Source organism: Marinibaculum pumilum (assembly GCF_042646425.1).
GTDB classification, from domain to species: Bacteria; Pseudomonadota; Alphaproteobacteria; order Ferrovibrionales; family Ferrovibrionaceae; genus Marinibaculum; species Marinibaculum pumilum.
In genome coordinates this window covers 60,051-102,627 of sequence record NZ_JBHRTR010000026.1, presented here as the reverse complement: position 1 = coordinate 102,627, position 42,577 = coordinate 60,051, and the positions used below count along the sequence as shown (strand labels likewise).

General features: G+C 69.7%; 42 protein-coding genes. 21 read left to right on the top strand and 21 right to left on the bottom strand.

Going from position 1 to position 42,577, the window contains the following annotated elements; translation table 11 throughout:
• Together ACFOGJ_RS12120 and ACFOGJ_RS12115 are read right to left on the bottom strand one after the other, a co-directional pair.
• The coding region (locus ACFOGJ_RS12120) for a hypothetical protein (RefSeq protein WP_379900659.1) at positions 1-403 on the bottom strand (403 nt) is incomplete at its 3' end.
• A complete protein-coding gene (locus tag ACFOGJ_RS12115) occupies positions 400-948 on the bottom strand; it encodes a PaaI family thioesterase (RefSeq protein WP_379900657.1) in 549 nt (182 codons plus the stop codon). The genes ACFOGJ_RS12115 and ACFOGJ_RS12120, both read right to left, overlap by 4 nt.
• Positions 949-1,072: 124 nt before the next feature.
• On the opposite strand from ACFOGJ_RS12115, the gene ACFOGJ_RS12110 reads away from it, so the two are divergent.
• From ACFOGJ_RS12110 to ACFOGJ_RS12095, 4 genes are all read left to right on the top strand, one after another.
• Positions 1,073-1,858 carry a 2-keto-4-pentenoate hydratase gene (locus ACFOGJ_RS12110; RefSeq protein WP_379900655.1) on the top strand — a complete coding sequence of 262 codons (786 nt, stop codon included), beginning with the start codon at positions 1,073-1,075 and terminating at the stop codon, positions 1,856-1,858.
• Positions 1,859-1,890: 32 nt separating this feature from the next.
• The gene (locus ACFOGJ_RS12105; protein ID WP_379900653.1) at positions 1,891-2,376 is read left to right on the top strand and encodes a response regulator; all 486 of its coding nucleotides are present in this window, start codon (positions 1,891-1,893) and stop codon (positions 2,374-2,376) included.
• A 122-nt stretch (positions 2,377-2,498) separates the two neighbouring features.
• Positions 2,499-3,020, top strand: a complete 522-nt coding sequence (locus tag ACFOGJ_RS12100) for a response regulator (protein WP_379900651.1) — start codon at positions 2,499-2,501, stop codon at positions 3,018-3,020.
• A 106-nt stretch (positions 3,021-3,126) separates the two neighbouring features.
• The gene (locus tag ACFOGJ_RS12095; RefSeq protein ID WP_379900649.1) at positions 3,127-4,926 is read left to right on the top strand and encodes an NAD(P)-binding domain-containing protein; all 1,800 of its coding nucleotides are present in this window, start codon (positions 3,127-3,129) and stop codon (positions 4,924-4,926) included.
• Positions 4,927-5,080: 154 nt separating this feature from the next.
• Here the strand turns inward: ACFOGJ_RS12095 and ACFOGJ_RS12090 are convergent, their stop codons facing one another.
• A complete protein-coding gene (locus ACFOGJ_RS12090) occupies positions 5,081-5,980 on the bottom strand; it encodes a TauD/TfdA dioxygenase family protein (protein WP_379900647.1) in 900 nt (299 codons plus the stop codon).
• A 252-nt stretch (positions 5,981-6,232) separates the two neighbouring features.
• On the opposite strand from ACFOGJ_RS12090, the gene ACFOGJ_RS12085 reads away from it, so the two are divergent.
• From ACFOGJ_RS12085 to ACFOGJ_RS12075, 3 genes are all read left to right on the top strand, one after another.
• Positions 6,233-6,880 (top strand): cysteine hydrolase family protein, encoded by a 648-nt coding sequence (locus ACFOGJ_RS12085; protein WP_379900645.1) that lies wholly within the window; start codon positions 6,233-6,235, stop codon positions 6,878-6,880.
• 11 nt (positions 6,881-6,891) lie between these two features.
• Positions 6,892-7,662, top strand: a complete 771-nt coding sequence (locus ACFOGJ_RS12080) for an amidohydrolase family protein (RefSeq protein ID WP_379900643.1) — start codon at positions 6,892-6,894, stop codon at positions 7,660-7,662.
• A gap of 239 nt (positions 7,663-7,901) precedes the next feature.
• On the top strand, positions 7,902-9,080 hold the full coding sequence (locus ACFOGJ_RS12075) for a M24 family metallopeptidase (protein WP_379900641.1): 1,179 nt from the start codon (positions 7,902-7,904) through the stop codon (positions 9,078-9,080).
• 36 nt (positions 9,081-9,116) lie between these two features.
• Here the strand turns inward: ACFOGJ_RS12075 and ACFOGJ_RS12070 are convergent, their stop codons facing one another.
• Both ACFOGJ_RS12070 and ACFOGJ_RS12065 read right to left on the bottom strand, forming a co-directional pair.
• On the bottom strand, positions 9,117-10,355 hold the full coding sequence (locus ACFOGJ_RS12070) for an MFS transporter (protein WP_379900639.1): 1,239 nt from the start codon (positions 10,353-10,355) through the stop codon (positions 9,117-9,119).
• A gap of 61 nt (positions 10,356-10,416) precedes the next feature.
• A complete protein-coding gene (locus ACFOGJ_RS12065; RefSeq protein ID WP_379900637.1) occupies positions 10,417-11,412 on the bottom strand; it encodes an adenosine deaminase in 996 nt (331 codons plus the stop codon).
• A gap of 243 nt (positions 11,413-11,655) precedes the next feature.
• Here ACFOGJ_RS12065 and ACFOGJ_RS12060 point away from each other — a divergent pair, with 243 nt between their 5' ends.
• Positions 11,656-13,191 carry a calcium-binding protein gene (locus ACFOGJ_RS12060; protein WP_379900634.1) on the top strand — a complete coding sequence of 512 codons (1,536 nt, stop codon included), beginning with the start codon at positions 11,656-11,658 and terminating at the stop codon, positions 13,189-13,191.
• A gap of 16 nt (positions 13,192-13,207) precedes the next feature.
• On the opposite strand, the gene ACFOGJ_RS12055 is transcribed toward ACFOGJ_RS12060, so the two are convergent.
• The 7 genes from ACFOGJ_RS12055 to ACFOGJ_RS12025 all read right to left on the bottom strand — a co-directional run bounded on the left by ACFOGJ_RS12055 (position 13,208) and on the right by ACFOGJ_RS12025 (position 17,603).
• On the bottom strand, positions 13,208-13,573 hold the full coding sequence (locus ACFOGJ_RS12055; protein ID WP_379900665.1) for a DODA-type extradiol aromatic ring-opening family dioxygenase: 366 nt from the start codon (positions 13,571-13,573) through the stop codon (positions 13,208-13,210).
• Entirely contained in the window at positions 13,498-13,860 is a 363-nt protein-coding gene (locus ACFOGJ_RS12050; protein ID WP_379900632.1) for a DODA-type extradiol aromatic ring-opening family dioxygenase, read from the bottom strand. Before ACFOGJ_RS12050 ends, ACFOGJ_RS12055 begins: the two co-directional genes overlap by 76 nt.
• A 61-nt stretch (positions 13,861-13,921) precedes the next feature.
• Positions 13,922-14,224: a protocatechuate 3,4-dioxygenase gene (locus tag ACFOGJ_RS12045; RefSeq protein WP_379900630.1), complete on the bottom strand. Its 303-nt coding sequence runs from the start codon at positions 14,222-14,224 to the stop codon at positions 13,922-13,924.
• 29 nt (positions 14,225-14,253) lie between these two features.
• Entirely contained in the window at positions 14,254-15,126 is an 873-nt protein-coding gene (locus ACFOGJ_RS12040) for an amidohydrolase family protein (protein WP_379900628.1), read from the bottom strand.
• Positions 15,127-15,128: 2 nt separating this feature from the next.
• Positions 15,129-16,202 (bottom strand): 4-oxalomesaconate tautomerase, encoded by a 1,074-nt coding sequence (locus ACFOGJ_RS12035; RefSeq protein WP_379900626.1) that lies wholly within the window; start codon positions 16,200-16,202, stop codon positions 15,129-15,131.
• Entirely contained in the window at positions 16,195-16,869 is a 675-nt protein-coding gene (locus ACFOGJ_RS12030; protein WP_379900624.1) for a 4-carboxy-4-hydroxy-2-oxoadipate aldolase/oxaloacetate decarboxylase, read from the bottom strand. The genes ACFOGJ_RS12035 and ACFOGJ_RS12030 overlap by 8 nt, the downstream gene beginning before the upstream one ends.
• Positions 16,869-17,603: a PIG-L deacetylase family protein gene (locus ACFOGJ_RS12025; protein WP_379900622.1), complete on the bottom strand. Its 735-nt coding sequence runs from the start codon at positions 17,601-17,603 to the stop codon at positions 16,869-16,871. Before ACFOGJ_RS12025 ends, ACFOGJ_RS12030 begins: the two co-directional genes overlap by 1 nt.
• 161 nt (positions 17,604-17,764) lie before the next feature.
• Between ACFOGJ_RS12025 and ACFOGJ_RS12020 the strand changes: the two genes are divergently transcribed.
• The 3 genes from ACFOGJ_RS12020 (at position 17,765) to ACFOGJ_RS12010 (ending at position 21,187) form a co-directional block, all read left to right on the top strand.
• Positions 17,765-19,018, top strand: coding sequence for a LysR family transcriptional regulator (locus ACFOGJ_RS12020; RefSeq protein ID WP_379900620.1), 1,254 nt, complete (start codon positions 17,765-17,767; stop codon positions 19,016-19,018).
• 208 nt (positions 19,019-19,226) lie between these two features.
• Positions 19,227-20,171 (top strand): Gfo/Idh/MocA family oxidoreductase, encoded by a 945-nt coding sequence (locus ACFOGJ_RS12015; RefSeq protein ID WP_379900618.1) that lies wholly within the window; start codon positions 19,227-19,229, stop codon positions 20,169-20,171.
• A 107-nt stretch (positions 20,172-20,278) separates the two neighbouring features.
• Positions 20,279-21,187, top strand: a complete 909-nt coding sequence (locus tag ACFOGJ_RS12010) for a crotonase/enoyl-CoA hydratase family protein (RefSeq protein ID WP_379900615.1) — start codon at positions 20,279-20,281, stop codon at positions 21,185-21,187.
• A 38-nt stretch (positions 21,188-21,225) separates the two neighbouring features.
• On the opposite strand, the gene ACFOGJ_RS12005 is transcribed toward ACFOGJ_RS12010, so the two are convergent.
• Positions 21,226-21,861, bottom strand: coding sequence for a TetR/AcrR family transcriptional regulator (locus tag ACFOGJ_RS12005; RefSeq protein ID WP_379900613.1), 636 nt, complete (start codon positions 21,859-21,861; stop codon positions 21,226-21,228).
• A gap of 358 nt (positions 21,862-22,219) precedes the next feature.
• On the opposite strand from ACFOGJ_RS12005, the gene ACFOGJ_RS12000 reads away from it, so the two are divergent.
• The 8 genes from ACFOGJ_RS12000 to ACFOGJ_RS11965 all read left to right on the top strand — a co-directional run bounded on the left by ACFOGJ_RS12000 (position 22,220) and on the right by ACFOGJ_RS11965 (position 32,549).
• Positions 22,220-23,605, top strand: coding sequence for a TetR family transcriptional regulator (locus ACFOGJ_RS12000; protein ID WP_379900610.1), 1,386 nt, complete (start codon positions 22,220-22,222; stop codon positions 23,603-23,605).
• A gap of 174 nt (positions 23,606-23,779) precedes the next feature.
• Positions 23,780-25,360 (top strand): class I adenylate-forming enzyme family protein, encoded by a 1,581-nt coding sequence (locus ACFOGJ_RS11995; protein ID WP_379900608.1) that lies wholly within the window; start codon positions 23,780-23,782, stop codon positions 25,358-25,360.
• A 20-nt stretch (positions 25,361-25,380) separates the two neighbouring features.
• Positions 25,381-26,634 (top strand): thiolase family protein, encoded by a 1,254-nt coding sequence (locus ACFOGJ_RS11990; RefSeq protein WP_379900606.1) that lies wholly within the window; start codon positions 25,381-25,383, stop codon positions 26,632-26,634.
• A 313-nt stretch (positions 26,635-26,947) separates the two neighbouring features.
• On the top strand, positions 26,948-27,604 hold the full coding sequence (locus ACFOGJ_RS11985; RefSeq protein ID WP_379900604.1) for a TetR/AcrR family transcriptional regulator: 657 nt from the start codon (positions 26,948-26,950) through the stop codon (positions 27,602-27,604).
• Positions 27,605-27,684: 80 nt separating this feature from the next.
• Entirely contained in the window at positions 27,685-28,902 is a 1,218-nt protein-coding gene (locus ACFOGJ_RS11980) for an ABC transporter substrate-binding protein (protein WP_379900602.1), read from the top strand.
• Between the two features lie 103 nt (positions 28,903-29,005).
• Positions 29,006-30,043 carry a branched-chain amino acid ABC transporter permease gene (locus ACFOGJ_RS11975; RefSeq protein WP_379900600.1) on the top strand — a complete coding sequence of 346 codons (1,038 nt, stop codon included), beginning with the start codon at positions 29,006-29,008 and terminating at the stop codon, positions 30,041-30,043.
• Between the two features lie 5 nt (positions 30,044-30,048).
• Complete coding sequence (locus ACFOGJ_RS11970; protein WP_379900597.1) at positions 30,049-31,812, top strand: branched-chain amino acid ABC transporter ATP-binding protein/permease; 1,764 nt, start codon at positions 30,049-30,051, stop codon at positions 31,810-31,812.
• A complete protein-coding gene (locus ACFOGJ_RS11965; protein ID WP_379900595.1) occupies positions 31,809-32,549 on the top strand; it encodes an ABC transporter ATP-binding protein in 741 nt (246 codons plus the stop codon). Before ACFOGJ_RS11970 ends, ACFOGJ_RS11965 begins: the two co-directional genes overlap by 4 nt.
• Before the next feature lie 27 nt (positions 32,550-32,576).
• Here the strand turns inward: ACFOGJ_RS11965 and ACFOGJ_RS11960 are convergent, their stop codons facing one another.
• The 5 genes from ACFOGJ_RS11960 to ACFOGJ_RS11940 form a co-directional block, all read right to left on the bottom strand.
• Positions 32,577-33,314, bottom strand: a complete 738-nt coding sequence (locus tag ACFOGJ_RS11960) for an HAD-IIA family hydrolase (protein ID WP_379900593.1) — start codon at positions 33,312-33,314, stop codon at positions 32,577-32,579.
• Between the two features lie 64 nt (positions 33,315-33,378).
• The gene (locus ACFOGJ_RS11955) at positions 33,379-34,635 is read right to left on the bottom strand and encodes an ABC transporter substrate-binding protein (protein ID WP_379900591.1); all 1,257 of its coding nucleotides are present in this window, start codon (positions 34,633-34,635) and stop codon (positions 33,379-33,381) included.
• A gap of 116 nt (positions 34,636-34,751) precedes the next feature.
• On the bottom strand, positions 34,752-35,666 hold the full coding sequence (locus tag ACFOGJ_RS11950; RefSeq protein WP_379900589.1) for a carbohydrate ABC transporter permease: 915 nt from the start codon (positions 35,664-35,666) through the stop codon (positions 34,752-34,754).
• Complete coding sequence (locus tag ACFOGJ_RS11945) at positions 35,663-36,658, bottom strand: carbohydrate ABC transporter permease (protein ID WP_379900587.1); 996 nt, start codon at positions 36,656-36,658, stop codon at positions 35,663-35,665. Before ACFOGJ_RS11945 ends, ACFOGJ_RS11950 begins: the two co-directional genes overlap by 4 nt.
• A gap of 3 nt (positions 36,659-36,661) precedes the next feature.
• Positions 36,662-37,795 (bottom strand): ABC transporter ATP-binding protein, encoded by a 1,134-nt coding sequence (locus ACFOGJ_RS11940; protein WP_379900585.1) that lies wholly within the window; start codon positions 37,793-37,795, stop codon positions 36,662-36,664.
• 124 nt (positions 37,796-37,919) lie between these two features.
• On the opposite strand from ACFOGJ_RS11940, the gene ACFOGJ_RS11935 reads away from it, so the two are divergent.
• On the top strand, positions 37,920-38,792 hold the full coding sequence (locus ACFOGJ_RS11935) for a LysR family transcriptional regulator (protein WP_379900583.1): 873 nt from the start codon (positions 37,920-37,922) through the stop codon (positions 38,790-38,792).
• A 27-nt stretch (positions 38,793-38,819) separates the two neighbouring features.
• On the opposite strand, the gene ACFOGJ_RS11930 is transcribed toward ACFOGJ_RS11935, so the two are convergent.
• From ACFOGJ_RS11930 to ACFOGJ_RS11920, 3 genes are read right to left on the bottom strand one after another with little or no spacing between them, the layout of a single operon-like run.
• A complete protein-coding gene (locus tag ACFOGJ_RS11930; protein ID WP_379900581.1) occupies positions 38,820-39,695 on the bottom strand; it encodes a TauD/TfdA dioxygenase family protein in 876 nt (291 codons plus the stop codon).
• Positions 39,696-39,747: 52 nt separating this feature from the next.
• Positions 39,748-40,650 (bottom strand): polysaccharide deacetylase family protein, encoded by a 903-nt coding sequence (locus ACFOGJ_RS11925; RefSeq protein ID WP_379900579.1) that lies wholly within the window; start codon positions 40,648-40,650, stop codon positions 39,748-39,750.
• A gap of 45 nt (positions 40,651-40,695) precedes the next feature.
• The gene (locus ACFOGJ_RS11920; protein WP_379900577.1) at positions 40,696-41,382 is read right to left on the bottom strand and encodes an isochorismatase family protein; all 687 of its coding nucleotides are present in this window, start codon (positions 41,380-41,382) and stop codon (positions 40,696-40,698) included.
• A gap of 369 nt (positions 41,383-41,751) precedes the next feature.
• Between ACFOGJ_RS11920 and ACFOGJ_RS11915 the strand changes: the two genes are divergently transcribed.
• Positions 41,752-42,577, top strand: an 826-nt coding sequence (locus ACFOGJ_RS11915; RefSeq protein WP_379900575.1) for a TRAP transporter substrate-binding protein, incomplete at its 3' end; no start/stop codon positions are given.

Below are 42,577 nucleotides of genomic sequence, written 5' to 3'. Positions count from 1 at the left end.
GGCGCCCCCCGCCGGTACCGCGCTCCGGCAGGCCGCGCAGGCCCGGCGCATGGCGGTCCGGCGCCGGCGCGAGGCGCTGCGCCACGGCCGCGTCATGCATCGCCAGGCCGGTCTCGCCGGAATCCAGGAAGCTGCCGCCGACCTGCGGCAGGTCGATGCGGCTCACCGTGCCGTCCACCTCCAGCCGGAAGCTGCGCGGCGCCGGCAGGCCGTCCCGGCTGTCGCCGGCCGGTACCAGGGCCGCCGCAGGGGCCGCCGCAGAATCCACCGCAGGGGTCGGGGCCGGCGCCCGGTCGGCGAACAGCTGCCGCGCCCAGTCGGGCACCGCCGGTGCCGCCGGCGGCTCGCGCCGGTCGGCGAACAGGGACGGCAGGCGGGCCGCCGCTTTCTCTGCTGCAGTCATGACAGGCCCTCCGCCATCGGGCCATCGTCATTGGGCGGCGAGGGCGGCGGCGGATGGCCCGCACCGGCCGGCAGCCGGTCCGCCGGCACCAATGGCCGCGACGGGATCTTCAGGATGCCGCTGACCCGCAGCGCAAGGGTTTCGCCGGCCATCACCCGGCCCTCCGCGAAGGCGAGCTTGCGGGTGCGCTTCAGCAGCCGGCCGGTGCCGGTCAGGAAGCTCCCGACCGGCGCGCCGGCCAGGAAGTCGGTCGACATCGACACGGTCGGCATCATGCCCAGCTGCGGCTCGGCATGGCGCACCACGATCGCCAGCAGGATGTCGGCGAAGGTCATCATCATGCCGCCATGGCAGACGCCCCGGGGATTGCCGTGCTTGGCCTCCACCAGCATCCCCAGCGCGACGGAGGGGGCGATGCCGGCGGACGCGTCGCCCGGGTCCTGGCGCATGTAGAGCGGGCCGTTCACGCTGATGAAGCCGCGCGGCATCTCCAGCCTGTGGAAGCCGGGCGGCGGCCCGGCGGATATCGGGTTCTGATCGGTCATTCTGCTGCTCGCATAGCCGCTATTGGCGGCGAAAAAAAGACCCGCCGCCGAAAGCGGCCCTTCCGCCGGCGCGACCTCCCCGGCTATAGCTGCGCAACCAATGTGTCGGACAAGGGTCGCCCAGATGACCGATATCCCTGCGCTGGCGGAAAGGCTCGACGATGCGGCGCGGACCGGATGCGCCGTGCCGCGGATCAGCGACGCAAGCCCCCTGGACCTGCAGGACGCCTATCGGATCCGCACGCAGCTCGTCGATCGCCGGCTGGCGCGCGGCGAGAACCTGGTCGGCCTGAAGCTGGGCCCCTGCACCGCCGCCGGAATGGCCGGGCTGGGCCTTTCGGCGCCGCTGGAGGGCCGCCTGACCGACGCGATGGACCTGACCGCGCGAGGCCGGATCGACCTCGCCGCCTTCGTGGCGCCGCGGGCGGAGGTGGAGATCGCCTTCCGGCTGGCGCCGGCGGCGCTCACCGGCGAGATGCCGGCCGATCCGCGCGATGCGGTCGAGGCGGTGGCCGTCGCGCTGGAGATCGCGGACTCGCGCTACCCGGACTTCAGCTTCGGGCTGCCGGACCTGGTGGCGGACAATTGCTGCGCGGCCGGTTTCGCGCTGGGCCCATGGCTGCCGCCGGCCAGCCTGTCCCCCGCCTTTTCGCTGGGCGGCCGGGGCATGCGCCTGCGCATCGACGGCGCCATCGTCGACAGCGCCGGCACCGACGACGTGCTGGGCGATCCCTGGGCAATGGCAGTGCATGGCCTGGCGCTGGCGCGGCAGGCCGGCACCGGCGCGCGGATCCTGCTGTCCGGCTCGCCGATCGCGCCCCGCCCTCTGGCCGCCGGGCAGGTGGTGCAGGCGGAGATCGACGGGTTCGGCAGCATCGTCCTCGCCGTCGACGGTCCCGCAGGGGCCTGAGCGGACCGCCGGCCGGGACCGCCGCAACCGCAATGGCAGGCTATGACCTCGGTGCAGTCACGGCGCTGGTCGTCGACGACGCCTACAACATGCGGCGGCTGCTCTCCACCATCCTGACCGCGCTGGGCGTCAGGCGGGTGCTGACCGCGAGCAACGGCGAGGAGGCGCTGGCGGCGCTGCACGGGCCGGTCGACGTGGTCTTCACCGACTACCTGATGGAGCCGATGGACGGCATGGCCCTGACCCGCCGGATCCGCGACGAGGCGACGAGCCCGAAACCCTTCGTGCCCGTCATCATGGTCACCGGCCATGCCACGCCCGAGACCGTGGCCGCCGCACGGGAGGCCGGGGTGACGGAGTTCCTGGTCAAGCCGGTCTCCGTGAAGACGGTGGCCGCCCGGCTGACGGCGGTGATCGACCATCCGCGCCCGTTCGTCCGGCAGGCCGGCTTCTTCGGCCCCGATCGCCGCCGGCGGGTCGCCTCCTTCGAAGTGGAGCGGCGCGGCGGCGAGGCCTGACCGTGCCGGCGCGTGAATGCCGCACCTGCGAATACGCCATTGCGAAGCCTTCGCGGCCGTTCTAGGTAACGAAGCTGCGCAGCGACGGACGGAAGGCGGATGGCCGGGCGCGGGAGAACAGCGTGACGGACACGGCAGACAATATCTTTCCCCGGTTGACCGTCCTGGTGGTCAACGACGACGAGAACATGATCCGGTTGCTGAGCACCGTCCTGGTCTCCCTCGGCGTGCGGCAGACCCAGGTCATCGGCGCAAAGGGGCGCGAGGGCGCCATGCGGCGGCTTAACGAGACGCGGGTCGACGTCGTTCTGCTGGGCCACCAGCCGCCGCGCCTGGACGGGGTCGCCCTGGCGCGGCACATGCGCGACGAGACCGCCAGCAGCAATCCCTATGTGCCGATCATCATGGTCACTGCCCGCGCCACCCCGGAGACGGTGGAACAGGCCCGCAGCGCCGGCGTGCACGAGTTCCTGGTGACGCCGATCTCGGTGAAGGCGGTGGCGGACCGGATCACCGTGGCCTTCGCCCGGCCGCGCCCGTTCGTGAAGGTGCCCGACTATTTCGGACCGGACCGGCGCCGGCGCTCCTCCGCCATCGCCAAGGACCGCCGTGCCGGCGAACGGCAGGAAATCGACGACGACTGAACCGCGGCCGCGGGATCGCGGCACGGAAACGCGTTATCCTTCCGCACGAGGACGCCGCCGGCCCGCACTGGCCGGCCGGCCGGCGCGCAAGGGGGAGGACAAGGCCATGCTGGACACCACGCCGGAGGGCCGCGCGGCCGCCGCGCTGCAGGCGCTGGGCGACGCGCTCGAGGGCGGCGATATCGACGCGGCGCTCGCCCGCTTCGCCACCGACTGCTACTGGCGCGACCTGGTCAGCTTCACCTGGAACCTCCGCACCATGGAGGGCAAGGCGCAGATCCGCGACATGCTGGAGAGCTGCCTGGCCGACACCGCGCCCGCCGGCTTCGCCCTGCTCCCCGGCGAACCCGTGACCGAGGAGGAAGGCATCGTCACCGCCTGGTTCTCCTTCGAGACGGGGGTCGCCCGCGGCTCCGGCATCCTGCGGCTGAACGATGGCGGGATCTGGACCCTGCTGACCACGATGGCGGAGCTGAAGGGGCATGAGGAGCCGCAGGGCTTCGCGAGGCCGCTGGGCGCCAAGCACGGCCAGGGCCGGCACCGCCCCTCCTGGAAGGAGGAGCGCGAGGCGGAGGCACGCAGCCTCGGCTATTCGACGCAGCCCTATGTGGTGATCGTCGGCGGCGGCCAGGGCGGCATCGGGCTGGGCGCCCGGCTGCGGCAGCTCGGCGTGCCCACCATCATCGTGGAAAAGAACGCCCGTGCCGGCGATTCCTGGCGCAACCGCTACAAGTCGCTCTGCCTGCACGACCCGGTCTGGTACGACCACATGCCCTATCTTCCCTTCCCGCCGACCTGGCCGGTCTTCTCGCCGAAGGACAAGCTCGGCGACTGGCTGGAGATGTACGTGAAGGTGATGGAGCTGACCTACTGGACCGGCACCGCCGCCCGCTCCGCCCGCTATGACGCGGCGGCGAAGGAATGGCTGCTGACGGTCGACCGCGACGGGGAGGAGGTCGTGCTGCGGCCGAAGCACCTGGTGCTGGCGACCGGCATGTCGGCGAAGCCGAACCTGCCGGACTTCCCCGGCATGGACCGGTTCCGCGGCGACCAGCACCATTCCTCGCAGCATCCGGGCCCCGACTCCTGGGCGGGCAAGCGGGCGGTCATCGTCGGCTCCAACAATTCCGCCCACGACATCGCCGCCGCCCTGTGGGAGGCGGAGGCCGAGGTGACGATGGTGCAGCGCTCCTCCACCCATGTCGCGCGGTCGGAGACCCTGATGGACCTGGCCATGGGGCCGCTCTACTCGGAACAGGCGGTGCGGGACGGCATCACCACCGACAAGGCGGACCTGATCTTCGCCTCGATCCCCTACCGGCTGATGGCCGGCTTCCAGATCCCGCTCTACGAACAGATCCGGGAGCATGACCGGTCGTTCTACGAAGGGCTGGAGCGCGCCGGCTTCTGGCTCGACTTCGGCGACGACGGATCCGGGCTGATGATGAAATACCTGCGCCGCGGCTCCGGCTACTACATCGATGTCGGCGCCTCGCAGCTGATCATCGACGGCGAGATCGCGCTGCGCCGCGGCCAGGTGACCGAGGTGACCGAGGACGGGCTGCGCCTGGACACGGGCGAGGAGCTGCCGGCCGACCTGATCGTCTATGCCACCGGCTATGGCTCGATGAACGGCTGGGCGGCCGACCTGATCAGCCAGGAGGTCGCCGACCGGGTCGGCAAGGTCTGGGGCCTGGGCTCCGGCACCACCAAGGATCCCGGCCCCTGGGAGGGCGAGCCGCGCAACATGTGGAAGCCGACCCAGGTGGAGGCCCTGTGGTTCCACGGCGGCAACCTGCACCAGTCGCGCCACTACTCCCAGTGCCTGGCCCTGCAGCTGAAGGCGCGGATGGAAGGCATCCCGACCCCGGTCTACGGCCTGCAGGAGGTGCACCACAAGGGGTGAGGGTGGTCGCTGCGGCGGCGGTCCGTCGCGGTCCTCGGCTCTATGGCCGAGGACGACGGACAGTGCGGCGTGGCCTTCGACGCCCCCTCCTCCTTTTCCGTCATCCCCGGGCCTGACCCGGGGATCGTGACGGGACGGTGCCGCGTCGCCCGCCTCAATGCGGCACGTCGGTCCCCCGGATCTGGGTGCGCAGCATCACCCGGCGGCTGGACGCGTCGAAGGCGTCGCGGCGGTGCATGGTCGACCGGTTGTCCCAGATCAGCAGGTCGCCCGGCCGCCACGCATGGCGATAGGTGAAGCGGTCCTGGGTGGCAAAGGCGATCAGCCGGTCCATCAGCGCGTCGCTGTCCGCCAGGCCCAGCCCGTCGATCGCGGCGTTGCGGCGGCGGCCGAGGAACAGGGTGCGGTCGCCCGTCTCCGGATGGGTGCGCACCGCCGGGTGCCAGACGCCGGGGCAGGTCAGCGGGTCGGTGACCGGCTGCGCGCCCTTCCGCAGGGTGCCGGCGGAGGTATAGGCGGTGTCGTGCTTGATCCGGCGGCCGTCGATGGCGCACCGCAGGTCGTCCGGCAGGGCATCCCAGGCGGCTTTCATGTTGGCCCAGTAGGTATCGCCGCCGGCCGACGGCACCTCGCGCGCGTAGAGGATGGAGGCGGTCGGCGGGCGCTCGATATAGGCCATGTCGGTATGCCACTCGGCCTCCCCTGCCCCCAGCGCGCCGATCGGCTGGCCGTTCTCCAGCACGTTGGAGATGATCCATACCTCCGGCATCGCCGCGCCGCCGCCCTCGGCCCGGGTGCGCTTCTCCCCCGCCGGCGGCGCCTCCAGCTCGCCGAAACGGCGGGAGAAGGCCACCAGCCCCGGCTCGTCCAGGCTTTGGCCCCGCAGCAGCAGCACCCCCCGCTCCAGCCAGGTGCGGTGCAGCAGGTCGAAGGACGCCGCGTCCAGCCCGGCGCCCACGTCGATTCCCGTAACCTCCGCGCCGATCTCCGGCGCCAGCTGCCTCACCTGGGGCATGGCCTGCGCCACCGTCTGCGATTGCGCTGCTGCGGACATCCTCTTTCTCTCCCGGTTGGGCCGCGCGCCGGTCAGGACGCCGGCAGCTGCTTCAGCTTGGCGTCCAGGAAGGCGACATCAGGGGGCGAAAGCGCCCTGGAAACCGCGGACTGCGGGTCCGCCTGTCGGTCAAGATTTGCACGTCCGGCGCACAAGGTCGAGCATCACCGTCCGGTCTCACACCGTCCTACCTTGACAGTGCGATCGACCGGTTCCTAGCGTATTCGGCCCTTCTCAGCCCCAGGAGCCGGGATGAACCTGGACCCGTTTTCCGCCCACCGGCACGATCGCGACAGCCTGGCCATCGACCCGGCGACCACCGCCCTGCTGGTGGTCGACATGATCAACGACTTCTGCACGCCCGGCGGCGCCATGGTGCTGCCCGGCGCGGAACGGCTCTATCCGCCGCAGAACACGCTGATCGCCGCGGCGCGCGACGCCGGCATGCCGGTCGTGCAGATCATCGATTCCCACCGTCCCGGCCTGCGCGACGACCGGGAGTTCCGCAAGCGCACGCCGCACGCGATCGAGGGCAGCTGGGGCGCGCAGGTGGTGGCGGAACTGGAGCAGCGGCCGGAGGATATCCGGGTGCTGAAGCGGCGCTATTCCGCCTTCTACAACACCGACCTGCACCTGACCCTGCAGGACATGGGCATCGACACCGTGATCGTGATCGGGGTGGTGACCAATATCTGCGTCCGCTCCACCGTGCACGACGCCTTCTTCCACGGCTACGAGGTGGCGGTGCCGGAGGATTGCGTCGCCGCCACCGGCCCGCGGGAGCAGATTTCCAGCCTCTACGACATCGCCACCCATTTCGGCACGGTCACCGACTCCGCCGACCTGATCCGCGCCCTGGCCGACGGCGTGCCGGTCCGCAACCGCGAGATCCCCGCATGAGGGGTGGGGGGATGACGCCCCTCTTCGACTGCCACCTGCACATCATCGACCCGGCCTTTTCCCTGGTGCCGAACCAGGGCTACCTGCCGCCCGCCTATGGGGTCGCGGCCTATCGTTCCGAACTGGCCGGCCTGGGGCTGGAGGCAGCCGGCGGGGTCGTCGTCTCCGGCTCCTTCCAGGCGATGGACACCGCCTATCTGGGGCCCGCGCTGACGGCGCTGGGACCCGCCTGGCGGGCGGTGATCAACCTGGACCCGGAACTGCCGGACGGCGAGATCGAGCGGCTGCATGGCATCGGGGTGCGGGCGATCCGCGTGAACCTCAAGCGCGGTGCCGGCACCGCGCTGGCCGACCTGGAGCGCCAGGCGCGGCGGGTCTGGGACCTGGCCGGCTGGCACACCGAATTCTACCTGGATGCCGGCGCCGTCCTGCCGGAGCTGCGGCCGGCCCTGGCGAAGCTGCCGAAGATCGCCATCGACCATCTGGGCCTGAGCGAAGCGGGACTGGACGAGCTGGAGGCACTGGCCGCCCACGGCGCGGCGGTGAAGGCGACCGGCTTCTCCCGCTTCGACGGCGACGTCGCGGACGCGCTGCGCCGGCTGGATGCGGCCAATCCCGGCGCCCTGATGGCCGGCAGCGACCTGCCGTCGACCCGCGCGCCGGCACGCTTCGGCGCGGGCGACCTGGACCTGCTGCGGGACAGCTTTGCGGGACGCGACCTGGACCGGATCCTGCGCGGCAACGGCGCCGCCTTCTACGAGGTCGACCTGCCGGAGCTGTGACGGCCGGCACAGCCGGGCCGGCGGCGGCATGGGATGGTGGCGTCACTGGAGGCTGCCCTTCCAGCCGCACCGAGAGGCCGACATGTCCATCCTCGCCAATGCCCTGCGCGCCGTCCTTGCCCTGATCGTCGTCGGCCTGGCGCTCGGCCAGTTCATCGCCATCGCGGACGCGGCGCTGCTCTGAACACGGCGCAGGCAACGCCGTTGCGGCCCGGCCGGCGGCCTGCCACCCTGGCGCCATGCCGGGCCGTTTCTTCACCACCGCAGAACATGACCAGAGGATCGCCGCCGTCCGGTCGCGGATGGCGAAAGCCGGCCTCGACCTGCTGGTGGTCTGCGATCCGGCGAATATCGACTGGCTGACCGGCTATCGCGGCTGGTCCTTCTACACGCCCCAGGCAGTGCTGCTGCACCAGGCACAGGACGGCCCGCTCTGGGTCGGGCGGGAGATGGACGCGCCGGCGGCGCGGCTGACCACCGACCTGCCGGCGGCGGCGGTGATCCCCTATCCCGACGGCTATGTGCAGAGCCCGGACCGCCACCCGGCGGACTTCCTGGCGGAGACGATCCGCAGTCGCGGCTGGCAGGCCGGTCGCATCGGGCTGGAGATGGACGGCTATTACTTCTCTCCCCGCGCCTGCGACATCCTGCGTACCGCCCTGCCGGACGCCCGCTTCGCGGATTCCGACCAACTGGTGAACTGGGCGCGGATCGTGAAGTCGCCGGCGGAACTGTCCCTGATGCGCCAGGCCGCCCTGATCACCGAGCGGGTGGTGGAAGCCGCCATCGCCGGTATCGCACCCGGCATAAGGCAATGCGACCTGGTGGCCGACATCTACCATGCGCAGATGACCGGTACCGCCGATTTCGGCGGCGACTTCACCGCCATCTGCCCGCTGCTGCCGACGGGCCGCGGCACCGGCACGCCGCACCTGACCTGGACCGACGATCCCTTCGCCAGCGGCGAGGCGACGATCATGGAGCTGGCGGCGGCCCGCCGGCACTATCACTGCCCGATGGCGCGCACCGTCCATCTGGGCCCGCCGCCGCAGCGCCTGGCCGATACCGCGCAGGTGGTGGCGGAAGGGTTGAACGCGGCGCTGGAAGCGGCCCGGCCCGGCGCCACCTGCGCGGAGGTGGAGGCAGCCTGGGCGGCGGTGATCCGCCGCCACGGCCTGGTGAAGGAAAGCCGCATCGGCTACGCGGTGGGCCTGAACTACCCGCCCGACTGGGGCGAACATACCGCCAGCCTACGCCCGGGCGACCATACTGTCCTGCAGGAGAATATGTGCTTCCACTGCATCCCCGGCATCTGGGGCGATGGCTGGGGGGTGGAGATCAGCGAGACCTTCGTGGTCACCGCCGCCGGTGGCGAACGGCTCTGCAATGTCAGCCAGGAACTGGTGGTGAAGAGCTAGCCCCGGCCACGACGGAGAGATCGGGCAGGCCGGCGGTCATCCGGCCGTCGGCGCCTGGGCAGGCCGATCCGGCCGCCGGATCGCATGGCGCGGCTCCGGCCCAGTCTCCGTCTCTGGGCGTTCCCTGATATGCCGGGCGCGGACGACCAGCGCCGTGGCGGCGGCCAGCGCCGCCACTGCCAGGAACATCGGCGCCGACCCGATCGCGTCGGAGGCGAACCCGGCCGCGGCCGGCCCGAGAACGCTGCCCACGGCAACGGCGAGCAGAACCGCCGTGAAGCTCTGCGACGGAAGCGCCGGGAAAAGCCGGTCCGACCAGAATGCCAGGACGGCACTCGTCATCATGACATAGATGCCCTGCAGCCCCGCCGAGAGGATGACGCCGGGCCATGTCGGCGCTGCCGCGACAAGAGCGAGCGACACCGCCGCAGCCAGCATGAGAAGGCGCACGAGCCACGGCAGGCCGATGGCCGCCTTCGCACCGCCAGTGACAAGACCGAGAAGGCCAAAGGCGCCGAAGCAGAGGAAGACGAGGCCGCCGGCGGCATCCCGCGGAAGACCCGCCAGCCCGCCGGCATCGGCGATCCGATCGGGCGCGAAGGAGATATAGACCGCGGAGGTCGTGCCAAAGCAGAAGCCGATCGCCAGCAGCGGGATCGCCGAGCGGCGGCGCAGCAAGCCCCATCGCTGCGCCGGCCCCGGCCCGTCCGTTCCGGCCACCTGCCGCAAAGCCATCCGGTTGACCAGAAGGGCGAGCGCGGCGCCGATGGCAAAGATGCCCCAGCAGACTCGCCAGGACAGGCCGCTCAGGCTCATCAGCAGGGCGGCGGCACCGGCAAGGGCGATTCCGACGCCGGTCCCGGTGCTGATCCAGGACAGTGCGACCGGCCTCGCCCCGTCCTCCACCCTGCGGTGAACGGCATTGTTGAAGGGTGTCCAGGACAGCCCGGCACTCGCCATCGCCAGGAAGATTCCGGCGGCAAGCACCGGCAGGTTCGAGGCCACCGCCACGATCGCCATGCCCAGGGTTGCCGCGGACAGGCCGGCCGTGACCGGCAGCCGCGGCCCCTTCCGGTTGGTCATGACCTGCGCAGCCAGCAGCCCCAGCAGGAAACCCAGGAAGCCGAGACTGGAAACGAGCCCCGCCGTCTGGGTGGAGATCGAGAATTCCGTCCGGAACTGCGACAGGAACAGGCCGAATCCCATGCGCGCCGGACCGTAGGCGATGGCCGTGGCGGCGAAGCCGGCAGCGGACAATGTCCAGAAGGGCGTCATGCCCGACCAACGTGTGCGCCCGGGTAAAGTTCGACGGGCGGCCGGTCGCTGCGACCTCCCCCTATCCTGCAGCGTCCAGCGCCGCCAGGTGCCGCGCCTTCGTCTCGGCGGGCAGGAACGCCGCCCGGAAGCTGTTGCGCACCAGCGCCCTTGTCTCGCCCTCCGCAAGGCCGATGGCTGCCTCCAGCGCCCGGAAATTGTCGGCGACATAGCCGCCGAAATAGGACGGGTCGTCGGAATTGACGGTCGCGACCAGGCCCGCCTCCAGCATGCGCCGGATCGGATGCACCTTCATGTCGTCGACCACGCAGAGCCGCAGATTCGACAGCGGGCAGACCGTCAGCGCCATGCCGTCGGCAGCCAGGCGGCGCACCAGCGACGCATCCTCCAGCGCGCGGTTGCCATGGTCGATGCGGTCGACGCCGAGGACGTCCAGCGCCTCCCAGACATAGTCCGGCGGCCCCTCCTCCCCCGCATGGCAGACCAGCCTGAAGCCCGCGTCCCGGGCGCGGCGGAAGACGTTGCGGAACTTCGCCGGGGGATGGCCCAGTTCCGATGAATCCAGCCCGACGCCGATGACCCGGTCCCGGTAGGGCAGGGCCAGATCCAGGGTGCGCTCCGCATCCGCCTCGTCCAGGTGGCGCAGGAAGCACATGATCAGGTGACTGGTGATGCCGAGCTCCCGCTCCGCCCGAGCGGTCGCGGCAGTCAGGCCCTGCATCACCGTGTCGAAGGAGACGCCCCGCGGCAGGTGGCCCTGCGGGTCGAAGAAGATCTCGGCATGCACCACGCCGTCGGCGGCCGCGCTGGCCAGATAGGCCCAGGCCAGGTCCTCGAAATCCTCAGCGGTCCGCAGCACCGACATGCCCTGGTAGTAGACCGCCAGGAAGTCGTCGAGCTTCGTGAACGCATAGGCGGCACGGATCTCGTCGACCGAGGCGAACTTCAGCGCAATGCCGTTCCGCTGCGCCAGGCGCAGCATCATCTCCGGCTCCAGGCTGCCCTCGATATGGATGTGCAGTTCCGCCTTCGGCAGGCGGGCGGCGAGGTCGGTCACGATCTTCCCTCCGACATGATGCGTTCCGACCCCAGGTCGGCCATCTTGGCCTCCGGCGCAAGAGCCCCGGCCGGCCGGAGGGAATGGCCGGCTTCCTGAACGCCTTCTTCAGCCTGCATTCATCTTGAAAACTGCACCCTTTGCGGGAAAGGATCGACGACAATAGTGAAGATCCGTCTTCGCGGCGGTCGCAGGCCGCGCCGAGACCTACGGGTTTTCAATAATAGGGGGCATGTTTTCGAAATGACATACGTCTACGCCTATGTGCCGTTCAACATGCTGGCCGCCAATCTGGGGACCCTGGCGAGCACCACCATTACCTATGCCAGCAGTAGCTTCCTGCAATCTGCCTGGGACGATGCGAACTACGTCAATTTCTACGGCTCGTTCACCTATGGCGGCGACGGTTCGATCGGCGGAACGCTCAATACGATCGCGGAGTTCTACGGCGATTCCAGGGCCACCCACATTTCCGGCCTCAACCTCTCCGCCTACCAGTTCATCACCTGGGTCAGCGCAGGCGACACCGCCAGCTTCTTCAATGCCGCGCTCTCCGGCGACGACTCGTTCTATGCCAGCGCCGGTTCGGACCTCATCCTGGCCTATGGCGGCAACGACTATGTCAGCGCCTCCGGCGGCGACGATTTCGTCCTGGCCGCTGCGGGCAACGACACCGTCAATGCCGGTGCCGGCAACGACACCGTCTATGGCGGTGCGAACGCCGACACCGTCTATGCCGGCGAGGGCCAGGACCTGGTCTATGGCGACGCCGGCAACGACTATCTGGTCGGCGCCAATGACGGGGCCAGCGATACCCTGGTCGGCGGGACGGGCGCCGACCGGATCGAGAGCGGCTCCGGGTCCGACGTGATCTACGGGCTCACCGACCTGGACATCTATCGCACGCTGGCCGCCGGCACAGATGCCGGCAATGCCGACAACATCTCCGCCGGCGCCGGCAATGACACCGTCTATGGCGGCTTCGGCAGCGACACCATCGACGGCGGCGACGGCTCCGACCTGCTCGGCGGGCTGGCCGGCAACGACACCATCTCGACCGGCAGCGGCAACGACCTGGCCTATGGCAATAACGGCAACGACTATCTCAGCAACCCTTCCGGCGCCGACACCCTGTTCGGCGGCACCGGCTCCGACACCCTGGTGGGCGGTGCCGACGGCGACCTGCTGGTCGGCCTCTGGGAGCTGGACACCTACATCACCGCCGGCGCCCTGACCGGCGGCTACGATGCCGACCAGAGCGACAGCCTCAGCGGCGGCGACGGCAATGACAGTCTGACCGGGGCCTCCGGCAGCGACTATCTGTCGGGCGGCAGCGGCAGCGACTACATGGTCGGGCTCTGGGGCAACGACTTCGCCACCGGCGGGAGCGGTCCCGACACCATCATCGGCAATGGCGGCAATGATCGCCTGTACGGCAATGACGACAGCGACTTCATCCTGGGCGGCATCGACCAGGACAGCCTGTACGGCGAGGGCGGCAACGACACCCTGCTGGGCATGAGCGCCGCCGACGGCCTGGACGACGGCGACATCCTCTGGGGCGGCGCCGGCGCCGATATCTTCCAGGGCTATGGCGCCGGCTTCGGCAGCCACACGATCATGGACTACGAAGCCGCCGACAGGATCCAGTCGCTGGGCGCCGACCAGTCGCTCTCCGCCGTCATGGGCGCGACCCATGTGCAGGTGATCGACGGCGGCGGCCATGTGCTGTTCATCCTCAGCGGCATCAGCGACCCGTCGATCGTCAGCTTCGTCTGAAGGACCCGGCCGGCCGTCAGGCCGCATTCTCCAGACAGAGCAGGCCGGCGGCGGTGTTGGAAATCGGAATGTGGTAGTGCCGGTGCCTTTCCCGCACCCGCGGCCCCAGCGCGCCGCGTGTCGTCAGCCAGAGGATGAATTCCGCCCCCTGCGCGCCGGCGTCGCGCACCAGGTCCAGGATCGACATGTCCAGGAGGTATTCCGGATCGTCGACCACCTTCTCCATGCACAGCCGGTCATAGTGCGGCCACAGCAGCTGCATCGGCACGGTGAAGCCATGGTCGACCGCCGTCTCCTGGTAGGTGGTCAGGTCGAACTCATCGGCCACCAGATGCTCGATCCGGTGCCAGGAGAAGGCCGGGTCGCCGCGGAACGGCGGGATCGGCGGCGTGCCCCAGCCCTCGTCCTCGTCCTCGTCCTCGTCCTCGTAGGGTATTCCGGCGCTGCGCCGATGGCGAAGGTGGGCATCCTGTCCAGGAAGAAATTCAGGCCGTGGTCGTTGTAGACCACCACCGCGATGTCCGGCTTCACCGCCGCCAGCCAGTCGCGCGCCGGCGGATAGCCGTCGAAGAACGGCTTCCAGTAGGGATCGTCGAACAGCTTCCGGGCGATGGCATTGCCGATCGCCGGGATATGCGAGGTGGTGACCCCGCCCACGATGCATGCCATGCCGCTATTTCCCCGCGTCGACGAGCTTCTGCCTGAAGGCCTCGAACGTCATGCCGGTCTGCTACGCGCCGACATCCTGGACGGAGAGGCCGAACATGCCGGCGAACTTCGCCAGGTAGTAGATGTTGCCGCCCTCGGCCAGCAGGTCGGGCACGCACCTGTCGCGCACCGCCTGCTTCTGCCGTTCGGTCGGGCCGTAGCGGTCCATATAGCCCTCCGGGTCGGCCAGGAAGGCGTCGCGGTTCGCCTTCGCATTGAAGGAGAAGCACATCTTGTTCAGGCCATAGCCCTTCATCGCCTGGCGGCCGTCGAAGACGATCGTGCCCGGAATGGTCTCCGGTTCGGCTGTTTCGGCCGGGGTCATGTCCTCGCCCTCATGACGGGCCGGCGGGCTCAGTCCCAGTAGAGCCGCCGGGGATTGTCCACCAGCAGGGCCTTCTGGCGGGCCGCATCGGTGGCGATCTTCGGAATCACGTCGACCAGATGCCCGTCGTCGGGCATGTGCGACTTCATGTTCGGGTGCGGCCAGTCGGTGCCCCACAGCACGCGGTCGGGGAAACGGTCGACCAGGGTGCGGGCGAACGGCACCACATCGGCGTAGTGCGGCGGTCCCGCCACCGACAGCCGCTCCGGGCAGGAGACCTTGGACCAGATCCCCGGCACCTCCTCCATCAGCTGCACGAAGCGCCGGAAGTCCGGGCCGTCCACCGGCTTCGAGACTTCGGGCCGGCCCATATGGTCGACGACCACGATGGTCGGCATCTGCTTCAGGAAGGGGATCAGCCCGGTCAGGTCGGGCGCCTCGAAATAGACGACCACATGCCAGCCCAGCGGGGCGATCCGCTCCGCCACCTTCAGGAAGACATCCTTCGGCGTGGTATCGACCAGCCGCTTCACGAAGTTGAAGCGCACCCCCTTCACCCCGGCCGCATCCATCGCGGCAAGTTCGGCGTCCGGGAGGTCGGGGTCGATGGAGGCGATGCCCTTCGCCCGCCCACCGGAGGATTGCAGGGCATCGACCAGGGCGCGGTTGTCCCGGCCATGGCAGGTCGCCTGTACGATGACGTTCCGTTCGAATCCCAGGAAGTCGCGCAGCGCGAACAGCTTTTCCTTGCCGGCGTCGCAGGGCGTGTATTTGCGCTCCGGCGCGAAGGGGAAGCGGTCCGCCGGGCCGAAGACATGGCAATGCGCGTCGACCGCGCCGGGTGGCGGGCGATAAGCCGGCTTCGTCGGGTTGGGGTGGAAGGGCAGCCAGTCGGGGTCCATGGTCAGCCTCCCCCACCTTCATGGCCGAACACCCTGCCGTCGAACAGCTTGCGCGCGGTCCGCAGGATCGCCGCGTCGGTCATCGCGCCGCTTTCGTCCAGCTCCACCACCACCGACATCAGGCCGGTCGGGTGCTCGATATCCAGCGACTTCGACCTTCCCTCCGAGACCCGGGCCAGTTCCGCCGCCGGACTGCCGGGCAACATGCAGGCTGTCGCCACGCTGACCGCGCCGAACACGCCGATGGAGGCATGGCAGCGATGCGGGATGAAGCTGCGGGTGTTGATCGCCCCGCCCGCCAGGGGGGCGGAGACCAGGGTCATCTTCGGCACGCTCTTCTCGCGCACATCGCCCAGGTTCATCAGCGGTCCGGCGGCGAGCCGCACCGCCTCCACCTTCGCCTTCAGGCCGGCATCGCCGTCCAGAGCCTCGCGGCTCTCGTCGCCTCTGATGCCGACATCGGCCGCCCGCATCACCACCACCGGCATGCCATTGTCGATCAGGGTCGCCTCTACGCCCTCGACATTGTCGACCGGATTGCCGGTCGGCAGCAGGGCGCCGCAGGTGGAGCCGGCGGTGTCGCGGAAGGTGATCGGCACCGGCGCCGCACCGCCGGGCACCCCGTCGATGCGGGCGTCGCCGTCGTAGCGGACCCGGCCGTCCGGGGTCTGGATGCGGGCTACGGCGGTCTGGGCTGTGTTCTCCATGTAGATGGTGACAGGCGTCTCGCCGTCCCGCGCGACGACCAGGCCGCGCTCGATCGCGAAGGGGCCGACGCCGGCCAGGATGTTGCCGCAGTTCTGGCTGTCGCTGACCAGGGCCTGGTCGACGAAGACCTGCAGGAACAGGTAGTCGACATCGACCCCCGGCCGGGCCGAAGGCTGCACCACCGCCACCTTGGAGGTCAGCGGGTCGGCGCCGCCCATGCCGTCGATCTGCCGCGGGTCCGGCGACCCCATGATGCCCAGCAGAAGGGCGTCACGGGCGGCCGGATCCGCCGGCAGGTCGGCGGCCAGGAAATAGCCGCCCTTGGAGGTGCCGCCCCGCATCCACATGCAGGGCGTGCCTTCAGACATATTTCAGTCCCTTCTCCGCCAGCCGCTCACGCATGCCGTAGAGGTCGAGGCCCATCTCGCCATTGGCCAGCCGGGCGCGCTTCTCGGCCTCCGCCGCCTCGCGCGCCTCCGCCTTGCGCAGCACCTCCGCCGCCTCCGCGCGGCGGACGATGCAGACGCCGTCATCGTCGGCCACGACGATGTCGCCGGGATTCACCGCCGCATCGGCGCAGACCACCGGCACGTTCACCGAGCCCAGGGTCTCCTTCACCGTGCCTTGCGCGAACACCGTCTTCGACCAGACGGGAAAGCCCATCTGCGCCAGGTCGGCCGAATCGCGCACACCGGCGTCGATCACCAGGCCGACGCAGCCGCGCGCCATCAGCGAGGTCGCCAGCAGGTCGCCGAAATAGCCGTCGTCGCAGGGCGAGGTCGGCGCCGCCAGCAGCATGTCGCCCTTCTGCACCTGCTCGATGGCGACATGGATCATCCAGTTGTCGCCCGGCGGCAGGGAGACGGTGACGGCGGAGCCCGCCACCCGGGGCCCGCGCCACACGGGGCGGATGCGCGGCGCCAGCAGGCCGCGCCTTCCCTGCGCCTCGTGCACGGTCGCAACACCCATCTTCCCCAGCGCTTCGACGATGGCCGGATCGGCGCGCTCGATCTTCTGTACGACGATACCGGACATCACAGCTCATCCACGGTGCGGGGATAGACCGACTGGAAGCCCTCCGCGTATTTCGCGTCACGGCCGCCAGCCTGGCCGCCGGAATTGCGGCGGAAATGGTTGGCGCGATTGACCGCGAGGTTGGTGTAGAAGCTCCACAGATGCTCCTGGCCGCGCATGCATTCGATGGCGGCGCGCTTCTTCTCCCAGACCGGGGTGATGTCCAGGAAGACGTCGGGCTTCCAGCCCATCTGCTCCGTCTGGTGCGGCTCGAACAGGTAGAGCTGCGGCGCACCCAGCACCTTCTCGCCCGGATTGTGGCCCCAGGCCTGGGCGATCATCCGGCACTCCATCGCGACCTTGGTCGTGTACATGTGGTCGGTGTTGTAGGGGTCGTAGAGCGAGTGGCTCATCATGAAGGCCGGCTGCACTTTGCGCATCAGGTCGACCAGTTCGTCCTTCGCCGCCCGGTCGAGCTCCAGCGGATAGTCGCCGGCGTCGAAGAAGCGGATGTCGTGCGCGCCCAGGACCTTGGCCGCCTCCTCCGCCTCCTTGCGGCGGTCGGCCTTCACCTTCTCCAGGGTCATCCCCTCCTGCTTCCACAGCTTCGCGCTCTCCCCGCGCTCGCCATAGGACAGGCAGGCAATGGTGACATCCCAGCCCTTCTCCTGGTGCAGCGCGATCGCGCCGGCGCAGCGCCAGACGAAGTCGGCGGCATGCGCGGAGATCACGAGTGCGGTCTTGCGGTCGGCCATGCGGGTCTCCCTTGCCCGGTGATGTCGCCCGGATTGGTCCTCCGGCGCTTCTTGGATCGGCCAACTATCCGCCCGCAACCGCCGCCCGGCCATTCGATAATGGCCGCTTCCCCATAAGAATTTGCTATAACCTTGTGATGCAAATGGGCGCGACGACAGTCATGCAGGTCGCTCGACTGAATCTCCGCCACCTGCGGGTTTTCCGCGAGGTGGCCCATTGCCGCAGCGTCAGCCGCGCCGCGCCGGTGGTGCACCTGTCGCAGCCCGCCATCACCCAGGCGATCGCGCGCCTGGAGGACCAGCTGGGCACCCGCCTGTTCGACCGTCGCAGCGACGGCATGGCGCCGACGCAGGCCGGTGCGCTGTTCCTCGCCCGCGTGGAGCGGGCGCTGGCCCTGCTGCGCAACGGCGCGCGGGAGGCGCAGCGCCTGGCCGCACGGCGGCAGGGCTCGGGCAGCAGGGCCGGCGGTTTCGCCGATTTCGAGGCACTTGCCAGCATGGCGCAGCTGCGTGCCCTAGTCGCGGTCTCGGCAGCGGAGAATTTCAGCCTGGCTGCCCGCACCCTGGGGGTCGCGCAGCCCAGCCTGCACCGCGCCGCGCGCGACCTGGAGCGGCTGAGCGGCCTGAGCCTCTATGTCCGCACTTCCAGCGGCATCGCGCTCACCGGCTCTGCCGCGGCCTTGGCCCAGGCCGCGCGGCTCGCCTTCGCGGAACTGGAGCAGGGCTTCGCCGAACTGGACGACCTGGCCGGCCTCGATCGCGGCCGGACCACGGTCGGCGCCCTGCCGCTGCCGCGGAGCCACCTGCTGCCTGCCGCGATCGAGGCCCTGCTGGCACGGCGGCCGGAGGTGCAGGTCGCCGTCGTCGACGGGCCCTATGCGGACCTGCTGCACGACCTGCGGCATGGCGGCATCGACCTGCTGGTCGGCGCCCTGCGCGACCCGCTGCCGATCGACGATATCGTGCAGGAGCCCCTGTTCAGCGACCCGCTGGCCGTGGTGGGCCGTGCCGGCCACCCGCTCGGCGGCCGGAAACGGATCGGGCTGGACGACCTGACCGCCCATCCCTGGGTGCTGCCCCGCGCCGGCACGCCGACCCGCGACAGCTTCGAGCGGCTGTTCGCCGGGCGCACTGCGCCGCCCTGCTGCGTGGAAACAAGTTCCCTGGTCCTGGTCCGCGCGCTGCTCGCCGGCAGCGACCGGCTGACCCTGATCTCCACCCACCAGATCCGCCACGAGGTGGCGACGGGCCAGCTGGCGCCCCTGCCCTTCCCGCTGCCCGGCAGCGCCCGGCCGATCGGCGTGACGATGCGCCGCGACTGGCGCCCGACCGCCGCGCAGGGGCTGTTCCTCGACGGCCTGAGGCAGGCAGGCCGGCAGCTGAGCGGCACCGGCCACTATTCAGAAACCGAATAGGCCGGATTGATAATCAATTTGGCTCACGACAGGGCCGATGCTAGGGAGCAGATGTCGAGCAATGCCTGCCCGTCGTTCCCGCCCTTGAGGCGGGAACCCATTCCGCTGGTCCTGCGGCCCTGCACGGCTTGCGGAATGGATCCCGGGTCAGGCCCGGGATGAGGCCGATGCGTGGCCGCGGCGGCACGGACGAGCGGGAGGAGCAATCATGAAACTCTGCGTGGCAGGCGCGGCCGGCGCCTTCGGGCGCAAGCATCTGGACGCCCTGGGCAATATCCCGGAGGCGGAGGTGGTCTCCGTCGTCGGCGGGGCACCCGACGACATCGCCGGCTTCGCCGCCGAGCGCGGCATCGCGCACGCGACGAAGGACCTGGGCGAGGCGCTGGCCCGGCCGGAGGTCGAGGCGGTGATCCTCGCCACCCCGACCCCGGTCCATGCCGCGCAGGCGATGCAGTGCCTGCGCGCCGGCAAGCATGTCCTGGTCGAGATCCCGATGGCCGACACCCTGGCGGATTCAGAGGCGCTGGTCCGCACCCAGAAGGAGACCGGCCTGGTCGCCATGGCCGGCCATGTACGCCGCTTCAACCCCAGCCACCAGTGGGTGCACAACCGGATCATGGCGGGCGAGCTGAAGGTGCTGCAGATGGACGTGCAGACCTTCTTCTTCCGCCGCTCCAACCTGAACGCCCTGGGCGAACCCCGCACCTGGACCGACCACCTGCTGTGGCATCATGCCTGCCACACCGTCGACCTGTTCCAGTACCAGGTGGGGGAGACCGCCAGCGAGGCCTTCGGCCTGCAGGGCCCGATGCATCCGGAACTGGGCATCGCCATGGACATGGCGATCGGCCTGAAGGCGCCGTCGGGTGCGGTCTGCACCCTGTCACTCTCCTTCAACAATGACGGGCCGCTGGGGACGTATTTCCGCTACATCTGCGACAACGGCACCTACATCGCCCGCTACGACGACCTGTTCGACGGCAAAGAGCAGCAGATCGACCTCTCCGGGGTCGCCGTCTCGACAAACGGCGTGGAGCTGATTGACCGCGAATTCCTCGCCGCCATCGTCGATGGCCGCGAACCGAACGGTTCCGTCGCGCAATGCCTGCCGGCGATGCAGACCCTGGACCGGATCGAGAAGGCGATGCGGTAGCGGACGACCTGGTGGCGCGGCAGATTGACAGTCAGAATTGACTGTGAAATGACGGTCGCCGCCGGCCGCCTCTCCGGGCGGCCCCAGGTTGGAGCTGAAGCGACCCCATGCCCGAGTTCACTACCTTGCGCATCGACAGGGATGCGCAGGAGCCGCGCATTGCGCGCCTGCTGCTGAACCGCCCCGCGCGCCTGAACGCGATCAACGACGAGACCCCGCGCGAGATCCGGGCCGCCGTCGAATGGGCCGAGGCCGACGAGGAGGTCCATGCCATCGTCGTCGAGGGCGCGGGCAAGGGCTTCTGCGGCGGCTACGACCTGGCCTGGTACGCTGAGCAGGACTTCGAACATCCCTGCCAGCAGGAAAGCCATCCCTGGGACCCGATGGTCGACTACGCCACCATGAAGCGGAACACGGAAGACTTCATGGCGCTGTGGCGCTGCTCGAAGCCGACGATCGCCAAGGTGCACGGCGCGGCGGTGGCGGGCGGCAGCGACATCGCACTGTGCTGCGACCTGCTGGTCATGGCCGAGGATGCGCGCATCGGCTACATGCCCACCCGGGTCTGGGGCTGCCCGACCACGGCGATGTGGACCTATCGGCTGGGGCCGGTCCGGGCGAAGCAGATGATGTTCACCGGCGACGTGATTTCCGGCGCCCAGGCGGCGGAATGGGGCCTGGCGAACCTGGCCGTGCCGGTGGCGGAACTGGAGGCGGAGACCATGCGGCTGGCACGGCGGATCGCGGGCGTGCCCAGAAGCCACCTCGCCATGCACAAGCTGGTGGTCAACCAGGTGATGCTGACCATGGGGCTGGAACAGAGCCAGATGATGGCGACGGTGTTCGACGGCATCACCCGCCACAATCCGGAAGGCCTCTGGTTCCGGCGCTATGCGCAGGCAGAAGGTTTCAAGGCCGCCGTCGAATGGCGCGACAGCGGACGCCCCATCCCCGAGCGCGACGAGGCGCGCCGCCTGGTCGACGAGATGGACGCGCGCAAGACCGCCGGCGGCTGACCCGGGCCTTCGCGCGGCAGGCTACCGGGCCCGGCGGGTCAATCCGCCGGGCGGTTGTCCAGCATCTCCCGCGCGGCCTCGATCCAGCTTTCGACCATCTGGTCGCGCAGCCGGTCGTCACGTCGCAGGATCGAGGTGATCGCCAGCCCCCGGGCGAACTCCACGCTGAGCGCCACCACCCGCCCGAGTCCCGGCCTGTCGCCCAGCGGCGCGAAAAGCTCGGCCATGACCCGGTCGCTTTCCGCCCGCGCCGGCTTTTCCGCCCGACGGAGCGCAGTACGAAGACCTTCGTCCGTGCGCGCAACCGCCCACAGTTCCAGCTCCGCCACCAGCGACGGATGGGCGAAGGCGGAGACCAGGGTCCGGATGCCGCGGCTCAGCGGATCGGCAATATGCGCCGCCGCCGCGGCCTCTTCGCGGATGGCGCGCTCGTTCATCTCCACAAGGCGCGCAACCGTGGCGGAGAGAAGCTCGGCATGGGTCGGGAAATGGTGCAGCAATGCGCCGCGGCTGACCCCCGCCCGCCGCTGCACCTCCAGGGTCGTGGTCCGTGCCACGCCGACTTCGATCAGCGCCGCGACGGCCGCGTCGAGCAGGCGCAGGCGCGTGGCTTCGCGTTGCGCCCCTCGCACGCGGGCGGCTGCAGCGGGCGCCGCCGATCCCTCCTTGGACATGCCGTCCCCTTGCCGTCATCCGTGACTGTCGGTCCGTTCCATAGCAGGGCGGTCGCGCCGGTACCAACAGCCTTGGTGCCGCCCGCCGACACCTGCAGGGGAACATGCGGGTCATGCCCCTGACAGGAGAATCTGTGAGCCCGGTGGCCGGAAGCGAACCACCATGTCAGATCCGACCCGCTGCGGGTGTGGGAATGCCCGCCGCAGACCGGGGCCGTTGCAACCGCCGTCCACGGCCTTGCCACCGACAGCGACCGCCTGCGCGGCCGCGTGCCGCGGATTGACCGGTCCCTCCGGAGCGTCTATCGCCACCATGATCGGCGCACCGGGCCGCCCGATCGGTGCGACGCAGGTGAGAATGGGACGCCGCCGGTCATCCCCCCAGGGCGGGCAGCAGGAGGGACAGCAGAACGGAGAGGCAGCCGCCGGGCCGGACGATACCCGGCAGCGGCTGCTGGATGCCGCCGGTCCGCTGGTGGCGCAGTACGGCTTCGACGGGCCGTCGGTGCGCGACATCACCACCGCCGCCGGGGTGCGGCTGGCCGCGGTCAGCGACATTTTCGGCGGGATCGAGGGGCTGCTGCGCGCCGTCGTCGAACGCCATGCGCCGCTGCTGGCGACCGAGCGCCGGCGGCGGCTGCAGGCGGCGCGGGCGGCCGGTCCGCTGTCGCTGGAGGCGGTGACGGCGGCCTTTGCCGCGCCGCTGCTGACCTTCATGACGGAGGATGCCGCCTGGCGCGACCATGCCCGGATCGCCGCGCAGCTGATCGCTTCCACCCGCTGGGATGCGCGCCTGGGGCCGCTGCTGGAGGCCGAGGCGCCGGACTTCCTCGACGCGATCCGGGAGGCGGAGCCGCGCCTCGACCCGGCCGATGCGGCCTGGTGCCTGACCTTCGCCATGGGCGTGCTGGCGGCCGCGACGTCCGGCACCGGCTGGCTGAAGCAGCTTTCCGACGGTGAGGTGTCCGACGACGACCCGGGCGCCCTGCGGGATGACCTCTGCGCCTATCTGCCAGCGGCGATGCGCGGGGTGGCGGAAGCGATCGAGAGCGGGCGCCGCGACGGCCCGCCGATCCCGAAACTGCCTGCCGCCGGCACCCGCGACCGCATCCTCGACGCAGCGGAGCGGCTGTTCGCGGCGCATGGTTTCCACGGCGTCTCGATGCGCACCATCGCGCGGGGCGCCGGCATCTCCTCCGGCCTGTGCCACTACCATTTCAAGACCAAGGACGGCGTCTTCCTGGCCATGTGCCTGCGCCGCCACCCCGCCTTCAACGAGGAGCGCTGGCAGCTGCTGGAGGAGGCCCGGTCGATGCCGCCCGGCCGCGCCCGGCTTGCCACGGTGGTGGAATCCCACCTGGGCAGCGGCGCCCGCCGGCTGCAGCGCGGCGGACGCGGCTGGCGCAACCATATCCGGGCGATGGCAACGGCGATCACCTCGCACGGCGACTATTGGCTGCAGACCCTGCGGGTGGTGGCCGACGACATCGCCCATGCCCTGGTGACGGAGACGGCCGACGCCATTCCGGGCCTGCCCATGCGTCAGGCCTATCTGTCGCATCTCTTCGCCAACGGGCTGATGGCCGCCGCCTATTCCGGCGGCGCCCGGCTGCAGCGGCTGTCCGGCGGGCTGGCGAAGGGCAGCGACTACAGGGCGATGCACGACCGACTGCTGCGCTTCCAGGTCGGCGGCATCCTTGGCATGGCCGCCGCCGCGGACCGCCCCGCCCCGGCGCAGGACTGACCGGCCCGGCACAGGACTGACCGGCCCACCCGGCGCCCTCGGACGGGCCCTTCAGCGGCGATAATTAGAGCGAACGTTCCGGCAAAAATTGACTTGACGCCGGCCGCCCCCGATGCGAAGGACTCCGCCACGGCGCGGGACAGGCAGGCGCCGGCGAGGGGGAGGAGCGACAGAATGGACAAGCGGACCGGGCGCTCGATGCGACTGCTCGACTATTTCCGGCGTGCCCTCGACTTCGGCCGCGACCGGCCCGCCTTCGTCGACGAAGGCGGCACGGTCAGCTATGGCGAGGTCGACCGCCGCTCCGCCCGCATCGCGGCGGGACTGCAGGCGCTCGACCTCCCCGAGGCGCCGAAGGTTGCGGTGCTGTCGCCGAACGGCGCGACGGCCTTCGTCGCCGTGCTGGCGATCGTGCGCTCCGGCGCGATCTGGGTGCCCGCGAACGTCCGCAATCCGGCGCAGGTGAACGGCGCCTTCCTGGCGGCGGCCGATTGCTGCTGCCTGTTCTACGACGTTTCGCTGGCGGACGAGGTGGCGGCGGTGCTGGCCACGGCACCGGGAATCCGCCATGCCGTCTGCCTGGACGGCTCGGCCATGCCCGGCCACCTGTCGCTGGATGCGCTGATCGCGCTGTCCGATGCGGAACCGGCGGAGCCGCCGGACGATCCCGACGCCCTGGTGATGATCGCGCCGACCGGCGGCACGACCGGCCTGCCGAAGGCGGCGATGATCACCAACCGGATGTGGGAGAGCATGATCGCCGCGGCCTGGGCCTGCATGCCGCCGCGCGGGCGGATCGCCTTCCTGGTGGCCGGGCCGATGACCCATGGCGCCGGGGTGGTGGCGCTGATGATGATGGCCGGGGCGCCGGCCTTCGTGATCCTGCGCAAGCCCGATCCGATGGGGGTGATGACCGCGATCGAGCGGCACCGCATCACCCATCTCTACCTGCCGCCGACCATGGTGAACATGATCACCGAGCATCCGGATGTCGGCCGCTTCGACTTCGGCTCGCTGGAGCATCTGGTGATCGCCGCCTCGCCGATCGCGCCGGACAAGCTGCGCCGCGCTGTGGAGGTGTTCGGCGACGCGGTCTGCCAGTCCTTCGGACAGGCGGAAGCACCGATGTTCCTGACCTTCCTGTCCAACCGCGACCTGCGCCAGGCCGACCCGGAGGCACCGGTCGACCGCTTCGGCAGCTGCGGCCGCGCCACCCTCGGCGTGCGGGTGGAGGTGATGGACGAGGCGGGCGCCATCCTGCCGCCGGGGCGGAAGGGCGAGATCGTAGCCCGCGGCAGCCTCGTCTTCCCCGGCTACTACCGCAATCCGCAGGCCACCGCCGAGGTTTCCGCCCATGGCTGGCATCACACCGGCGATGTCGGCTTCAAGGACGAAGAGGGCTTCCTCTACATCGTCGACCGCAAGAAGGACATGATCGTCACCGGCGGCTTCAACGTCTTCAGCGTCGAGGTCGAGGCCGCGATCCTGGCGCATCCGGCGGTCCGCGAATGCGCGGTGATCGGCGTGCCGGACGCCAAATGGGGCGAGGCGATCAAGGCCGTGGTCGAGTTGAAGGCCGGCGAGACGGCTAGCGAGCCGGAACTCCAGTCGCTGGTCCGGCAGCGGCTGGGCGGCGTGCACACGCCGAAGAGCGTGGAGTTCTGGCCCGAACTGCCGCGCAGCACCAACGGCAAGATCTGGAAGAGCGAGGTGCGCGCGCATTTCTGGCGCGGGCAGGACCGGTCCATCGCCTGACCGCAGCGGGGGAGCAGCGCATGACGAACGCCGTCTACATCCTGGGGATTCACACCACGCCGGTGCGCCGCTGGCCGGAGAAGAGCTTCAAGGAGCTGACCCGCGAGGCCTATCTGGGCGCGCTTGCCGATGCCGGGCTGGAGAGCGGCCGCGACATCGCCGGCGCCTGGTTCGGCAGCGTGCTGATGCACTATTGGGGGCAGGCCGCCCTGCGCGGCAATATCTGCTTCATCCCGCTGGTGCGCGACGGGCTGTTCCCTGATCGCGCGCCGATCGTCAACGTGGAAGGCGGCTGCGCCACCGGGTCGCTCGCCATCGCCGGCGCGGCCAAGGAGATCCGGGCTGGCGATGCCGACCTGACCCTGGCGGTCGGCGTGGAGAAGCTCTACGACCCGGCCGACCCGGGCCGCATCCTGCCACATTTCGACGCCAACGACGCCTTCGACCCGCAGGAATGGCAGGACCATTATGCCGCGACCGGCGCCGCCATCGGCCAGCCCTTCGCGCCCGCCCCCGGCCGCACGATCAACATGGACACCTATGCCATGCAGGCCCTGCTGCACATGAAGCGGCACGGCAGCACCGCGGAACAGATCGCCGCGGCTGCGGCGAAGAACCATTGCAACGGCGCAAAGAACCCGCGGGCCCAGTACCGCTTTGCGATGACCACGGACGAGGTGCTGGCCGACCGCATGGTTTCCGCCCCGCTGACCCGCGCGATGTGCGCCCCGATCGGCGACGGCGCCGGCGCCGCCCTGCTCTGCTCGGAACGCTACCTGCGGGCGCAGCCGACCGCGGTGCGGGCGCGTGCCATCCGCATCGCCGGGCTGGGCCTGTCCGGCGGCAAGTATCGCGAGCCCGAGGAGCCCAGCCTGACCCGGCACGCGGCGGAGATCGCCTATGCCAGGGCGGGCCGGACCCCGCGCGACATCGACCTGGCGGAGGTGCATGACGCCACCGCGTTCTGCGAGCTCTACCAGTGCGAGATGATGGGCTTCTGCGGACCGGGCGAGGGCGGCGACTTCGTCGGCGCGGGCGAGACCGCCATCGGCGGCAGCCTGCCGGTCAACACCTCCGGCGGCCTGGTCTCCAAGGGCCATCCGATCGCCGCCACCGGCCTGTCGATGGCGCACGAACTCGCCATCCAGCTGCGCGGCGAGGCCGGCGGCCGCCAGGTCCCGGACGCCGCCATCGCCCTGCAGGAGAATGGCGGCGGCGTGATCGGCCTGGAGGAGGCGGTGGCGGCGGTGCTGGTCTACGAGCGGGCGGGGTGAAGCGGCTGCCAGACCACCCGTTCCACCGGAATAGCGGCTTGAGCGCCATGCCGCCACGGATGGCCGGATCGACGGAAATCGAGCGCATTGTCCCCGCCGGGCCCGATCGTGCCGACGAGCGGCCGTCAGCCCCGCCACCATACCGAACGGTATTGAAATTGATCCCGGCTTCCCCCTAACATCCGCCATCAATCAAGCGGGCGGCGGCACCGGGCGGTGCCGACCGGCCTGCACATGGGAGGAAGGGATTGCCCGGGTACAGGCATAGCCCACGGCATGGCGGCGAGGTGCGCCGGCGGGACGGCGCGCGCCGATGAGCGCGGCCGACGATGCGCGCCAGGCGGCCGCCCCGGACCGTCCCGGCGGCGGCCGGGCGCAGCGGCAGCGCGGCGCCGGCGAGGGCAGCCTCACGGCTGACGACTGGATCGCCTGCGCGGCGGAAGTGCTGGAGACGGAGCCGGTGCGCAGCCTGCGCATCGCCACCCTGTGCGCCCGCCTCGGCGTCACCAAGGGCAGCTTCTACTGGCATTTCGGATCGCGGCAGGACCTGCTGGCGGCGCTGCTGGGCGACTGGCGCCGCCGCATGACCCTGGACGTCATCTCCCGCCTCTCGCAGGCCTCCCCCACCATTGACACCCTGCTGCGCAACACCCTGGCGCTGATCCGCAAGAAGCGGCCCGGCCGGCAGACCGCGACCGAGCGCGGCATCCGCGAATGGGCACGCAGCGAACCGGAGGCGCGCGCGGCGCTGCTGGAGGTCGACGAGACCCGGCTGGCCTTCTTCGAGGGGCAGTTCGCGAAGGCCGGCTTCGATGCCGGAGAGGCGCGCCTGCGCGGCTATGCCGCTTATGCGCTAATGATGGGGGACTCGGTTCTGAAGGACACGATCGGCGACCGGGTCCATACCGATCGGTATCTCGATCGTGTCATCGACATGCTGCTGAAAGAGGATTCCCCGCAGGCGGGCTAGCAGGCACCGGCCGGGCCGGCCTGCGCGGCCCGGCGACAGCAAGCAACGCATCCCCGCAGGGTGCGATGGGAGGAAGAGGAATGAAGGTCACGAACGGGGCCAACCCGACCGCAGGACGGCGGTCCGCCGGAGGGCGGAGCGCCATGGCGCGGGCGGCGATCGTGGGCACGGCTGCGCTTGGCGCCGTGATCGCGGCGCCAGCGATGCCCGCCCTCGCCGATATCAATGTCTGCATTACCGTCTCCGCGACCGGCCCGGCCGCCTCGCTGGGCGTGCCGGAGCGCAACAGCGTCGACTTCCTGCCGGCCGAAATCGGCGGGCAGAAGGTCAACACCACTGTCTTCGACGACGCCACCGATGCCGCCCTGGCCACCCGCAACGCCCGCAAATGCGTGGAGGAGGCCAAGGCCGACATCATCATCGGTTCCTCGACCACGCCGACCTCGCTGGCCACCGCGACCGTCGGCATGGAGACCGGCACCCCGGTCATCGCGCTCGCACCGATCAACCCGCCGGCGGACGTGAATGCGTGGAACTTCCGCGCGCCGCAGCATGTCAGCCAGATGGCCGACGCGCTGGTCGCGCACATGAAGGCGAACGGGGTGAAGACCCTGGGCTTCATCGGCTATGCCGACGCCTATGGCGAGGACTGGCTGAAGGTCATGACGAAGCAGCTGGAGGGGTCGGGCATCGAGATGGCGCCGGTAGAGCGCTTCGCCCGCACCGATACCAGCGTCACCGGCCAGGTGCTGCAGTTGGTCTCCGCCAATCCCGACGCGGTCCTGGTCGTCGCCTCCGGCACCCCGGCGGCAATGCCGAACCTGGCGCTGAAGGAGCGCGGCTATGGCGGCGCGATCTACCACACCCACGGCTCCGCCAGCCGCGACTTCATCCGGGTCGCCGGCCCGGCCGCGGAGGGTACGATCCTGCCCGTCGGCCCGGTCGTCGTGGCGGCGCAGCTGCCCGACAGCCATGATTCCAAGTCCCTGGCGATGGACTATGCGAAGCGCTACGAGGAGAAGTACGGCGAAGGCTCCCTCTCCTCCTTCGGCGGTCACATGTTCGACGCCGGCCAGCTGGTCGCGGCCGCCGCGCCGGTGGCGCTGGAAAGCGGCGCGCAGCCGGGCACGCCGGAATTCCGCAAGGCGATGCGCGACGCGCTGGAGGGCCTGGACGAGGTGGTCGGCGTGCACGGCGTCTTCGACATGACAGCGGAGGACCATTTCGGCCACGATTCCCGCAGCCGCGTGCTGGTCGTCGTCGAGGACGGCAACTGGAAGCTGCTCTCCGGGCAGTGAGTGCGGACGGCGGGGGCCGGCACGGCGCCGGCCCCCGCCCAATCCCGCTCACCGACACCACCAGCATCGCCACCCGCCACCACAACGACGGCAGGGCCCTGACGTGAACTCGACGATCGTGCTGTTCCTGCTGCAGGACGGCATCATCAACGGCGCGATCTATGCGCTGCTGGCCGTGGCACTGGTTCTGGTGTTCGCGGTCACCAGGGTGATCTTCGTGCCGCAGGGCGAATATGTCGCCTATGCCGCCCTCACCCTCGCCGCGCTGCAGGCCGGCCGGGTGCCGGGCATCGTCTGGCTGCTGGTCGCCATCGGCGCCGCCGCCGCCGTGGCGGAGCTCTGGCGCAGCCGCAGCGACCTGCACTGGCGCCGCCTGGCCGCGATCCTCGGCGGCGACGTGGCGCTGCCGCTGGCGCTGGCCGGCATCGCCTATCTCGCCGCGCCGCTTCAGCTGGGCCTGATCGCCAATGCAGGCCTGACCCTGGCGCTGGTGGTGCCGCTCGGCCCCTATATTTACCGGCTGGCCTTCCAGCCGCTCGCCAATGCCTCGGTGCTGGTGCTGCTGATCGCCGCGGTCGGCGTGCATCTGGCGCTGCTGGGCCTGGGGCTCGCCTTCTTCGGGCCGGAGGGCTATCGCATCCCGCCGCTGTCGCGCTACGCCCTGGACCTGGGCGGGGTGCCGGTCTCCGCCCAGAGCATGATCGTCATCGCGCTGACCCTGCTGCTGCTGTTCGGGCTCTACCTGTTCTTCGGCCGCACCCTGCTGGGCAAGGCGCTGCGCGCCGCCGCGCTGAACCGGCGCGGCGCGCTGCTGGTGGGCATCTCGCCCGGCATGGCCGGCCGCCTCGCCTTCGGCATGGCGGCGCTGATCGGCGCGCTGTCCGGCGTTCTGATCGCGCCGCTGACGACGATCTATTTCGACAGCGGCTTCCTGATCGGCCTGAAGGGCTTCGTCGCCGCGATCATCGGCGGGCTGGTCAGCTATCCGCTGACCGTCGCCGCGGCGCTGGTGGTCGGGCTGGTGGAGGCCTTCTCCTCGTTCTGGGCCAGCTCCTTCAAGGAGGTGATCGTCTTCACCGTGATCCTGCCGATCCTGCTGTGGCGGTCCCTGCGCAGCACCCACTACGAAGACGAGGAGTGAGGCCGATGTCGGTGCGCCATCTCGCCATTCTCTTCGCCCTCGTCTCCCTGGCCGTGCCCTTCGTCGAGGCGGTGCCGGAGTTCTGGATCACCCTGCTGATCTTCATCGGCATGGCCAGCCTGGTGGCGCTGGGCCTGGTGCTGCTGACCGGGGTCGGCGGCATCACCTCCTTCGGCCAGGCGGCGTTCGTCGGCTTCGGCGCCTATACCACCGCCGTCCTGACCACCCAGTACGGCCTGTCGCCCTGGCTGACCCTGCCGCTGTCACTTCTGACCACTGGCCTCGCCGCTTTGGCGATCGGCGCCGTCACGGTCCGGCTGTCCGGCCATTTCCTGCCGCTGGGCACCATCGCCTGGGGCATCGCCTTCTACTACCTGTTCGGCAACATCCAGTGGCTGGGCGCCTATGACGGCATTTCCGGCGTGCCGCCGTTGGAGCTGGCGGGCGAGCCGCTGCTGACCGGCCGCTCCTACTACCTGGTGGTCTGGGTGGCGCTGTTCCTCGCCGTCATCGCCACCCTGCACCTGCTGGATTCCCGCACCGGCCGCGCCATTCGCGCCCTGCGCCGCGGCGCCGTCGCGGCGGAATCCTTCGGCGTCCGGCCGGCCCGGGCGAAGCTGCTGATCTTCGTCTATGCGGCGCTGCTGGCCGGCCTGTCGGGCTGGCTCTACGCCCATTACCAGCGCGCCGTGACCCCCTCCACCTTCGGCATCAATGCCGGCATCGAATATCTGCTGATGGCGGTCGTCGGCGGCGCCGGCCATGTCTATGGCGCAATCGTCGGCGCCGCGCTGGTGATCCTGCTGAAGGACCAGCTGCAGGACCTGCTGCCGGCGCTGCTGGGCCAGCAGGGCAATTACGAGACCATCGTCTTCGGCGTGGCCCTGGTCCTGGTGCTGCAGGTCGCCCGCGACGGGCTCTGGCCCTTCGTCGCCCGCTTCCTGAAACCGCCGCCGCCGCGCGAGATCCAATCGGCACCGGAGCTGCCGCGCCGGGCGATGCCGGCCGCCGGGGAGCCGCTGCTTGAGGTGCAGGAGGCGCGGAAGGAGTTCGGCGGCCTGGTCGCGGTCGACAATCTGAGCTTCTCCCTGCAGGGCGGCGAGATCCTGGGCCTGATCGGCCCGAACGGCGCCGGCAAGAGCACCAGCTTCGACCTGATCACCGGCGTGCAGCCGCTGACCGCCGGCGGCGTCGCCTTCGCCGGCCGGACGATCGGCGGGCGGGGGCCGGAGGCCATCGCCGCGCTGGGTGTCGCCCGCAGCTTCCAGCATGTGAAGCTGGTGCCCGACATGAGCGTGCTGGAGAACGTCGCCCTGGGCGCCCATCTGCGCGGCTCCGCCGGCGCGGTGCAGGGCATCCTGCGCCTCGACCGGGCGGAGGAACGCTCGATCTTCGCGGAAGCCGCAAGGCAGGTGGAGCGGGTCGGCCTGGCGGCGCAGATGCACCAGCCGGCCGGCAGCCTTGCCCTGGGCCAGATGCGCATCGTGGAGATCGCCCGCGCCCTGGCGCTGGACCCCGCCCTGGTGCTGCTCGACGAGCCGGCGGCCGGCCTGCGGCGGATGGAGAAGCAGGACCTGGCGGACCTGCTGCGCCGCCTGCAGGCCGACGGCATGAGCGTGCTGCTGGTCGAGCATGACATGGAGTTCGTCATGGGGGTCACCGACCGGCTGGTGGTGCTCGACTTCGGCGTGAAGATCGCCGAGGGCCCGCCGCGCCAGGTGCAGGCCGACCCCGCCGTTCAGGAAGCCTATCTGGGGGGCGTGCTGTGACGGCAAGCGCTTCCGCCACCGGCCTCGCGATCGAGGCGTTGAGCGTCGCCTACGACAAGGTGGAGGCGGTGCACGGCGTATCCCTGCAGGTCGCGCCGGGCACGATCGCGGCGGTCATCGGCGCCAACGGCGCCGGCAAGTCCACCCTGCTGAACGCCGCCATGGGCCTGCTGCCCGCCGCCGGCACCGTGCGGCTGGACGGCCGCGACCTGCGCCGGGTCCCGGCAGAAGAACGGGTCGCCGCCGGGCTCAGCCTGGTGTCGGAGACCCGCGACCTGTTCTCTGCCATGGCGGTGGAAGACAATCTCCGGCTCGGGGCGTTCCGGCGCGGCCGGTCCGATCTGGAGGAGAGTCTGGAGGCGGTCTATGCCCGCTTCCCCCGCCTGAAGGAGCGCCGCCGCCAGGCCGCCGGCACCCTCTCCGGCGGCGAGCGGCAGATGCTGGCGATGGGGCGGGCGCTGATGTCGCGGCCGCGGGTGCTGATGCTCGACGAGCCGAGCCTCGGCCTCGCCCCCCTGATCGTGCGCGAGATCTTCCGCATCATCACCGCGCTGCGCGCGGACGGCGTGGCGATCCTGCTGGTCGAGCAGAATGCCCGTGCCGCGCTGGAGGTCGCCGATACCGGCCATGTGATGGAACTGGGCGAGATCACCATGAGCGGCCCGGCGGCCGAGATCGCCGCCGACGGCCGCATCATCGAGAGCTATCTGGGACTGGGCGGCAGCGCCGGCGGCTGAGAGGCGGCCGCCTGGCTGTCGGCCGCCCTACCCTGCCAGCCGCCGCTCCAGCAGCGGCGCGAGGCCGGCCGCGCTGTCGACCCGGATGAAGGGGATGCCGAGGCGGCGCGCGCCCTCGCCGTCGGTGGCGGGATTGTCGCCGATCAGCACCGCCTCCGCCGCGGCAGCACCCGCACGGACCAGGGCGGCCTGCAGCAGGATCGGCTCCGGCTTGCCGATGGTGTCGTGCGCCAGGCCGGGGCGGCAGCTCAGCACCGCCTGCAGCAGGGCGCCGGTCTCCGGCACCGGCGCGCCGTCGGGGCCGGGATGGCTGAAATCGGGATTGGCGACGACCAGGCGGGTGCCGGAGACCAGCCGGGCGACGAGGCGCGAGAGGCTGGCATAGGTCAGGCCGGTGTCGCGGGTCAGCAGGACGATGCCGGTGCCGGAGCGGGTCGCGGCGTCGAGGCGCAGGCCGAGGCCGGCGGCATGGGCCCGGATCGCGTCGCTGCCGTGGATCTCCACCGCGGCACCGGGCCAGCGGGCGGCGATCCAGTCCAGCGCGCAGGTGCCGGCCAGCAGGATGCGGCCCGCATCGACCGCCAGGCCCATGCCGGCCAGGCGCGTGCTGAGGGTCGCCGGCGTGTCGGTGGAATTGTTGGAGACGATCCAGAGCCTGTCGCCATGGGCGGCGAGGAAGGCGGCCGCGCCGGGCAGCAGCCGGTCGCCGGCGATCAGGCAGCCGTCGAGGTCGCACAGGATGGCGCGACGGGAACGAAGGTCCATGAGGGGATCCGGAGATAATGAGGGCGGGGCCGGCCGGGCCGGCCCCGCCCGTCTGCGACTGGTGTCAGGAGCCCTTGGCTGGCGCCGGCAGGAGGTCGGTGACCTCCTCCTGCAGCTCTTCCTGCAGGGCCTTCATGTCGTCCTGGTCGCCGACCACGACGCTCTCGATGCCGTCATAGATCACCTGGGTCACCGCCAGGCCATTGTCGCCCGGATAGGCGATCCATTCGCGCAGCAGCGGCAGCTGGCGCACGGCGGTCTCCTTGTTCGGGTTCTTCTTGTAGAAGTCCGCCAGGATGATCTCGTTGGCGGCCTTGTTCGGCGGCATGTAGCCCGTAGTCTCCGCCACCGCGGCGGCGCCCAGGCCCGACGTGATGTACTTCAGGAAGGTCCAGGCCGCCTGCAGCCGCTCCGGATCGTCGGAGGTGGAGACCAGCAGCGCGGCGTTGCCGCCGGCCGGCAGGCCCTTCGGCTTCTGCCCGATGCCCGGGAACTCCGCCGTCTTCAGCTCGAAATCGCCCTTCGCGCGCTCGACGGCGCCCAGCGCGGAGGTCGACCAGAACATCATGCCGATCTCGCCGGCGGAGAAGGAGGCCAGCGCCTCCTTCCAGGACAGGTTCTGCATGTCGCAGCCGCGGAACAGCTTCTTCATGGTCTCCAGCGACACCAGGCCCTCGTCGCTGTCGATGGTGAAGCGGCCGTCCTCGACGATCGGCTTGTCCTGGCTCCACATCAGCGCCTGGACGAACCAGTTGCCGGTGATGTTCCAGCCCCAGAACATCGGGTTCTTCACGCCGTTGGCGCTCATCTTCTGGCAGAGCTGGATGACCTCGTCCCAGGTCTTCGGCAGCGCCGTGGTCCCGGCCTTCTTCACCAGGTCCATGTTGTAGTAGCCGACCGGCAGGGAGACGGAGAACGGCAGGCCATGCACCTCGCCGCCGAAGGTGCCGAGGTCCAGCATCGCCTTGTGATAGCCGTCCTTTTCGAAATCGGCTTCCTTGGCGATGAACGGCTCCAGCGACTTGGCGATCCCCTTCTCCACCAGCACCTGCTGGCGGTTCAGGCCCTGCATGGTGATGTCGGGCAGGTTGCCGGAGACGGCCTCGCGCAGGATGGTGTTGGTGCCGTCCTCGTAATCCTCGTAGGTGGCGCGGAAGGTCACCTCGATCTCCGGATGCTCCTTCTTGAAGCTCTCCATGATCTTTTCGTAGGTGACGTCGAACAGGTGGCTGTAGGGATAGCCGACCTCGATCTCCACCGCGCCGGCGGGCACGGCATGCAGCGCGGCCGCCGCGACGGCGATTGCGGCAAGACGTTTCATCTTCATACTCCCGTTGTTGGGGCGGCGCCCGGCTGCTTGCGGCAACAACCGACCGGGCACCGCTGCCGACCCGGCGGTCTCCACGACCTTCGTGGGGACCGCCTTCCTGCCCTCCGTCATTTCATGCCGGAGAGCGTGATTCCCTCGATGAAGCGCCGCTGGGCGAGCAGGAAGGCAACGATCAGCGGCAGCACGATGATCGTTGCGGTGGCCATCATCGGCCCCCACATCGACCCGTCCGCGCCGCCGGAGAATTCGCGCAGGCCCAGCGGCGGCGTGTAGAGGTCGCGGTTGCCGGTGATCACCACCCGCGGCCAGAAATAGTCGTTCCAGTGCGCCACGACGGAGAAGATGGCGAAGGCCAGGAGCGCCGGCACCGCGGTCGGCAGCATCACCTTCCAGACGATGCCGAACTCGCTCATCCCGTCCATGCGGGCGGCGTCGATCAGGTCGTCGGGCACGGTCTTGAAGAACTGCCGCATCAGGAAGATGCCGAAGACGGAGATCGTCCAGGGGATCACCAGCGCGGCATAGGAATTGGTCAGCCCGGCCTTGGCCAGCATGATGTAGAGCGGCAGGGCGATGGCATGGACCGGGATCAGCAGGCAGAACAGCACCAGGCCGAAGACGATCTCCCGCCCCCAGAAGCGCAGCTTCGCGAGCGCATAGGCGCAGGGCAGGGCCACCGCCACCTGGATCAGGAAGATCGAGGCGGTGACGATCACGCCGTTCAGCAGGTAGCGCAGCAGCGGCGCCTGCCTGAACGCCTCGGTGTAGTTGAAGACGATCGGCGTGCGCAGGCATTCGTCCCGCTCGTTGCCCAGCTTCACGCAATACTCGTCGACGAACTGTTCCTGGCTGCCGAAGACGCCGCCGGAGCTGGTCTCGATCTCGTGCGACGATTTGAAGGACGAGGTGACCATCACGTAGAACGGCAGGATCACGATCAGGGCGCCCAGGATCAGCACCGCATGCTTCAGCGCCTCGCTGAAGGGCGCCGCGGATCCCTGCACCGGGCCGGCCGCGCTCATGCGTAATGCACCCGCTTCTCGACCAGGTGGCGCTGCGCAATGGTCAGCAGCATCACGAAGCCCAGGAAGACGACGGTGATCGCCGCCCCCATGCCGATCAGGTTGTGCTGGATCGCCTTTTCGTAGATCGCATACATCATCACGTAGGTGCTCTTCGCCGGGCCGCCATTGGTGATCGCCTCCACAGTATCGAAGACCTGGAAGGAGCGGATCGTCGTGATCGTCACCACGAACACCGTGGTCGGCCCCAGCATCGGCCAGGTCACCAGGCGGAAGCGGTCCCAGGCCCCGGCGGCGCCGTCCATCTCCGCCGCCTGGTAGAGGTCGCGCGGGACCGAGGTGAGGCCGGCCAGGTAGAGCACCATGTTGAAGCCGAAGGCCTGCCAGATGCCGATGAAGCAGATTGTCCAGATCGCATAGCCCTTGTCGCCGAACCAGAGCGGGAAGCCGTCGGCGCAGCCCTCCGCGAAGAAGCCGGAGACATCTTCGATGCCCGTGCCGCAGAGCCGGGCGAGGCTGTCGTTGACGATCCCCAGGGTGGGGTGCAGCGAGAATTCCCAGACGATCGCCATCGCCAGCAGCGCCGCCATCACCGGCAGGAAGTAGATCGTCTTGTAGAGCGCGCCGAAGCGGCCGACCGAGTTGATCAGCAGCGCGGCGCCCAGGCCCAGCGCGATGGAGGCCGGCACCACCACCAGGACATAGGTCGCGGTCGCCCAGATCATGCGGGTGTAGGTCGACTTCCCGACCAGGTCGCCATAGTTCTCCAGCCCCACCCAGTCGGCACCGTCATTGCCCAGGCTGTAGTCGGTGAAGGACAGCAAAGCCGCGATCGCCACCGGCGCGATCAGGATGACGATCATCAGGATGATCGCCGGGGCGGTGAACCAGTAGCCGGCCGTGCCCAGGCCGATGCCGCGGACCGCGCGGTCGCGCCGACGGCCCCGGCTCTGTTCGGGAAGCTGCCCTTCGGCGAGGTCGGCGACCGCCATCCCTCACGCCTCCAGGAAGCGGATGCGGCGGTCGTCGGCGCCGAACAGCATCGCGGCGCCGGGGTCGGGCCGCACCCGCACCTCCTGCCCCAGGGAGATGGCGATCGCCTGTTCCGGCGTGGCGCGGGCAACCAGGCGGGTGCTGCCGCCATTGACATGGCCGTGCAGGAAGAAGTCGGCGCCCAGATTCTCCTTGTGGGTCGGCGTGAAGGGCCAGCCCTCGTTGTCGCGCTCGCAGGCCAGCGACAGATGCTCCGGCCGGATCCCCAGGCTGACGCGGGCGCCGCAACCCGCCGCGCGCCGCTGCAGCTGCACCCCGTGCGCGGCCACCCGCCCGGCGCTGTCGGTCTCGGCCTCCAGGATGTTGATCCGGGGGCTGCCGACGAACTCCGCCACCTTGCGGTGCTGCGGGTCGCGGTAGATCTCCGACGGTGCGCCGAGCTGCAGGATCACCCCGTCCATCATCACCGCCATGCGGTCGGACATGGTCAGCGCCTCGGCCTGGTCGTGGGTGACATAGACGAAGGTGGTGCCCAGCGCGCGATGCAGCTGCGCCAGCTCCGCCCGCATATGCACCCGCAGGGCGGCGTCCAGGTTCGACAGCGGCTCGTCCATCAGGAAGGCGACCGGCTTGCGCACCATCGCCCGGCCCAGCGCCACCCGCTGCCGCTGCCCGCCCGACAGCTGCCCGGGCTTGCGCGCCAGCAGATGCTCGATCTCCAGCACCTGGGCGACCTCCCGCACATTCGCCCGCAGCCGGTCCAACTTCGCGCCCCGGCCCGGCAGCAGCGCGCCCAGCAGCGGCGCCCGCTCCCAGAAGCCCAGGTCGCGCAGGCGCAGCGGTGTTTCCATGTTCTGCTGCACGCTCAGATGCGGATAAAGGGCATAGGACTGGAACACCATGGCCAGGTCGCGCCGGCTGGGCCGCAGCCGGTTCACCTGCCGGTCGCCGATGGTGACGTCGCCGCCGGACTGCGCCTCCAGCCCCGCGATGATCCGCAGCAGGGTGGACTTGCCGCAACCCGACGGGCCGACCAGGGTCAGGAATTCGCCATCCGCGATCTGCAGGTCGATCCCCTGCAGGACGATTGTGTCGCCGAAGCTCTTGGTGATGCCGTTCAGGCCGATCTGTGCCATCGCGCCCCTCCGGTTCCGCGTCGCAGGCCCGCAAGGTAGGCGGCCGGCATTGCGCCGGTATGTCATCCAGAGGTCATGGTTATGGGGTACATGAGCGATGGTTTGAGATCGCCGGGAGTTCGCCATGGGCCTGACATCCGCCCGCCTGCGCGCCTTCGGCGCGGTTGCCGAGGAAGGCAGCTATTCCGCCGCCGCGCGGCGGCTGCGCCTGTCGCAGCCGGCGGTCAGCAAGGCGGTACAGGAATTGGAGACCGCCTTCGGGGTGACCCTGTTCGAACGGCGCGGCCGCTCGATGGTGCCTACCGACCTGGCTCTGGAACTGGGACCTGTCGCGGCGGAGATGGAACGGGTCGAAGCCGAGGCACTGCGGATCCTGCGCCGGCGGGCAATGGCCGATTCCGGCACCCTGCGCATCGGCCTCGGCAATTCCATGCCGGGGATCGCCCTGATCGGCGCCTTCCAGCGCCGCATGCCGAAGGTTCATGTGCAGGTGGAGTTCGGCAATTCCGCCGCGATCATCGACGCCGTGCTGGAGAACCGGGTCGATGTCGGCATGCTGCCCAACGTGCCGGACGACCGGCGCTTCCTGCGCAAGACCTGCCTGGTGCAGAAGGTCGTCGCCGTGATTCCGAACGGTCACCGTCTGGCCGGGGCCGCCTCCGTCGCCCTGGCCGAGCTGGCGTCGGAGCGGCTGATCTTCCGCACGCCGGGCTCGTCGACCCAGCGGGTGGTGGACCGCGCCTTCCGGCAGGCCGGGCTGGAGGTGCGTCCCGCCATGCTGCTGGAGACCCGCGACGGTGTCTGCGAGGCGGTGGCCAACGGGCTCGGGATCGGCTTCATCTGGCGCTACGGCACCAGCCGCAGCGACGGCTTCAGCCGGGTGCCGGTGGCCGAGATCAACGACAATTACGAGGAAGTGCTGTTCCACCGCACCGACAGCGAGAACCGGCTGGCCGCCCTGTTCGTCGCCGATGCGCGCCCCACCCCGGCAGGCTGACGACGGACTGACCTCCGGAGCGATCGCCTAGGATGCGGCTGCAGGTTCCGCCACGGACGGCATCGGCACCTCGCCGCGCACCACGGTGCGGAGCATGCGGCGCCTGTACCTGTCGGCGTCGAACCAGGTCGCCGAATGCATCAGGGTACGATTGTCCCAGATCACAAGGTCGCCGACCTGCCACTTGTGGGCGTGGGTATGACGGGGATCGGTGATCCGGTCGTACAGGTCCCGCACCGTCCGCAGCGCCTCTTCCGTCTCCATGCCGCTGATGCCGATGCAGTCGGGCAGGTTGATGTAGAGGATCTCCTCGCCGGTGTCCGGGTGACGGCGCAGGATCGGGTGGTGGACATCCGCCGATTCGCGCAGCTGCTCCGGGGTCAGCGGGTCGGGGTCGGGCCGCTTGCTGTGCAGGTGGACGAAGCTGTAGGTCGCCCGCCGCCCGCGCAGCCTGTCGCGCTCCGCCGCCGTCATCCCGCGATAGACGCGCTGCATGCTGGCGAAGCGCGTGTCGGCGCCCTCTTCCGGCACCACCTCGGCGTACAGGGTCACGAAGGCCGAGGGCCTGGGCCGATAGGCCAGGTCGGTGTGCCAGTTCAGGGACACGTCGTTCACGTTGGGCTTGCGGTCCTCCATGTTCGAGATGATGGAGACCGTCGCATGATCCGGATGGGTGAACTGGCGCAGGATATGGGTGTCGAGTTCGCCGAAATGCTCGGTGAAGGCGATCATCCGCGCGGCGTCCATCTTCTGGTCCTTGAAGACCAGCATATGGTGCCGGCCGAGCAGCGCCTTCACCTCCGCCAGTATGGCGGGATCGCCGATTTCGCCGACATCCAGCCCGGTGATCTCGCAGCCCAGGTCCGGCGACAGCGGGCGGGTGGCAAAGCGGGTACCGGGCATGGCTCTCTCCATCTTGCGGCAGCGGGCGCCGGGCCGGCCGGCGCCCCGGGTCCTACGGCTTCGCCACCACCCCCTCCGGCAGGCCGGCGACATGGTCGGCGATCTGGCCGGGTGTGGCGAACCAGACCCGGTCCCGGTGCGCGGTCATGTGCGCCAGGATGCGGCGCAGCTGGCGGGCGCGGTGCGGCTGGCCCATCAGGAAGGTGTGCAGGGAGACGGCGCAGACCAGCGGGTATTTCGCCGAATCCTCCAGCTGCTGGTCGAAGCCGTCCAGCACGATCTTGGTGAACTCGTCGTCGCTGGCGCCGCGGTTGATGATCGCCGGGATGTCGTTCATCTCCATCGACGGATAGGGCACCGCCATGATCGGCCCGCGGTCGGTGCGGAACCATTGCGGCTGCTCGTCGAAGAACCAGTCCATCATGTAGGTATAGCCGTTCTCCAGCAGCAGCTCCGGCGTCTTCGGGCTCTGCGAGATGAAGGGGCCCAGCCAGCCGGTCGGCGGCTTGCCCTCTTCGGCGATCATGCGGTCGCGCACCGCGGCCAGCATCTTCCGCTCCTGCGCCTCCTCCATCTCCGCCTGGCGTTCGGAATTGGTCATGCCATGGCCGACGAACTCGTCGCCGCGCTCGCGGAACGGCACCAGGATCTCCGGGCAGACGTCGTAGACCGAGGCATTGTTTAGGATCGCCAGGGGAACGTTGAAGTTGTTGAACAGGTCCAGGATCCGCCAGATGCCGACCCGGTTGCCGTAGTCGCGATAGGCATAGCCGCGGTGATAGGGGGCCGACGGCATGGAGGTGAAGTCCGCGCCCGGGTTGCGGCCGAACTCGAACGCCTCGACGTTCAGCGCGAAATAGACTGCCAGGCGGGTGCCGTTCGGCCAGTCATAGACCGGCCGGGTCGGAATGGCGGAAAACGGGTAGCGGTCGAACTTGGTGTCGAACTTTTCCATGACGTCCCCGGATGGTGGTGGTCGCGGTGGGTCTGGCGCGGCGCCTCAGTCGCGCGGCGGCAACGCCTTCAGCTTCTCGATGACATCGGCGACGGGGCCGACATCGGCATATTTGGCGGCCATGTCGAACAGGTTGACGGCATGGCTGGTGGCGCTGCGGTCGTAGACGCATTCCTGCGGCACGACGACCTTGAAGTTGAATGCGAATGCATCGACCACCGACCCGCGGACGCAGCCGCTGGTTGTGCATCCCGTGACGATCAGGGTGTCGACCCCGAGGTCGATCAGGTAGCTGACCAGCGGCGTGCCGAAGAAGGCGGAGGGGTGCTTCTTCGGCAGCAGCACGTCCTTCTCCTGCGGCGCGATCTCGGGCACGAATTCGTAGCCCTTCGCGGCCACCTTCATCAGTGCCGGCACCTTCTCCGCCAGCCGGCCGCTGTCGAACGCCTCCTTCGGTGCGACATAGGGATAAAGGACCGGAAAGCCCTTTTCCCGGCAAACCGCCAGCAGCGGCGCGATATGGTCCACGGCCCGCCAGCCGACCTCGCCGCAGGCGGTCTTGAACTCCTTGATCGCCTCCCAGAACGGCTCCCGCTTGGTGCCGACGGTGCGGTACTGCACGTCGATGATCAGCAATGCCGGCCGGCTGCCCATGCCCGACGGACGGCCGAAGCCGGCCGCCTCATAGGCCCGGATTTCTTCCTCGCTGATGATCCCGTCCCAGGGTTGCATGACCTGCTCCCGATGTTGCTGCCGCACCGTTGCGACCGCCGTCCCGCCGGACCCGGCAGCGACGGAGGAAGCTGCATTCTCCTTGAAAACAGCGGCCGCTCGGCTAGAGTAGGGATCGACACGACAAAGGCAAATCAAATGCCAATAGGGAAGTTGTCATCGCCCCGTCGATGACAAAAAGCGCCGCGGTCCAGAAGTTCATTGACGACAGGAGGCTTCACGTTGTTCGCGAAACACTCTCTTCTCAAGGCAACGCTTGTCGGGGCGGTTGCATCCATCGGCCTGACACAGGCTGCACTTGCGGCGGACTATTCCTGGGACATGCCGACGCCCTACGCGGATGCCGAATTCCAGACGCAGAATGTCCGGATGTTTGCAAACGACGTCAAGCGCCTGACGGACGGCCAGATCGACATCACCGTCCACAGCGCCAACTCGCTGATCGCAAACCCGGAGATCAAGCGCGCGGTGCAGCTGCAGCAGGTGCCGATCGCGGAGCTGTTCATCTCCAATCTCAGCCGCGAGGATCCGATCTTCGAGATGGACGCGATCCCGTTCCTGGCGTCCAACTACCAGGATGCGCTGAAGCTCTACCAGGTGACCAAGCCGGTGATGCAGGAGCGGCTGCTGGAACAGGGACTGCGCCTGCTCTACGCCGTGCCCTGGCCCAGCCAGGCCTTCTACACCACCAAGCCGGTCAATTCGGTGGCCGACCTGAAGGGCCTGAAGATGCGGGCCTATAACGAGCAGACCTCCCGCCTGGCGGAGGCGCTGGGCACGATCCCGACCACGGTGCAGGCGCCGGAGATCCCGCAGGCCTTCTCCACCGGCATCATCGACACGATGTTCACCTCCGCCCAGACCGGCGTGACGACCAAGGCCTGGGACTACACGAAGTACTACTACGACACCCAGGCCTGGGTGCCGAAGAACGTCGTGTTCATCAACGAGAAGGTCTACCAGGAGCTGCCGGACGACCTGAAGGCCGACCTGCAGGAGGCCGCGGCGATCGCGGAGACCCGCGGCTGGATGATGAGCATGGCCTCCAACATCCAGAAGCCGATCGAACTGTCCCGGAACGGCATGGAGGTCGGCGTGATCTCGCCGGAGTTCGAGACGGAGCTGAAGGCGATCGGCGACCAGATGCTGGCCGCCTGGCTGGAAAAGGCCGGCGAGGACGGCAAGAAGATCATCG

Coding starts and splice junctions, on each gene's coding strand:
- ACFOGJ_RS12115 (WP_379900657.1), bottom strand. CDS start 948: ATGACCGATCAGAACCCGATATCCGCCGGGCCGCCGCCCGGCTTCCAC.
- ACFOGJ_RS12110 (WP_379900655.1), top strand. CDS start 1,073: ATGACCGATATCCCTGCGCTGGCGGAAAGGCTCGACGATGCGGCGCGG.
- ACFOGJ_RS12105 (WP_379900653.1), top strand. CDS start 1,891: ATGGCAGGCTATGACCTCGGTGCAGTCACGGCGCTGGTCGTCGACGAC.
- ACFOGJ_RS12095 (WP_379900649.1), top strand. CDS start 3,127: ATGCTGGACACCACGCCGGAGGGCCGCGCGGCCGCCGCGCTGCAGGCG.
- ACFOGJ_RS12090 (WP_379900647.1), bottom strand. CDS start 5,980: ATGTCCGCAGCAGCGCAATCGCAGACGGTGGCGCAGGCCATGCCCCAG.
- ACFOGJ_RS12085 (WP_379900645.1), top strand. CDS start 6,233: ATGAACCTGGACCCGTTTTCCGCCCACCGGCACGATCGCGACAGCCTG.
- ACFOGJ_RS12080 (WP_379900643.1), top strand. CDS start 6,892: ATGACGCCCCTCTTCGACTGCCACCTGCACATCATCGACCCGGCCTTT.
- ACFOGJ_RS12075 (WP_379900641.1), top strand. CDS start 7,902: ATGCCGGGCCGTTTCTTCACCACCGCAGAACATGACCAGAGGATCGCC.
- ACFOGJ_RS12070 (WP_379900639.1), bottom strand. CDS start 10,355: ATGACGCCCTTCTGGACATTGTCCGCTGCCGGCTTCGCCGCCACGGCC.
- ACFOGJ_RS12060 (WP_379900634.1), top strand. CDS start 11,656: ATGACATACGTCTACGCCTATGTGCCGTTCAACATGCTGGCCGCCAAT.
- ACFOGJ_RS12050 (WP_379900632.1), bottom strand. CDS start 13,860: ATGGCATGCATCGTGGGCGGGGTCACCACCTCGCATATCCCGGCGATC.
- ACFOGJ_RS12045 (WP_379900630.1), bottom strand. CDS start 14,224: ATGACCCCGGCCGAAACAGCCGAACCGGAGACCATTCCGGGCACGATC.
- ACFOGJ_RS12040 (WP_379900628.1), bottom strand. CDS start 15,126: ATGGACCCCGACTGGCTGCCCTTCCACCCCAACCCGACGAAGCCGGCT.
- ACFOGJ_RS12035 (WP_379900626.1), bottom strand. CDS start 16,202: ATGTCTGAAGGCACGCCCTGCATGTGGATGCGGGGCGGCACCTCCAAG.
- ACFOGJ_RS12030 (WP_379900624.1), bottom strand. CDS start 16,869: ATGTCCGGTATCGTCGTACAGAAGATCGAGCGCGCCGATCCGGCCATC.
- ACFOGJ_RS12025 (WP_379900622.1), bottom strand. CDS start 17,603: ATGGCCGACCGCAAGACCGCACTCGTGATCTCCGCGCATGCCGCCGAC.
- ACFOGJ_RS12020 (WP_379900620.1), top strand. CDS start 17,765: ATGCAGGTCGCTCGACTGAATCTCCGCCACCTGCGGGTTTTCCGCGAG.
- ACFOGJ_RS12015 (WP_379900618.1), top strand. CDS start 19,227: ATGAAACTCTGCGTGGCAGGCGCGGCCGGCGCCTTCGGGCGCAAGCAT.
- ACFOGJ_RS12010 (WP_379900615.1), top strand. CDS start 20,279: ATGCCCGAGTTCACTACCTTGCGCATCGACAGGGATGCGCAGGAGCCG.
- ACFOGJ_RS12005 (WP_379900613.1), bottom strand. CDS start 21,861: ATGTCCAAGGAGGGATCGGCGGCGCCCGCTGCAGCCGCCCGCGTGCGA.
- ACFOGJ_RS12000 (WP_379900610.1), top strand. CDS start 22,220: ATGGGACGCCGCCGGTCATCCCCCCAGGGCGGGCAGCAGGAGGGACAG.
- ACFOGJ_RS11995 (WP_379900608.1), top strand. CDS start 23,780: ATGGACAAGCGGACCGGGCGCTCGATGCGACTGCTCGACTATTTCCGG.
- ACFOGJ_RS11990 (WP_379900606.1), top strand. CDS start 25,381: ATGACGAACGCCGTCTACATCCTGGGGATTCACACCACGCCGGTGCGC.
- ACFOGJ_RS11985 (WP_379900604.1), top strand. CDS start 26,948: ATGAGCGCGGCCGACGATGCGCGCCAGGCGGCCGCCCCGGACCGTCCC.
- ACFOGJ_RS11980 (WP_379900602.1), top strand. CDS start 27,685: ATGAAGGTCACGAACGGGGCCAACCCGACCGCAGGACGGCGGTCCGCC.
- ACFOGJ_RS11970 (WP_379900597.1), top strand. CDS start 30,049: ATGTCGGTGCGCCATCTCGCCATTCTCTTCGCCCTCGTCTCCCTGGCC.
- ACFOGJ_RS11960 (WP_379900593.1), bottom strand. CDS start 33,314: ATGGACCTTCGTTCCCGTCGCGCCATCCTGTGCGACCTCGACGGCTGC.
- ACFOGJ_RS11955 (WP_379900591.1), bottom strand. CDS start 34,635: ATGAAACGTCTTGCCGCAATCGCCGTCGCGGCGGCCGCGCTGCATGCC.
- ACFOGJ_RS11950 (WP_379900589.1), bottom strand. CDS start 35,666: ATGAGCGCGGCCGGCCCGGTGCAGGGATCCGCGGCGCCCTTCAGCGAG.
- ACFOGJ_RS11945 (WP_379900587.1), bottom strand. CDS start 36,658: ATGGCGGTCGCCGACCTCGCCGAAGGGCAGCTTCCCGAACAGAGCCGG.
- ACFOGJ_RS11940 (WP_379900585.1), bottom strand. CDS start 37,795: ATGGCACAGATCGGCCTGAACGGCATCACCAAGAGCTTCGGCGACACA.
- ACFOGJ_RS11935 (WP_379900583.1), top strand. CDS start 37,920: ATGGGCCTGACATCCGCCCGCCTGCGCGCCTTCGGCGCGGTTGCCGAG.
- ACFOGJ_RS11930 (WP_379900581.1), bottom strand. CDS start 39,695: ATGCCCGGTACCCGCTTTGCCACCCGCCCGCTGTCGCCGGACCTGGGC.
- ACFOGJ_RS11925 (WP_379900579.1), bottom strand. CDS start 40,650: ATGGAAAAGTTCGACACCAAGTTCGACCGCTACCCGTTTTCCGCCATT.
- ACFOGJ_RS11920 (WP_379900577.1), bottom strand. CDS start 41,382: ATGCAACCCTGGGACGGGATCATCAGCGAGGAAGAAATCCGGGCCTAT.